Raw genomic sequence first — 56,220 nt, forward strand, 5'->3', positions numbered from 1 at the left:
GAGGATGCGGCCGTCGTCGAGCACGCCCCGGACGATGATGTGGGTGTGAGGATGGCCGGTGTTGTGATGGTCGACAGCGATCCAGTCGAGGCTCGTGTCGAGGTCCTTCTCTACCTGCCGCATGAGGTCGCGGGTGAAGCCTCGCAGGTCGGCCATGTCGCTGGCGTCTTCCGGCGCGACGATGAAGCGGAACTGGTGGCGATCTTCGCGCCCGCGTTCGACGAAGGCGCGACCGTCCGCCTCGTTCTCGAAAGCGGAATAGGCGTGGCCCTTCTCGCCGTCGGGGGTGACGCCATCGCGTTCGAGATAGCGGAGATGGGCGTCGACGGCCTTGCTCGCGGCGCCGTGCATTTTTGGACCGCGCGTTCCGCGTTGCCGGTTGAGCTTCACGACCCGCGCCTTGACGACGACGCGTCGCGATCGAAACCGTCCGGCGGAGTCGCGTTGCCAGCCGCCGCCGTCTCTCGGCAGCGACGCCGCCACCTTCGCGCCTCGTCCCCGCGCGTTGAACCGGCCGCTTCCTTCTCCTTTCCGGCCGTCCGCCAACGCCGGACCTCAATCGATCCGGCTGGGATTGCCACCGGCCTTTTGGACGGCGATCTCGACCTGTCGGACGAAGGAAAGTGAGCGCGGACGAACGCTCCTTCCGCCAGTTCGGGACCGGCCGGGTCGAATGTGGAATTCGTCTCTGTCGTCGCTCGCCATGGCGAGACGATCGGCGGTGAAATCGGTCTGCGCAACGGCCCTCGAGCTCCGATCGCAGTCAGGCGCGAAAATACCGACTGTAGCGTAGAATCGGCGAGGCATGCCACGTCGCGCCTCTCGAACGTGCGTCTCTATCATGCTGCAAATACGAACAAATTCGATTCAGGCGAAAACCGCGACACATCGCGCCGTATCATGCCTGCGCATTTGTAGCCTGCAAAAACCAATGTGCAGACAACCAGTTACGAGCGCAGCGAGGCGCGAACGTCAGTTCGCTTTATCTTGCCATCAACTGCACATTCTTCCAGAACTACGCTAATCTACGCTATAATACTACATGAAGGCGGCGTCATTCGTCAACGGCCGTGTCGAATAGGCGCCGGAAAAACGTCGGTGCGAGAGCGTTCGCGTCGCCACAGGAGGGAAACTCTCGTACGGCGACGTGCGGTATTCGTGCATGGCGGACGCAGATCGAAGAACATGGAATCCAATCTCGTCGGCGCGCCGGCGCACATTGCTCGGATTCGTCCACAATGCGCTCATTGCGCTGGCGATCTGCAAATCGATCGTCGTTCGTGATGCGCCTATCTGCAGATGTAGGGAGCGGATCGACGGCGCGCCGAACTCACTCGTGCTCACCGCAAACCGGCCTATGTCCGCGACGCCCGCCGCTCCGTCGACATAGAGCGCGCCAGACTGAGGAAGCGCCGTAGCGCCGGATTATCGTTCCCCGGAAGCCAGACGACGCAGAAAGACAGTCGGTCGTTCTCTCCCTGCATCGGTCAAAAAACGACGCCAGCATATCCGATGCGGACGCATGCGTCGCTCGCCAACGCGACGCCGAAATGCAGAGCAGCGAGCCGCCTGACAGCGTTTCGGGAAATGTCACGAGCGACGTAAGACATTCGCCCTCCGGTTTCCGCGATACGATCGGCCACCAGTCTGTCGAGCGCGAGACCTGACGCGTCGTACCCAAGAATGAAGTGCTCTTCTTGCAAGAATTCCCACTCGACGACCTCGCAGCCCGAGAGCGGATGCGTCTCGGGAAGCGCCGCATGGACGCTTCCTGCCCAGAGCGATTCCGTATCGCATTGCGCGGTGGCGGCTCCTTCGACACAAAACGCCACGCCGATGCCCCGCTGAAAGAGCATCGCGAACTGCGCCTTCGAAAATCTCGATCGCTACATCGGAATAACTGCCGCGATAGGCTTCGAGCAGTTGGTCGTCCAGATGTCGGGGAACGAGCGACGGAAGGAATCCTATGCCAAGCGCGCCGTCGATGCCGCGCCGCACAGACTTTGCATTGCTCATCGCTCGATCGATTTCGGCAAAGGCTACCCGCGTTCGATCGAGAAACTCTGTCCTGCGACCGTCAGGCGGACGCCGTTCGGAGAGAAATACGCCGAGCTCGTGTTCCAGTGAGCGAACGCGACGGCTGACAGCGGATTGTCGCGTACCTATCGCTTCTGTCGCCCGGCTGAAACTGCCGCGATCGGCGACGGCCAGAGAATAGAAAATCGACGCCCCTGAAAATTGGAACGCTCATCCTCCGATCGCTATGAAAGACATTGCGGTATCATCTATTCGTTGGCGGTTCACGCAACCGCCTTTCGCTCGACCAAGCGATGTGCTCGCCGTTTCTGCAGCCAACGTACAACGCCAGTGAAGAAGACCAACGGCCAGCTCAGGCCGAAAAGGAAAACCGCTATACGGCCCGGCCAGCCCATTACGTAGCCGGAGTGCAACGGCCATTGCCACGCCATGAAGCCGTCGCCGTCGCCTGCGAGCGGATCGTTCACATGCAGCACGTCGCCGCCATATCGATCTATGTAGATCGTTCGGCGGCCTTCCAGCCCCCAGCCGATCGGAAACATCTGCTTGAATACATACGGTCCGTCGGGCCGCAAAAGACTGAAGGATTCTGTTCTCCCATCCGGAAATCTCGAGGCGGCGGCGGCAAAGGCCTTGTCGAGCGTCGTCGGCCCTTCGGTTCCATGCGCGGAACGCAAGCGTTCGATTTTGGTGATCGGCGAGAACGCCTCCACAATGGCGTTGAATTGCTCAGGTAAATTGAACGAGACGCCCGAAACGATGACTGCCAGAGCGACAGGAAGGAAAAACATTCCGACGAGCCGATGAATGTCATAGTTCAATCTCTCCGCCCTCGCCGGCCATTTCAGCGCAAAAGCGTTCCGCCACTTACCATTGCGCGGCCACAACAAGACAATGCCGGTCACTGTCGATATCAGCGCGATGATGGCCAGAAGGCCGACGATCGGCATGCCGTGATCGCGCATGAGCAGCGCATAATGCAGCTTGAACAGGAAGCCGGTCAGGCTGTTCTCGAAGGGATTGCGGCCGGAATAATGCAGCCGCGCGCCGGTCACTGTCGCCGTATGAGGATCGACGAAGACGTTCACGACATCGGTCGGCGCGTCCTCCGTCGCACGCAGAGGAAAAAAGAACCAGAAGGCTTTGCGCGGATGGTTTGGATAATAGACGAAGAAACCGGTCGGCTCGCCGGGAACGGCCTTTTTCGCAGCCGCCGTGATGTCCTCGAGCGTACGCCAGGCGGCGTGGCCCTGCGGCGGCGCATCGGCGATCGATAGCGCCGGCGTCAGCCACCCGTCGATCTCGTGAAAGAACACCAGGGCCGAGCCGGTGACGCCGATCAGAGATAGAAACAGCCCCACCGCGAGGCCGATCCAGAGATGGATCGTCAGCCAGACCTTGCGCGAACCGGAGAGGGCGACCGGCCTCCTCGCGAAGAGGGAAAGCCGGGGCAGTTCGACTTCCGTCATGACGCCCTCTCAAAATTTCACCTTCAACGATCCGATGAATGTTCTGGGCTGGCCGTAATAAGCGTTGAGCCCGCCATCGGTAGCTTCGAAATATTTCGCATCGCCGATGTTCTTGACGTTGAGTTGCGCCTCGACGGGAAAGTTTTCGACGACCGTCCGATAGCCGATCATCGTGTCGAAGGTGACATAGCCGGGCAGTTGATAGGAATTGGTGTTGTTGCCCTGACGGAGGCCATTGGCGTAGAAGCCGGCGCCGAACGCCCACCCCTCCTTCTGGCCGGGCGCCGTGTCGTATTTCGCCCATAGGTTGCCCGCATGGCGCGGCACGCCCGCCCAACGCTTGCCGAGAAGCGCGCCGGTCCCTGTGGTGCTGTTTTCGATGATGATGGCGTCGTCGTAGGTGTAGCTGCCGATCAGGCTGATATTGTCGGTCACTTGGCCCGCGATGTCGAGTTCGACGCCGCGACTGCGCACCTTGCCCGTCGCGACCTGATAGATCGTATTGGGGCGTGAGGGATCGGGAGCCAGTACGTTCTTGAGATAGAGATCGAAGGCCGCGACCGAAGCCGTCACCTTTCCCCCGAAGAGGCTTGCTTTCGCCCCCAATTCATATTGTTGCCCTTCCTGCGGCTTGAACGGCCTGCCGTCGGCGCTCACCGCGGCGGCGTTGGACGTGCCGAACGACTCCGAATAGCTGGCGTAGATCGAATATTCCGGCGTCAACTTGATCAACAGTCCGCCGTTTGGCGAAATCTTGCGTTCGGTCGGATTCCCCTTCCACGAGGGATTGTAGTGGCCGTCGCAAGCTGGAAAGCAGGTCGAGCCTGCTTGCGTTCCGAAAATCTCCGACTGCGCGTCGAACGCGACGTCGTAACGGCCGCCGATCAGAAAATGGATGAAGTCGTCATAGGAGATATCGTCCTGGACGTAATAGCCGAAGTTCTGCTGCTTGACGCGCTGCAAGATGTTGCCCGACGCCTGACCGATCTGACCCTGGATAGCCGAATAGCCGATATCGCCATAATAGGGCGCCCAAATGTTGAAGGACGGAATCGGCTGAGCGGCGCTTGCGTTTGGATTGTCTCCCTTGAGCACTTGCCTGTGATCATAGAAGTCGAAACCAAACAGCAAATTATGTTCGAAAGGACCGGTTTCCAATTTCCCGCTCAGATCGAGATTGAGCGACCAGGTGTCGCGATAGAACCGGTTCCATGTCACCTTGCGGTTCATAAGTCCCGTCGCGAGATCGAAGCCGCGCGAAATGACGATATGCTGCATTTCATCGACATGTTGATAATGCGCCCTGTTCGTCACCTTCCATTGATCGTTGAAATGGTAGGTCCAGTCCGCCGAAACGAGGACGCGCTCCATCACATCCGGGAGATTGTCGTACATGCCGGGAACGTTCTGCGTCCAATTGCGCGGCAGATTGGCCGGCCGACCGGTCAGCCACGGCACTCTGTAGGAAAGAGCCAGCGCGGGGATTTGTTGACCGTAGATGCCGCGATTGGTTGTCGAGAGGTTATTGTATTCGAATCCGACATTGGCCTCGAACTGCGTCGTCGGCCTCCAGGTCACGGCGGTCAAGACCGAGCCATTGTCGCGATGCTTGAAGTTGACAAAACTATCGGCGTGGTCATAGACACCAATCACGCGATAGAGCAGCGACTTGTCGAGAGTGACCGGACCGGTGGCGTCGACCGTAGTGCGGGCGAGCCCCCAGCTGCCGAATTGCTCCTCGACGCTGCGGGCGGCCTCCTCCTGCGGCTTCTTGGTCACGAAATTGACGAGGCCGCCGGGCTGGATGCGGCCATAGAGCATGGCGGCCGGGCCCTTCATGATTTCGACACGATCGATAAAGGCCGGATCTTCCGCTCCAGAGACCGTGAACAACTTGAGTCCGTTGCGGTAGACATTGCCGCCCGTGCCGAATCCGCGAATGAGAAAATTATCGTAATAGACGCCGGGGGCGGTCTGCACGCCGCTGACGAATTTGACCGCCTCCTGCGTATTCAAGACCTGATTGTCTTCCAGCACCTGCTTGGGAATGACCTGGACGGACCGCGGCGTATCGAGGATCGGAGCGTCGGTCTTCAACGCCGACGTCGCCTTCGCCGCCGTATAGCTGGTTCCGTTTCCCTCGCCATTGGCGCCGCGACCGGATGGTCCGGCGCCGGCGGGCGCGGCGCCGCCCCGCTCGGCGGCGATGTCGATCGCGGGCAAAGCCTCTTGCGCAGCCGAAATCACTGGAAAAAACGCGAAAACCAACGCGCCGGCGGAAACGCCGCGCAACAAGATCGAACGGAACATATCAAGCTCTCCTGAGACGGCGCGCTGGCCGCCACGCAGATTGGGACGAACATGGCGCGGCCCTGCGGCCGCCTGCAGTCGGTCAGGAGAAAGACGGTGGCGCGCGCGACGACCAGGAACTGGCCCAGCCGGACACCGGCGGCGGAGGCGCTCCGACAAAATTTGTCGCTATCAAACTTGGCGCCGCCGCCGGTGCCGTCGTCGGGGAGTCGGGCGTCAGGACGGCGACCGAGGCGCCGTCATAGTCGCGTGCTCCGCAAAGAACGCAGCATTGAGAATGTATGGGCTGCTGCGACGGCGCCTTTTCATGAGGCGAACCGGCCGCGCAGAACGCGACTGTGGAGAAGAAGGCATTCGCCGGCCCATCGCCGCGGCGGACGAAGAAGGACCCGACGGACGCAAGGCCTTGCAAAATGACGAACAGCGCCACCAAGCAGGCGACAGCCGGACGCGCCGAAAGCCGCCCTCCGCGCACTTTGTCACTCTGCTCGCGCTCGCCCTGGACCATCACGCTCGTTCCCAACCGGGAGCCTTCTCGATCGAGTGAGTTCTGCCCCCAAATCCGGGACCTCAAGCGGTCGTCTACACACGACACTAGACGCGAAAGGTCATGCGAACCTCATGGTTGGCAGGGTGATCGAGAAAACGGGAGACTGTGTCTTGGGCGCCACAGTCTTCTCCGATTCGTGATCGTCTCCATTTTTCCGATCCCGCAGAGCCCTATTGCCAACAGGGTGACCCTGGTTATGAATAGCGGCGCGACGGTATAGTTGGTCTGGATTGGCCGAACGCCGAACGCAGGACAAGCTGGGAGCGGCGCCCATGCGAATTCTGTTGGTCGAGGATTATACGGAACTCGCGAGCGAAATCGCCTGCCGGATCGAACGGGCGGGCTTTGCGGTCGATCGAGTCGATACGATCGAAGGGGCGTCAATCGCGCTCGACAGCAACTCCTATTCCTTGACCTTGCTGGACCGCAGGCTACCGGACGGCGACGGCCTGTCTCTGATTTCGCATATCCGCCGCCTGCACCCGGCCAGCCGCATCCTGATGCTGACCGCGCTCGACTCCATCGACGACAGGATCGAAGGTCTGGACGCCGGGGCCGACGACTATCTGACGAAGCCGTTCAACCTCGACGAGATGATGGCGCGCATTCGCGCCAGCCTGCGAAGGCCCGGAGGCGGTCGAACTCCGCCGATCATCATCGGGGCGCTGTCCTTCGACCTCGACATGCGGACGGTGTCGGTTGCGAACCGTCCCGTATTGTTCTTGCGCCGAGAACTGGCGCTACTCGAGGCTTTGGTTCGACGCGCCGACTGCGTCGTGCCGCGAGAGCGGCTCCTGTCGGGGATTTACGGGCTCGACGCGGAGGTCCATGAGCATGCGTTGACCGCGCTCGTCTCGCGAGTTCGTTCGCGCCTGTCGGAACTCGGCGCGGGCGTCGAAATTCATTCGGCGCGCGGGCTCGGATACATGATCGCCAAGGCGAAGCCCCGGTCCACCGCCTAACGTATGGCGCCCTCGCTCGCCAATCGCGTCGTCGGCTATCTGGTCGTTTCGCAATTCATCGCCTTCGCGACAGGGTGGATCGTCACGATCATCCTGGGATTTGCCGGTGTCGGCGCCTTCGAAGCTTTCGGCAGGACGGCGGACGAGCTAGCCTCCGCGCGAATGATCCAGCTCGTCGTTGCATCGCTCGTGCGCGACGACGAAGGCTCTCTGCGCATCGATCCGATCCCCGAACTGCGCGACGAGGCGAGACGCGTTCCCAGCCTGAAAATAGCGGTGTTCGACGCCGGGCGAAGCCAGGCGATCTCGGGTTCTTCGCCAGAATTGATCGCGGCTCTGGCAGGCGTGATCAAAATCAGCCCTACGCACACGCACTTCGCCTTGCCCGGCGATCCGACGCTGTCTCCGCGGGGCCTCGTCGAACCTGTACGGACGCCTTTTGGTCGGCTACATGCGGCCGTCTATTCTCCAAAATTCGTCTTGAGCGACCTCTTTTACGCGATTCTCGCAGATTTTCGGCGGTTGGCGGGCTTTTTCGTCGTGACGGCGCTCATCTCGGCTGGGGCCGCACTATTCGCTGTGCGGCGTGGGCTGACGCCGCTGCGCGCAATCGCCGACGAAGCGGCGCGCATGGATATGGACATGCTGCATCGGCGGCTGCCGGTCGGCGAGGTCCCGGCCGAGATCACGCCGCTGGTCGACGGGATTAACATCGCTCTGGAGCGGCTCGCCGCCGGCGCCGCCCGGACACGCCGCTACACGGCCAACGCCGCGCACGAGCTGCGCACGCCAATCGCGATCTTGCGCGCGAGACTGGACAATTTGGAAGAACTGCCCGTCAAAGGCGCCCTGTTGAGCGACGCGAGCCGACTGCAGGCCATCGTCGAGCAACTGCTCGTCGCCGCGCGCTTGACGGAACGGCAGGTCGGTCTCGATCAGGAAGTCGACCTCGTGACGTCGGTCCGGGAGGTCGTTTTTCTCTACTTGCGGCTCGCCATCGAATGCGATCGAATGATCGAATTCGAAGCCTGCGCTCCTCGAGCCGTCACACGCGGCAATCGCAGGGCGATCGAAGCCGTCGTCGCCAATTTCATCGACAATGCGCTACGCGCGGAGCCGTCGGGCGGCGTTGTCGTCGTTCACATCGGTCCGGGAGCCACAGTCGCCGTGATCGATCACGGCGAGGGGGTCGCCCTGGCCGAACGCGAGATGATTTTCGAGCCCTTCTGGCGCAAGAGCGAAGCCACGCCCGGCACGGGGCTGGGCTTGGCCATCGCCAAGGAGTTGATGGAAAATATGCGCGGGAAAATCGGCGTGGAGGAAACGCCGGGAGGCGGTGCGACATTTAAATTGATATTTCCAGAGACGGCGGACGTGCCAGAGGCATTGCGGCTGCCCCCTCGAACATCATAGCGATATTTCAATGATATACGTGTTCACACATTTGTCCCGACCGGCGCGCCATTTTTCCGCTCGAGCTGCGCGTGTGGCTCTTTGTCCACCGAGTATAAAGAGCTTTCCGACGTCTGGTCGAGCTCGCAGGGCGGCTCGGGTCATCCGCCTCCGCTCGCGGCCCGATATGTGGGCCATTTCGCCGGCGCGCGCTCTCGCGGTCAAATCCTGCGAGAAACGATCGAGCGCGGGCTGGCCACGGGTCTCGCCCGCGCCGATCTCGAGCGCGCGGCAGTCCTGAAAAGGCGAGTCGGCGCGTCCCATCGCTCGCCGAGCCGTGTCGGATGCGTCCAATGGCGGACGGCGCCGGGATGATCTCGCTCGTCATGGACATTGGTCGTGGGAATGCGCTCGGGCCATGGGAATGCGCACGCGATATCGATGCGATCGTCGGCGAATTCGCTGCGTCTGACAAGCTGCGCGGCGTCGCCGCGGCTCAGGAGAAAGGGACGAGCGGAGCGGCGCGAAACGAATCGGGCCGCGCGCGGCGCCATGCCGCGGAAAAGCGCGCGTCCATCTCGCCGCGCAGAAAAGCGCCGGGCGCGGGCGCCGGATAGAGATCGGCCAAGCTCGCCGCCTCATGCGCGGAAATGCGGCGGCAGAAATGTTCCGGCGCGAATTCGCTCGGATGGTCGAGGCCCGCCGCGGCGGCGAGCTCGGCGAGCGCCATCAGCGTCGCGCGATGGAAATTGCGGACGCGCTCGGCCTTGTCCGACACCACCAGCGCGCGGGCGCGCGAGGGATCCTGCGTGGCGACGCCGGTCGGGCAGCGATCCGTGTGGCAGGACAGCGATTGAATGCAGCCGAGAGCGAACATGAAGCCGCGCGCGCTATTGCACCAATCCGCGCCGAGCGCGAGCGCCCGCGCCATGTCGAAGCCGCTCGCGATCTTGCCGGCGGCGCCGACGCGGATCGTCTCGCGCAGGCCGACGCCGATCAGCGCATGATGCACGAAAGCGAGGCCGTCGCGCATCGGCATTCCGATATGATCCATGAATTCGAGCGGCGCCGATCCCGTCCCGCCCTCCTTGCCGTCGACGACGATGAAATCGGGCCGCAGCCCGGTCTCCAGCATCGCCTTGCAGATGGCGAGAAACTCGTAAGGCTGGCCGACGCAGAGCTTGAAGCCGACCGGCTTGCCGCCGGAGAGTTCGCGCAGCCGCGTGAGGAATTGCAGCAGCTCGATCGGCGTCGAAAAGGCGGTATGCGCCGCCGGCGACACGCAATCCTCGCCCATCGGCACGCCGCGAATGCGCGCGATCTCCGCGCTCACTTTCGCGGCCGGAAGCATTCCGCCATGGCCGGGCTTGGCGCCCTGGCTCAATTTCACCTCGATCATCTTGATCTGCTCTTGCGCGGCGACCGCGGCGAATTTCTCCGCGTCGAAACCGCCTTCGCGCGTGCGGCAGCCGAAATAGCCGGAGGCGATCTGCCAGACGACGTCGCCGCCGCTCTCGGCGTGATAGGGGCTGAAGCCGCCTTCGCCCGTGTCCTGCGCGAACTCGCCTTTGCGCGCGCCGAGATTGAGCGCGCGAATGGCGTTGGCGCTCAAGGCGCCGAAGCTCATCGCGGAAACATTGAGGAGCGATATGTCATAAGGCTGCGCGCAAAGATCGGCGCCGACGCGCGTGCGAAAATGTTCGCGCGAGACGGTCTGCGCCGCGATTGAGTGACGCAGCCATTCGAAACCCTCCTCGTAAACATCGATCTCCGTGCCGAAGGGCCGCTTGTCCATGTCCATCTTGGCGCGCTGATAGACGATGGCGCGCTTGTCGCGACTGAAGGGACGACCGTCCTTATTGTCCTCGAAAAAATATTGCCGCAGCTCCGGCCGGACATTCTCGAGCAAAAAGCGTAGATGCGCGGAAATAGGATAGGAGCGCAAAATCGCATGTTTGCGCTGATAGAGATCATGCGCGCCGAGCGCGACGAGAACGCCGAAGACGAGCGCCGGGAGAAAGAAAGCGCTCGACCAGTCGCCTTTCGACGCGACGACGCAGCCGAGAAAACCGGCGACGCTGAGGGTGAGCGCGACGAAGCGCGGCGTGAAGGGGAGAAGGAGCGGGCGCAGCATGGTCGAATTCTCGTCCGGGAATATGACAGGCGAACAGCGCCGCGAGGGCCGCTCGGCGGCTTTTCCGCGGCGGCCGGGCGAATGCGCCGAGAGCTTTCATATCCGATGTCTTTTTGCAACGATCACGCTCGGTCCGCCGCTGCGCGTGCGGCGCCGCTCGTCTATCGCACCATGAGCATCGGCGGTTCGTCGATCGGCCGACGCCGCCCGCGCCGCGCGAATTCGCGCGTTCGGTCGTTGGGCGCGGCGTCGGCGCGCAGGCGGGGCGTCCACTGCGGAGGAGAAGGACGGCGCATCCGCTTCGGGCGACGGCGGGCCGACGATCACGCCGCTGACCTCGCATATCCTCCTCGCCCCCGCGACGCAGCGTTTCGCGATGTGTGAATCCGATAGTCCCTCGAGGGGAGTTGGAAGCGCTCCTGAGCAAAGGACGCTCTCTTTGGGGCCGACGCCGCCGCGCCGAAAAGGCGCGGCTTTTTTTGAGCCTTTGTCGGCTGTGTGATCTACGAGCGCGCCGATGGACGGCGTGCGACTTTGTCGCATCCTTGACGCGCCGGTCGCCGCGACTAGCTGACATGGGCCGAATATGCGTTTTGCGGCGTTTTTTCCGCGAAGATGAAACAGGCGCATTGTTTGCGTCTTCGTCGGCAATACCGCATTGTTTTCGCATATTGCGAGCCTCTTCGATGCAATCTACCAACTGGCGCGTAGTCGACGACAACAGACAAAGGACGAAAGGCGTCTCTATGGCCCATACGACAGCAGAGCTCGAGGCGATCCTCATGCAAAGGTCGCTCACCGACGCGGAGCTTCTCGCAGCGGCGGACAAGGCGGAGGATTTTCGAATCCTGCCGGACGCGACTGTGATCAAGATCGGCGGCCAGAGCATCATCGACCGCGGCCGTTCGGCGGTGTTTCCGCTGGTCGACGAGATCGTCGCCGCCCGCAAGACGCATCAGATGCTGATCGGCACCGGGGCCGGCACGCGCGCGCGTCACCTTTATTCCATAGCGGCGGGCGTCGGCCTACCGGCCGGCGTGCTCTCGCAGCTCGGCGCCTCCGTCGCCGACCAGAATGCGGCCATGCTCGGTCAGCTGCTCGCCAAGCACGGCATTTCGGCGGTCGACAGCGCCGGCCTCTCCGCCGTGCCGCTCTATCTCGAGGAGGTGAACGCCGTCGTGTTCAGCGGGATGCCGCCGTATAATTTGTGGATGCGTCCGGCCGCCGAGGGCGTCATTCCGCCCTATCGCACCGACGCCGGCTGCTTCCTGCTCGCCGAGCAATTCGGCTGCAAGGCGATGATCTTCGTCAAGGACGAGCAGGGCCTGTTCACGGCCAATCCCAAGACCGACAAGAATGCGAAATTCATCCCGAAAATCTCGGTCGACGAGATGAAGGAGCGCGGCCTGCAGGATTCGATTCTCGAATTCCCGCTGCTCGATCTTTTGAAGGCGGCGCGTCACGTCAAAGAGGTGCAGGTCGTCAACGGCCTCGTTCCCGGCAATATGACCCGCGCTCTTTCCGGAGAGCATGTCGGCACCATCATCACCGCGAGCTGAAGATATCATGACCCACAGCTACAACATCAAGCATGTCGCCTCTCCGCTCGCGCGGCAGACCCTGCTCGACTCCGAGCTGACCCGTCCCGTCGCCGGCAAGCGTCCGATTCGCGTGCTGCCCTGGCTGCAGGTGGTCAAGATCGGCGGGCGCTCCATCATGGATCGCGGCGCCGAGGCGATCCTGCCGCTCGTCGAGGAGATCAGGCGGCTGATGCCCGAGCATCGGCTGCTGTTCCTCACCGGCGCCGGCGTGCGCGCGCGCCATCTCTATGGCGTGGGTCTCGATCTCGGCCTGCCGGTCGGCTCGCTGGCCCCGCTCGCCGCGAGCGAGGCCGGGCAGAACGGCCATATTCTCGCCTCGCTGCTCGCGCCGGAGGGCGTCTCCTATATCGAGCATCCGACCATCGCCAATCAGCTGGCGATCCATCTCAGCGCGACCCGCGCCGTGGTGGGCAGCGGCTTCCCGCCCTATCACCATCACGAGTTCCCGGGCTCGCGCATTCCGCCGCATCGCGCCGACACGGGCTCTTTTTTGCTCGCCGACGCCTATGGCGCCGCCGGCCTCACCATCGTGGAGGATGTGGACGGCGTCTACACGACCGATCCCAACGGCCCCGACGGCGAGAAGGCGCAGCTCATCCGCGAGACGAGCTGGGCCGATCTGGCCGAGCACGAGGGCCCGCTGCCGATCGACCGGGCGATGCTCGAGGTGATGGCGACGGCGCGCCATATCGAGCATGTGCAGATCGTGAACGGCCTCGTTCCCGGCCGGCTCACGGCGGCGCTGCGCGGCGAGCATGTCGGCACGTTGATCCACACGGCCGCGCGCCGCAACGACTGACGAAATCGCCGGCCGAGGGGCGTAGCGCGCCTCTCGGCCGGGGGGCTTTTTCTCAGATAGGCTTCTCGAAAAGTGATAGTCGTCCGCGCATGGCGGACTTTCTCACTCCCGTCGATCGCAGCGCGCAGATGCGGCGCATACGCAAGGTCGACACCAAGCCGGAGCTCGTCGTGCGTCGGCTGGTTCACGCAATGGGCTTTCGATATCGGCTGCATTGCTCGAGCCTGCCGGGAACACCCGATATCGTCCTGCCACGACACAGGAAGGTCATCGCGGTTCATGGCTGCTTTTGGCATCAGCATGAAGGCTGCAAGCTCGCCCGACGACCGAAGAGCCGCCTCGACTACTGGCTTCCCAAGCTCGCGCGAAACGTCGAGCGCGACCACGCAGCTCGCATCGCGCTCGCGGAGGCGGGGTGGGCCTCGTTCACAGTTTGGGAATGCCAGACCCGGAATGTCGACGCGCTCGAGAAAATCCTGAGACAGTTTTTGGCTCGGCAGCCCTCGGCTCGGGACGAGGGGACTTAGCTTTGCCGCGCGCCTCGGCGCGGTAGCCTTTTCCTGTGCCGGGATGCGCGTCATGGTCGCCGCGCAAGGCGAGATAGGCTCGCGGCACCTTCGTCGTCAGCTCGGGGTCTGGAAGCGGGGGAGCCGGCGGAAGGGACAACGCCAGCTCGTCCTCACGGATAGGCGCATTCAGCAGCTGCCGCGCGATTGCGCGGGCGAGCGCTTCGGCGAGCAGCGACGGCACTGCGTTGCCGATCTGGCGCTGCGCGTCGGCGACGTTGCCTATGACCGAGAAATCATCGGGAAAAGTCTGCAGCCTGGCCATCTCCCGCGTGCTCAGCCGTCGGCTGCTCCAGTGGAAAGGGCCAGTGGCAGGGCCGGGCTGGGCCTGCAATGTCCACGCCGGCTGAGCCTTGGCGAGCTTGAGCAAAAACGACCAATATCGGCGGCGCCAGCCGAACAGAGGCTCGCCTCCGCCGCGCTCCGTGTGCCAAAGATAGTTCTGCCCTTCCGGGATGCTCGGCAGCAGGCGAGCCCATTTCCCCTTGGGCTCCAGCGATGGATCGTCCGGCTCTATGTCGTGAATCGCATCCCATGCGGTTCTATAGCGCGGCCGATTGTCGGCCGGGTCGGCGAGCGCCGGATCGACATGTGTCGCCATCGGGAACTCGAAGGTCGCGCCATCGCGCGCGCCGATCACGAATAGACGTCTGCGCAGCTGCGGAACGCCATAGTCGGCGGCGTTCAGGACAGCGATGGACGCGGTGTATCGGGAGCCATGGGCCGCATTGATCCGCTGCAGCGCGGTTCTTATCAGCTCGAGGCCTTCATCCTTGCCGCGAAACCCCAGGCCCTCGACATTTTCCAGCAGGAATGCGCGAGGGAACGCCTCTTCCAGCACCCGCATATACGCCGCCAAGGTCCCGGCGCGAGGGTCTTCGAGCCGTCGCGCCTCCCCATGCGCCCAAAAGCCGGATTTCGAGAAGGGCTGACAGGGTGGGCCGCCGATGAGAACGTCCGCTTCGCCGACCGCGAGATCGCCTGCGTCGAGCAGCTCGGCGGTCGAGACGAGGGAGATATCGCGGTCGATCACGCTCCAGGATCGATTCGCGCGCAGCGTGGCGACGCAGCGAGCGTCGATCTCCAGAGCCACGGCAGTTTCGAATCCAGCGGCTTCGAATCCGAGGTCGAGGCCTCCGGCTCCGGTGTAGAGGCTGATCGCGCGAAGCTTGGTCATGCGCGCCAGCCTAGCCGAGCGGCCGCGGCTTCGAAAGCGCCCTGCGGCTCGCGCCACCAGCTTTCGTCGACCAGCACATTGCTGGCCAGCTTGCCGGCGCATTTCTCGTGGAGCGCGAGGGACGATGGGAGCATATATCGAAACTCCCAGCGCTCGGTGACCGCATGAAGGCAGCCGGCGACTATGTCGAAATCACCCGCCGAATAGTATCTCGAGCATGGATCGGCTTTCGCGGCCCGTGTCCGTTGAAAGTCTATACGTGGAAGATTGCGCGTCTTATTGAGCCTGCGCAAGACATTCTTGCATTCCACAGACAGAAGAGGGCCATCGTGGAAGCGGATACGCAGGTCGGGGCCGCCCTCCTCGTCTAGACGCTCGCAATGGGTGACGCCGTCGAGCTGCGCCAATGTCGCGCGCAGATGCTCTTCCGCCACCCAGCCGCGCACGGCCATCTTGAGCCGTCGAGCGTTCGCGATGAGCTCGATGATATCCTCGGTTCGAAGATCGAGCTCTTGCAGAAGAGGGTGCGCTTTTGCCAGCTCGCTCGGCCTTTCATCGATCGCGTCCGAGCGCATTGCTCCCATGAGCTCTCGCTTTTCGGCGAGCAGCTGCCGATCGCCCGGAGGCAGGCCATAGGCGGCGCGCTCGAAGCGAATGAGGTCGAGAAAGGACTCCCGGGCTCCTCCGACCAGCACTTCGACCGGTTCCTCCATCGGGCCGCTGCGCCGGGAGCGCTCCCAGCTGTGCCATCCATGCTGGCGGATGGCGTCCGCGTGCTCGTCCTTGAATTCGACGCGGATAAAGAATTTGGTCGGGTTATGGGCCTCTGGATCGGCGGCTATGAAGAAGCCTTCCTTCGGGTCGATCCCGATCAGCAAGGTCGTGAAGAGGCCGAGCGGGTCTTGCCAGAGCGCATGAGAATTATCGTCCGCATAATCCTGCTTGCTTCCGTATTTTATCTGAAAGCTGCGCTCGTCGCTGGGGCGATTGCGCGTGGGCGTCCGCGTCGCCAGAAAAGCGTAGGCGACAATTCCCATTCGCTCGCCCGAGACAGTTTCGAAAGTTATGACAAAAGGCGCGCGGTCCGCAGGGGACGCGTAGATGATGCGGCATCCGGCGGATCGCAGGCCGTCCAGCATGAAATGCAGCAGCGGCGCGCGTGAAGATTGGCTCGTCTTATAGTATTTCAGCCCAAGGATCATTCCAGCCTCGGCAAAATAGGACGCATCGTGGCTATGCTTCGCTCGTCACGCCCGCCGAGGCAACCCTTACCGGTCCTCCGCAGCCCTCACCTCTCCCCGTGCAAATTCCTCTCCTCCATGCGCGCGAGGAAGAAGAAGCACAAAGCGATGAACATCGCGCCCACCAGAAAAGCCGTGCGGAAGGTCTCGCGCAGCGCTTCCACGCCCGCTCCGGTGGCGACCTCGGCCGCGAGAGCGCCATGGCCGGCGCCGATGACGATCGCGCCCATGATCGCGACGATCAGCGCCGCGCCCAGCTGACGCGAGAATTGCATCACAGCGGTCGCCGTTCCGAGATTATGCCCCGGCGCCGCGCTCTGCACGCAGACCGTCGTCACCGGCAGCATGGCTCCGACGCCGAAGCCGACGATCGCCAGCAGCGCATCGAGCGCGGCGAGCGGCAGATCGGCGAGGAATCGCCGCGCGATGAGCAGTGCGACGAAAGCGAGAACGAGCGCCGTCAGCGGCGCCGCCTTGTAATGGCGCAGGCGGCTGAGCAGCCGCCCCGAGACGGCGGCGCCGGTCACTGTCGCCACGGTCAGCGGGATCAGCGCGAGGCCGGACTGGTCGGCGGAGAGGCGCAGCGCGCCCTCGAAATATATGGGCATGTACATCGTCAGCGCGACGAAGGTTCCGAGCCCGAAGCCGCCCGCGAGAATGGCGTTGCGAATGACGTCGTCGGCCAGCACGGCGAGCGGGATCAAAGGCTCCTCGGCCGTCTTGGTGCGCCAGGCGAAGATCGCCCAGCCGGCGAGCGCCGTGGCGATCAGCGCGAGAATGGGCGACGAGCCCCAGGGATAGCGCACGCCGCCCCAGGAGAGCGCGAGCAGCGAGGCGACAGAGGCGATGATGAGCAGCGCCGCGCCGCCGATATCGACGCGATGCGGATGGCGGCGCAGCGGCAGCCGCGCCAGCTTGAAATAGGTCATGAAGAAAGCCGCGAGGCCGAGCGGCAGATTGATCCAGAAGATCAGCGACCAATGCAGATATTCGGCGAAGACGCCGCCGAGGATCGGCCCGCCGATGCTGGCGCCGGCGAAGACGACGGAGAAATAGGCGAGGGCGCGGCCGCGCTCGCGCACGCTCACGAGATCGGCGATGATCGTCTGCGCCAGCGCGATGAGCGCGCCGCCCCCCGCGCCCTGCGCCGCGCGCGCGATGGCGAGCCAAGTGAGGTTCGGCGACACGGCGCAGGCGAGCGAGCCGAGCACGAAGGTGAAGATGCCGATCAGCAGCATCACGCGCACGCCGTGAATATCAGCGAGCTTGCCGTAGAGCGGCGTCAGCGCGGTCGCGGCCACGAGATAGGCGGTGACGATCCAGGGCAGATGCTCGAAATCGCCGAGGTCCTTGCCGATCGTCGGCAGAGCGGTGGCGACGATGGTCTGGTCCAGCGCCGAGAGCAGCATGGCGAGGCCGAGCCCGATCATGATCTGCAGCATTTCGCCTCGGCTGAGATCGGCGTGCGAGAAGCCGGCGGCGGGCTTGTTCACTTTTGGGGGTCCTCTCCACGAATCGCTGGGCGAAAGCCTGAGCGTGCGAGTATGGCGCCGTCGCGGCCGACGACGATGATCTCGAGCGCGGTCGCCGGATTTGCGAGCGCTGCGGCCGCCGTGTCCCATGCCCGATGCGCGATCGGCGCGGCGAGGTCCACGCCCGCCGCGCGGGCGGTCGCCTGCGCCTCCAGCGCGCTATTGGCGTTTTCGATCGCCGTGCAGAGCGCCTCGCCGGCGCCGGCCGCGCGGGCGATCGCCGCGAGATCGGCGAGATCGACCGAGGAGCGGCTGGAATGAAGGTCGAGCCGGCCCTGCGCCAGCTTCGTCAGCTTGGCGAAGCCGCCGGCGAGGGTCACGCGCGGGACCCTATGCTTGCGCAGATATTTCAGCAGGCCGCCGGCGAAGTCGCCCATTTCGATCAGCGCCTCCTCCGGCAGGCCATAGAGCTTGCGCACGGCGTCTTCCGAAGTGGAGCCGGTGGTCGCGGCGATATGGTCGAGGCCGCAGGCGAGGGCGACGTCGACGCCGCGGTGGATGCTGTCGATCCAGGCGGAGCAGGAATAGGGCACGACGATTCCCGTCGTGCCGAGAATGGAGAGTCCACCGACTATGCCGAGCCGTCCGTTGAGCGTCGAGCGGGCGAGCTCCTCGCCATTCTCGACGGAAATCTCGATTTGCGCGTCCGGCGCCGCGCCCAATTCCGCCGCGGCTTCCGTGATCGCCTGCCGCATCATGGCGCGGGGGACGGGATTGATGGCCGGCTCTCCGGGCGGCAGCGGCAGGCCGGGGCGCGTCACCACGCCGACGCCGGGGCCGGCCGCAAAGCTCACTCCCGCGCCCGCCGGCGCGCGCCGCACCTTCGCGCGGATCAGCGCGCCATGTGTGACGTCGGGATCGTCGCCGGCGTCCTTCACCACGCCGGCCTCGGCATAGTCCGCGCCGCGCGAGAATTGTGCGAGCGCGAAGGCGACGCGCCTCCCGCCCGGCAGGCCGATCTCCACCGGATCGGGCGGCTCGCGCCCGGAGATGAGCGCGCAAAAGGCCGCCCGCGCCGCCGCAGTGGCGCAGGCGCCGGTGGTCCAGCCGCGGCGCAGCGGGGGGTTTGTCGGGTCCGCGTCTGTCATGGGCGACACATAAACCGCATTCTCTCCGCGCGACACTGCGCGCGAGTTGGACTAGAAGAAGCCTCCTCATCCCGAGCAGCGAGACAGGGGGCCGAAATGACGCGCAATCTCCTCGATTTCCACATTCTCCTCGCGCCGGCGGAGGCCGCGGGCGGCGGCTTCTCGCTGTCCAGCCCGGATATCGCCGAGGGCGCGACCATCGATCGCAAATTCGTTTTCGACGATTTCGGCGGGACGGGCGACAATGTCTCGCCACAGCTGAATTGGAGCGAGCCGCCGGCCGGAACCAAGAGCTTCGCGCTCTTCTGCCATGATCCCGACGCGCCGACTGGCGGCGCCGGCTTCTGGCACTGGCTCGTCGTCGATATTCCCGCCTCCGCGCGCGCGCTGGCGCAAGGCGCCGGAGCGGCGGGCGACGCCGGTCTCCCGGCGGGCGCGAAGCCGATCCGCAACGACTATGGCTTTTCCCATTGGGGCGGTCCTTGCCCGCCAGTCGGCGATCCTCCGCATCGCTATGTCTTCACCATCTATGCGCTGAGCGTCGAGAAAGTGGAGGCGCCGGAGGGCGCGACGGCCTCGCTCGTCGGCTTCATCGTCAATCAGAATGTCCTCGCCAAGGCGAGCCTCACCGGCCTCTACGGCCGCTGAGCCTTGCTCGCTGTTCTCGCGGATAATTTGGCGCTCGCCGCGCTCGGTCTCTCGATCGAGGCGGCGATCGGCTATCCGCCTCGCCTCTTCGCCGCCATCGGCCACCCGGTCACTTGGATCGGCGCGTTGATCGCGGCGCTGGATCGCTCGCTCAATCACGATGGCGCGCCGCCTCTGCTGCGCCGCCTCGCCGGCGTCGTCGCGATCCTCCTCGTCGTCGCCATCGCATTCGCCATCGGCTGGCTGCTGCAGGCGGCCTGTCTCGCTCTGCCTTTCGGGATTGTGCCGCTGGCCGTGCTGACCTCGAGCCTCTACGCCCAGCGCAGCCTCTATTCGCATGTGAAGGATGTTGCGGAGGAGCTCGATCGCTCGCTCGAGCGTGGCCGCGCCAGCGTCGCGAAAATCGTCGGCCGCGACGTCTCGCGGCTGAATGAGGCGGGCGTGAGCCGGGCGGCGATCGAAAGCCTCGCCGAGAATTTCTCGGATGGGGTGATCGGCCCGGCGCTCGCGACCATCTTGTTCGGCCTGCCCGGCGTGCTCATATACAAGGCCTCCAATACGGCCGACAGCATGATAGGCCATAGGACCATGCGACATGAAGCGTTCGGTTGGGCGAGCGCCCGGCTGGACGATCTCCTCAATCTCCCGGCCGCGCGCCTCTCTGCGGCTCTCATCGCCACAGGCGCGGCAATGACGGGAGCCTCCCCTCGGGCCGCAGTTTCGACCTGCCTCCGCGACTCGCGCGCGCACACCTCGCCCAACGCCGGCTGGCCGGAGGCGGCGATGGCCGGCGCGCTGGATTTGCGGCTCGGCGGACCGCGCGCCTATGGCGCCCATGAGGTCCACGGAGCCTGGCTCGGCTCGGGCCGTACGGCGGCGACGCCGGCGGATATTCGCCGCGCCTTGCGGATTTTCAGCTGCGCTGCGGCGACGGCGATCTGCGCTTTTGCAGGCGCCGCTCTGATGATGCTCAGTAATTGAGCAGATTAGCTGGTGCTTAGGCGGATGCAGTGAAAAATTTTTGGCGCCTAGCGCAAAACATCACCAGATTTCATTTCAGGAAACCTTGACTATGCTATAATTTCTTTTTTGTGCGTCGCAGCACGGCTCGAAGAGCGGCCGCTGCGCATGAAGGGGAGCGTGGAGAGATGGACCGGATATCGTACCAGTTCTATGAGATGATGCATCTGGCTTTCGCCCCGGCGCGGGCGATGTCGGACGCGACTCTCACGACCTTCAAGAATCCGTTCAATCCCTTCGCGCATACGTCGGTAGGGCGCAGCGTCGCGGCGGCGGCCGAATTGTTCGAGCGCATGACGCGCCGCTACGGCAAGCCGGTCTTCGACCTTCCCGAGACGCTCATCGACGGCGTGGCGACGCCCATCGTCGAGGAGGTGGTGTGGGAGCGGCCTTTCTGTCGGCTGCTGCATTTCCAGCGCGTCTTCCAGGGCGAGGCGCCGCGCCAATCCAGGCTGCTGATCGTCGCGCCCATGTCCGGCCATTACGCCACTCTGCTGCGCGGCACGGTCGAGGCTTTTCTGCCGAGCCATGACGTCTACATCACCGACTGGTGCGACGCCCGCGCCGTGCCGAATGAGAAAGGCGTCTTCGGCCTCGACGATTATGTCGATTATCTCGTCGACATGCTGCGCCTCTTGTCGAAGCGCGACGATGGCGTTCCGCTGCATACGCTCGGCGTCTGCCAGGCGTCCGTGCCGCTCATCTGCGCCATTGCGGCGCTGGATGGCGAGGGCGGCGTCGATGCGCCCGAATCCATGGTGCTGATGGGCGGGCCGATCGATCCGCGCCGCAGCCCGACCGCGGTCAATCGTCTCGCCGTGGAGCGCGGCGTCGATTGGTTCCACCGCAATTGCATCCATTCCGTGCCCTTTCCCCATGCCGGGTTCGGGCGCAAGGTCTATCCGGGCTTTCTGCAGCTCTCCGGCTTCATGGCGATGAATCTCGAGAAGCATGTCGCCGCGCATTTCGACATGTTCAACCATCTCGTCGAGGGCGACGGCGATTCCGCCGAGAAGCATCGCGACTTCTACGACGAATATCTCGCCGTCATGGACCTCGCCGCCGAGTTCTATCTCGAGACGGTCGAGAAAGTATTCATCCGCCACGAGATTCCGCAGGGCCTGCTGCGCCATCGCGGCGAGATCATCGATCTTTCGGCCATACAGCGCACCGCTCTGCTGACGGTGGAAGGCGAGAAGGACGACATTTCCGGCGTCGGCCAGACTTATGCCGCGCAAGAGCTGTGCACGAATATTCCGGACGTCCGCAAGCAGCATTATCTGCAAGAGGGCGTCGGCCATTACGGCGTCTTCAACGGCTCGCGCTTCCGACGCGACATCGTTCCGCGCATCCGCGAGTTTTGCGCGCGGGTGGAGACGCCGCAGGCGTGAGCGAAGCAGCGCACTCTTCGAGATCGGCGGAAACTCCGCGAGTTGGAAGATATGTGAATCTGCGAGCCGCTCGCGGGGCGGGGCGCCTCGCGAAGCGATCCATCGCCGCGGTTCCGCGCCGCCGCCTCACGCAGGCAGCAGCCCCTTGCGCAGATTCTCCCCCGCCAGCGTGATGATGCGGCCGACCGCCGCAGGATCGGCGAGCCAGGCCTCTATGCGCGGATGGCTGAGCTGCGCTTGCGTGCAGCGGCGATAGATCTTGTAGCACTCGGAGAGATAGTACGGCAGCGACACGAATTCGCCGACCTCGCTGGAGAGATGATAATTCTCGAGCTTGAACGTGTAGCTGCCCTGCACGCCGAAATATTCGCCGATCGGCGGATAGATGGGGAATATCTCCGCGCGGCCGAGATCGTCGATCGCGTAATAATCGCCATTGATCGGCGCCGGAGTCGGCAGGCCGGCATGAGCGAAGAATTTCTTGGCGAGATCGAAGAGCACGAATGGCCGCGGATGCACCAGCGAATACATGAACACGCCGCGGCGCGACCAATTGGCGATCTCGCTGGAGAGATCCATGTCGAATTTGCGCTTGCCGGTCTCGACCAGCTCGTTCACGGCGTCGTTCCACACGTCGAAATAGCCGAGCGCCTCGAACACATTGCGATTGAACAGCGCATGAGCCTCCTCCACCGAGAGGCCGCGGCGGAAGGCGAAGACGGCGAGCGCCGAATGATAGGGGCCGACGGGGCCGATGGTCGGCGCATGGCCGCGCGTTTCGTCCAGCAGATAGACGAGATCGGGATGGAAGGCGGAAAAGGTGATCGAGGGAATCATGATCACTTTGTCCAGCAATTCGCACAGCTCCGCCGAGCCGCCGCCGCGCACATGCCCGTGCAGAAACTCGTGACAGAACACATAGTCATAGGTGGCGAGCGTCTTGGCGAGCAGCTTTATGTCGGCGAGCGTCTTGGCGATCGCCGAGAAATGCGAGACGCGCGCGGAAGGGTCGAGCAGCTTCATCGCATAGGCGAGACCGAAAGCCTGGCAATTGCCGATGACGGCGATGCGCGGCCCGGTGAGGCGCGGACCCTTGGAATGGAAGGGCGCGAGCCGCGGCTCGACGAGGTGAGTGTACCAGGAGCGGATGATCTGTCGGTCGATCTGTGACAACATGCGCGGGTAACGCCATTTCGTCGCGGCCCGAAATCGAAGTCGGCGCCGAAGGATGACAAGCGCCCGGTCGCCGTCTATGCTCCCGGCCGCATCGATGAGGCCGCCGCATTCATCCTGTTGCGCCGCGCCGTTTCGCCTTTGCGAGAGCGGACCGCGCGTCTCAGATGAACCCTGCTCGACGAGCCCTGCGGCCGGCGGCTTTCCAGGAGACCGACAATTGGCGGAACATCCCTATAGCTCCCTACCCGACCATCGCTTCTGGCGCAAGGCGGTGACGCAGACGCCGCCCTTCGCGATCGACCCCATTCTCTCCACGCCTTTCAAAATCTCGCTGCGCGACAAGGTGGCGACGGCCGGGAGTTGTTTCGCGCAAGAAATAGCTCAGAAACTGAAGGCGAGCGGCTACCATTATTATCTCGCCGAGCAGCCGCCGGAGGGCATGCCCGCCGCCGAGGCGGAACGGCGCAATTATTCGATGTATTCCTGCCGCTACGGCAATCTCTACACGACGACGGCGCTGCTCCAGCTGTTCGACCGCGCCTATGGGAAGTTCCAGCCGGAGCTCGTGCATTGGCTGCGCCAGGAGGACGGCCGCATCGTCGATCCGTTCCGCCCGAGCATAGAGCCGGACGGCTACGACTCGATCGAGGACATGCTGGCCGAGCGCGAGCGGCATTTCGCCGCCGTGCGCAAAATGTTCGAGACGATGGACGTCTTCATTTTCACCTTCGGCCACACGGAGTCCTGGCGCTGCCATGATGGCGCGGTGCTGCAGCAGGCGCCGGGCGTCGCCGGCGGCGTCTGGGATCCTGCGGTTTTCGACTTCCACAATATGACCGTGTCGGAAGTGGTGCGCGACTTCCTCGCCTCGGTCGATCGCATCCGCTCGGTCAATCCGAATTCGCGCATCATTCTCAGCGTCTCGCCGGTCGGCATCATCGCCACTTACGAGAATCGCCATGTGCTCGAATCCAATTCGGCGATCAAGGCGATATTGCGCGCCGCGGCCGACGAGGTGGTGCGCGCGCGGCCCAATATCGCTTATTTCCCGTCCTACGACGTCGCGACGGCGCCGCCCAATGTCGCGCGCTTCTATCGGGACGACGTGCGGCGCATAAATTCCTTCGGCATCGGCCAGACGATGCGCCTGTTCTTCGACCATTTCACCGAGCGCGAGACGCAGACGGCCAAGATCGAGCCGCTGAAATTCGACGTGGCGGCGGAGGCGGAGAGCAATTCCCGCATCGTCTGCGACGAAGAGGCGATCGAAACCGCGTGAGGCCGTGATCTACGTTTCGCGAAACTAGAGCTTATATATCCTCTGTCGCCGTTCGAACGGAGGATTCGCCTCATGGTCACGGGCTCGCTCGCTCTCGCTGTCGCCGGCGCTTTCACGGGGGCGTCTCTCTATGTCAATTTCGTCGAGCAGCCCGCGCGGCTGAAGCTCGACGACGCTGCGCTCATGAAGGAGTGGGAGACTTCCGATCATCGCGGTTTCGCGCTGCTCGCCGGGCTCTCGCTCCTCTCCGCGCTTCTCGGCTTCGTCGATTACAAGACCTCGGACGATGTGCGCTGGCTCGCCGGCGCGGCGGCGATCATCGCCGCCTGGCCTTTCATGTTCTATGCGGTGTCGCCGCTCGACAATCGCATTCTCGCCCTGATTTCCGCCGAGGACGGCGCCGACGCGCGCAAAGCGATCGTGCTGTGGGGTGAGTTCGAGCTCGCGCTCACCGCGCTCGGCGCATTGGCGACGGCGCTTTTCGTCTTTGCGAATGGCTGATGTGATTTTCCGGCCGAGTCGTTCCGCTTTGTTTCTCCCGGCCGAAGATTCGACACGATGCTCGTCGATCCTCCGTCTTCACAGCAGAAGGAGGATCGACATGACGCGCTCTTTCGCCCGCGAATTTCTGGCGCCTTCCGCCGGGGCGCTGCTCGCCGCCGCAATGGCCGCGAGCCCTGCGACAGGCGCCTCGTCCCATGATCCGCGCCATGATCCGCGCGGCGTTTGGCTGCGGCCGGAAGGCGGCGTGCAGTTCAGCTTCTATGATTGCGAGAACGGCAAGCTCTGCGCCAAGGTCGTAGCGGCGCAGAGCGCCGAGGACCGCTCCGCGATCGGCGCGGTGATCCTGCGCGGCGCCCGGCAGACGGGACCCAATGAATGGTCGGGCCGGCTGTTCAATGTCGACGACGGCAAGACCTATGATGGCTTCATCACTGTCGAGAGCGCGACGCGATTGACGCTGAAAGGGTGCCTCTGGGGCATGTTGTGCAGCGACGAGACATGGACGCGCGTCTCCGCGCCGCCGGCGGCGCACGCAATGGTCGACGATCTGCGATAGGTCTTCGATTCATCGGCGGATCGATTTGATCTCGAAGCGCGCCGGCAGCGCGCCTCTGTCGACGAGAAGATGCGCGGCGACGGAGAGGCGTCGGCGTCGCATCCAACACGAAATAGAAATAAATCTCGTAGTTCGGCGTCCAGCTCGGCTTGAAGAAGGGGCGTGTAATTGGGAGATTTTTAGCGAATGGCTTGAGCGGCGGCGCTTTCGGAGGCGGCGCGGGCGACCTCGGCCGCGAGCGGGCCGATGAGGACGAAGGCGAAGCCCGCCGCGCGCCATTCCACCGCGGCGAGGCCGGGCGCCGTCTTGGGTGGGGCTGCCGGAAGACGCTCGCCGCCGGCGCGCTCGAAATAGAGCGCGGCCGGTCCGCTGGCGGCGGAACGGTAGATCAGCAGGCCGGCGGGCGCGAGCACGCCCGGCACGAGCCGTCCGCCGACGAGCTCGAGCCCGGCGGCGGAAAGATCGGGCAGACGGGCGAAGCCGACGCGCTCGCCGAGCCATGTCGAAAGCTCGGCCTTGCGATCCGCGCCGATCTCCACCGGGCGCGTATCCTGCGCATAGGTTTGATAGGCGAGCTGGGCGTGGGCGAGGAGGCCGGGCGGCTCGATGACGACGCGCTGCGGGGCGGCGGGCGGCGAGGCCGGGCCGGTGAAGGCGAGCAGCGCCGCTCCCGCCACCACCGCGCCGGCGAGCAGCGTCACCAGCGACATGACGATGGCGGGCCGGCGCGGCGGCCTGCGGCTGGTGTCCGAACGCCGCATGGCCCGCAGCGAGGCGCCTTTGCTAGGGCTGAAGCGCGCCCAATTGACGCCGGAGCCGAAGCTGCGCGTCAGGCTCGTGACCGAGGCCGTGCGCAATCCCGAGGGCAGCGGCTCCTTCACCGTCTGGGCGAAGGCTGCGCGCAACGCCGCATTCTGCCGGCGCCAGCCCTCCACCAGCGCGGCGTCCTCGGCGTGATTGTGAAGATGGTCCTCTATGCGCCGGCGATTTTCGGCGTCGAGCTCGCCATCGACGAAACCATGCAGATCGGATTCGTCGACATGCTCCCCGGGGCTCATCGTCGGCTCGTTATTTCACGACGCGCAAATGCGGCCCGGATCGCCGGCCGGCGTCGGCGCCCGGCGACGGATGGCGATCCAGCGCCGTCAGCGCCGAGCGCGCGCGCATCAGCCGCATCAGCGCCACGGGCCGATCGGTGCGGGCGATGCGCGCCACTTCTTCGTAGGTGAAGCCCTCGAGCGCCACGAGCAGAAGCGTCTCCCGCTCCTCGAAAGGCAGATCGGCGAGCCGATGCATGATCGCGGGCTGGCGCAGCGACGGCCGATGCGGGGCGGCGGAACGCAGCCGCCGTTGCGCGGCGTGGGTCAAGGATGCGTAGAGGTCGACGCGAATGTCGAGAACGGCGCCGGGAGCATCGTTCCGCGCCTCGTCCGCCGTGGTCTGCAGCGCGGTCTGCACGAGCTCGTCGGCGAGGTCATTGGCCGCGCCGCAGAGCAGCGCGCGGGCATAGCGGCGCAAGCCCGGCGTGAGCCTCTCCAGAGTCTCCTCGAAATCCTCCGCCTGTCCCATCGCTCGGCCCGTTTCGCGCGGCCCACGACGCCTCGTCCGCGCAGCGCTGGTTCGGTTTGCTGGACACAGATATTATGCCAGTCCGGCGTGATTGACTATCTCCGCGCCCTGAGATTTATGTGTTTTTGTAAGGGGCCGGGGACGCTTCCGGTGGGTCGGCCCGCGCCGATGTCCCGAGCCCGTGTCCCGAGCCCATAGTCCCAAGCCCGCGCGCATCTCGCGCAGCCATCCAACGGCGTTGCCGACAGGCGGCGGAACACCCCGCCTCTCGATCGCAGATTTATGGAACCATCGCTCCCATGTCGCAACCGGAACCGACGTCGAACGGCAATATTTTCAGCGGCGTTCTCGCCGGCAAGCGCGGCCTCGTGCTCGGCGTCGCCAATAACAAGTCGATCGCCTGGGGCATCGCCAAGGCCGCGGCCGACGCCGGGGCCGAGCTCGCCCTCACCTTCCAGGTCGAGGCGCTGGAAAAGCGCGTGCGGCCGCTCGCCGCGGAGATCGGCGCGACCGTCGTCGGCCGCTGCGACGTCTCCGAGCCGGAGACGATCGACGCCGTCTTCGCCGAGGTCGAGAAGCTGTGGGGCAAAATCGATTTCGTCGTCCATTGTCTCGCCTTCTCGGACAAGGACCAGCTCGACGGCCGCTATGTCGACACGACGGCGGAGAATTTCACGCAGTCGCTGATGATCTCCTGCTTTTCCTTCACGGCCGTCGCGCAGCGCGCCGAGAAGCTGATGAAAGACGGCGGCTCGCTGCTCACCCTCACTTATTACGGCGCTGAGAAATGGATGCCGCATTACAATGTGATGGGCGTCGCCAAGGCCGCGCTGGAGGCCTCGGTGCGCTATCTCGCCGCCGATCTCGGCGAGAAGAACATTCGCGTCAACGCCATCTCCGCCGGGCCGATCAAGACTCTGGCGGCCTCGGGCATCGGCGACTTCCGCTATATTCTGCGCTGGAACGAATATAACGCCCCGCTGCGCCGCGTGGTGACGATCGAGGAAGTGGGCGAGACTGCGGTCTATCTGCTCTCGCCCATGGCGCGCGGCGTCACCGGCGAGGTGCTGCATGTCGACGCCGGCTATCATGTCGTCGGCATGATGAATCCGGGCGCCGCGCCGAAAATGGCCTCGCTGCTGGCCCTGCTGCCGCAGCATACGACCGAGGCGAAATAGTCTTCATTCGGTGACGGCCGTCATTCCCCCGATGCGCGCGACATCGCACGATCGGGAAATGCGCAGGCTACGAGCGAATGCCCCGAGCCGCGCTGCTTGATAGCGTATCTCATTTGAGATACGCTATTCGATGAATAGGGGGTAAGCACATGGCCGCGCGCTCTTCCATGTTGCATGTCCGAGTGGACGACGAAACCAAGGAGAAGGCGACGGCTGCGCTCGACGCCATTGGCCTGTCCGTCTCCGAGGCCGTGCGGCTATTCTTGCGTCGAGTCGTGGCGGACCAAGCCTTCCCGCTGGAGCTCAAGGCGCCGAACGCGGAAACGCGTTCGGCCATGGCGGAGGCCGAAGAAATCGCCCGGACTCGCCACGGCCGCTTCGCAACCGCCGGCGAATTGTTTGCCGACCTTGAAAAAGCCCGCGGCGAGTAAGAGAGCGCAGCTGCCTCGTGCGGCAGATTACGCAAAGTCTTTCCTGAAAGATTGGGAACGACTGTCGCGCTCCGGTCGGTTCGATATGCACCGACTCAAAGAGGCCATGTTGCTGCTCATCGCCAACAGCGCCCCACTCGGACCGGAGTGGCGCGACCATCCGTTGAAAGGCGAGTGGAAGGGCTACCGAGAATGCCATATCGGCGGCGATTTCCTGCTGGCCTACAAGGTAGACGACAGCGACGAGGCGGGCCTCATCGTCTTTATTCGCGCCGGCGCTCATGCCGACCTTTTCGACGAGTAGCCGGCGTGTCCATCGATGGTTCATAACGCGGCGTCGCAAACGCTCATTAATGCATACTCGGACCGCGAGCTTTCAGGCTCGCATCGCTCCTTCAGCGGAACTTCACCGTGAGATCCGTGCCGACGGCGCTGGTCTCCGAGCTCGGCCCCTGATCGGAAATGATCATCGAGCCGCCGAGCCATAGGCGATCGGCGATTTTCTGGCGCACCTCGTCGGAGAGCTCGATGCGATCCAGAGCGTCGGCGGCGCTGGAGGCCGCGCCGAGTGGAGCGGCGCTGCGCTGCTCTTCCACCATGCCCTTTTTCTTATGCGAGGCGCGCGCCTCGGCGATGCGCGGCGGCATGGAGAGAACCGACCATTTCAGCGCGCCGTCGCCGCCGGCCGCGGTGGCGATATAAAGATGCGAGCCGAGCGGGCGCTCCGGCTCGCGGACAGTCGCCGGCGCCTCGAAGATCGGCGTCAGCCCTTGGCGCACATAGATGCGCTGATTCTTCTTGCTCACCAGAATGGAGATCGGCGCGGTCCGCAATTGCGCGTCCTTCTCCGCCTTGGCGGCGGCGGCGGCGGCTTCGGCCGCCTCGCGCGAGCGGCGGACGGCCTCGACATGTTCCGCGTCGCTGGAGTTGTAGGCGGTCCTGGCGGCCTCGAGCCGCGTCCTGGCCTCGGCGAGGGTGGCGTCCGCCTTGGCCCTGGCCGCTTCGGCGGGGCTGGCGCCGTCGCTGGCGGACAGCTCCGGCTTGGCGGTCGCCACTTCCTGCCGCTTGGCGGCGACGCTGTCGGCGGCCTTGGCGGCGGCTTCGGCCTTGGCGCGGGCTGTGGCTTCGGCGGCTTCGGCGGCTTTCAGCTCCGCCGAGGCGCGCACGGCCTCCAGTCGCTTGGCGTTCAGCGCGGCGGAGGCTTCGGTCGCGGCCTTGGCGGCGGCGGCCGCCTCCGCCGCGGATTTTACTCTCAGCTGCTCGGCGTAGCGGCGCGGATCGATCAGCGCAGCGGCGCCGCCGTCGGCGAAGCCGTCGCGCAGCCCGGCGTCGGCGAGCGCCGCGGCCGAGGCTTCCGTCGCCGAGCGCATTTTGGGCGTCGGCAGCGCCGGATGCGCGATTTCCGTCGGTGAAAGATCATAAGGAGCGATGACGACGCGCTCGCCGATGCGGGTCATGCCCCACAGCTTCTGCGCGAAGGCGCCCGGCAGGCGAATGCAGCCATGAGAGGCCGGGTGGCCGGTCACATGGCCCGTATGCATGGCGACGCCGGACCAGGTGATGCGCTGCATGAAGGGCATGGGCGCGCCGGCGTAGAGATTGGAGCGGTGGAAACGCTCGCGCCCGAGAATGGTGAACATGCCTTCCGGCGTCGGATGGCCGGGCACGCCGGTGGAAATGACCGAGCGGTCGACGAGGCCATTGTGATTATAGATCGAAATATGCTGCCCGCCGAGCGACACGACCGCGAACAGCGGCCGCGCGAGGCTCACGGTCTCGGCGGCCGGCTTGGCTTCGGCGGATTTCGCGCGCTTGCCGCGCTTGCGCGGCGCCGGGGCCTCGGCGTCGGAATTGGCGGAATAGCCGATAGCGGCGGCGGGTCTCGCCTCGAGGGCGAGGACAGTGGCGGCGACGCTCGCGGCGCAGACCGCGGAAAAAGCGCGAGCGCAGACCCTGCGGCTGCGGGCGACAGCTGCGACTTCCGACATGACGCGAAAACTCCTGACACACACGAACTCATTGCTCGAGCAAATAACGCTCTGTCTCGAAGTGGACAGAGCCTCGCCCTCGCCTGCATTGCTCTTATTGGTTAACGATCGGCTGAAATCTATGCGCCCGCGCACTTTACGAAGAATTGCGGGGAATTTTCCTTTTCGCCGCCATAATGTCTCGAGGCCGTTCGCCGCTTTCCCCCGCCGCGCGCTCGGGCGCGCGAGGCGCGCGCCTTATCTGTCGCCGCAGAGACATCGGAGAAAAAAATGGCGGCGACCAAATTTCGAAATGCGCTGGGGCGGCTCGCGACGCTGCCGCTCGTTCTCGCTCTCTCGCTCGCGCCGGCTCGCGCCTGCACCAGCTTTCTGCTGAGAGCGGCGGATGGCTCGGCGGTCTATGGGCGGACGCTGGAATTCGGCTTTCCGCTCGAATCGGAGGCGATCGTCATTCCGCGCCATCACGCCGCGCGGGCGAGCGGGCCGGAGGGCAAGCAGACCTGGGGCTGGAAGTCCCGTTATGCGATCGCCGGGCTCAACGCCTTCGGCTTGCCGGTCGTCGTCGACGGGATGAACGAAAAGGGCCTCGCCGGCGGCATACTCTATTTTCCGGGCTTCGCCTCCTACGCCGACTCGAAGACCGCCGACCCCGGCCATGCGCTCGCCCCTTGGGATTTCCTCACCTGGGCGCTGGGCAATTTCGCCAGCGTCGCGGAGCTGCGCGAGGCGCTGGACACGATCGCCATCGTCGATGTCGTCCAGCCGACGCTCGGCATCGTCCCGCCTTTCCACTACACGCTGCACGACGCCGGCGGCGCCTCGCTGGTGGTCGAGCCGAGCGGCGGAAAGCTGAAAATCTATGAGAATCCGCTCGGCGTCGTCACCAACGCCCCGTCCTTCGACTGGCATCTCACCAATCTGCGCAATTATGTGAAGCTCTCGCCGGTCGATGCGCCGTCGCTGAAGATCGGCGACGAGAGCTTCGCCCCGCTCGGCGCCGGCTCCGGCCTGCTGGGCGTTCCGGGCGATCCGACGCCGCCGTCCCGATTCGTCCGCGCGGTGGGGCTCGTCCTCTCCGCCGAACCGCAGAAGGACGCCGCCGGCGAAGTGCGCCTCGCCGAGCACATCCTCAATAATTTCGACATTCCGATGGGGCTGGTGCGCGTGTCGCCCAAGGAGACGTCGCGCTTCGAATATACGCAATGGTCGTCGATCGCCGATCTCTCGGGGCGCGTCTATTATGTGAAGAGCTATGACAATCAGGCGCTGCGCAGCATAGATCTGACCAAATTGGAGCTCGAAGGGCGCAGCGTGCGGGCGGCTCCTCTGCGGCCCTCGCTGCGGGCGGCTCCGGTGGAATTCCCCAAGCGGTGACGCCTCCGGCCGGGCGCGGACGAAGGCCGGCCGGCCGCCCTTTTCTCGAAATCCCGCTCGCGGCGTCGAGAACGCCTTGTCATGGGGGAGGCTTTTTGTTAGACGGGCCGCCTGCCGGCGCTTTGGTTTCGACCAAGGAGCCCCGGCGCGGTCGTGGCGGAATTGGTAGACGCGCTAGCTTGAGGTGCTAGTTGGGCAACCAGTGGAGGTTCGAGTCCTCTCGACCGCACCAAGCCTCTCGTTGCGGAGGCTTCTCATCGTTCGGCTTTCGACGCGAGGCTCCGGCCGCGCATCGCTCTGGACCGAGCGAGAGCCCCCTTTTTCCAGAAAAAGACCGGCGCGCCATGGCGACGGGATAGACATGTCCGCGCGCTGCCGGAGCAGCGCCTGCGGCGCCGTTCGGCCGAAAGCGGCCTCGAAAAATCCGGTTGGGATCGAAAAATGTCGGGTCGCGCATTCGGTTTGGACAGATTGCTGAAAATTTTCGACCGCAAGACGCAGACATTCGATCGTTATGTCGACGCGCTCCCGACGCATCAGAACGCCATAGACGCCATTCCGGGGTGGAGCACCGCTTTCCCCGAGGCTTTCGGCGTGACGGCGGGAATCGTCCCGACCTATTACGACCAGCGGATTTTCTGGGCGATCGACTGTTTCGGCGCGCTCGAGGGGCGCGAGGTGCTGGAGCTCGGCCCGCTCGAGGCCGGCCATACTTATATGCTGGAGAATGCGGGCGCGCAGGTGGACGCCGTGGAGGCCAATCAGCTCGCCTTCATGCGCTGTCTCGTCGCCAAGGAGATTTTGGGCCTGCGGAAGGCGCGCTTCTGGCTCGGCGATTTCGTCAAATGGCTCGAGCAGACCGACAAGAGCTATGATCTCATCGTCGCCTCCGGCGTGCTCTATCATCAGCACGATCCGCTGCGGCTGCTGGAGCTGATCGCGCAGCGCGCCTCGGCGGTCTTCATCTGGACGCATGTCGTCTCGGAGGCGATGCCGGTCTCCGATCCGCGCCGCAGCGTGATGGCCGATGTCCCCGAGGAACATTCCTTTCACGGCGTCGTCGTGCGCGCCTATCCGCGAAGCTATGTGAAGACGCAGTCCAATCCGGCCTTTTGCGGCGGGATGCGCGACGATCATCGCTGGCTCGACAAGGACGATCTCATCGCCGCGCTGCGGGCGCTCGGCTTCGACGATATTCGCACCAACCACGACGAACCCGACCATGTCTACGGCCCGGCCGTCTCGATCTTCGCGCGCAGGTCATAGTATGAGGCGAGCGGATCGGCGAGGCGGGATGGCGAGATGAGAGTGCTGCTGCTCGGCGGGTCCAACGCCGGCGTCTATTTCGGCTGGGCCGCCCAATTGCAGGGCCTCATGCCGGCACATGAGATCGTCAACCGCTTTCTCGGCGCCGTCGGCTCGCTCTATGGGCTCTCGCGTCTTCAGGACGCGGAGCGCCGCGGCGAGCCCGCGCCCGATCTCGTCGTTTTCGAATATGCGCTCAACGACATGATCCTGCTGGATGCGGGCTTCGTCACCACGGCGCTGATTCACGATGCGCTCGCCGGCGTCGCGCAGTTTTGCGCGCTGCGCGGCGTGCCGCTGCTGTTCTTGTGCCTGCATCCGCGCCCGAGCGGACGCGCGCGCGTCGCGTCCAATGTTCGGCGCGTCGAGCGCATCTATCAGCGCGTCGCCGAGGCCCATGGCATGGCGCGCTGCCCGACGCTGGAGACGATCCTCGGGCGCGTGCGTCCCGAGGATTTCGTCGATCCGCATCATCTGACCGCCGAGGCGTCGCTGCGCTGCGCGAAAGTCGTGGCCGACGCCGTCTCCGGCGGCCGCATTCGCGTTCCACGCGCCGGCCGCCTTCATCCGCCCTCCATCGATTACGTCCCGGCGAGCGCGGCCGAGTCCTCGGGCCGCTGCCGCCGCATCGAGATCGCATCGACGGTTTTCTCCGGGAGCTTTCTCGAGCTCGCCCGGCCCGGCGCGAGCCGCTGGCCCGGTCGCGGCCGGCTCGCCGGGCTGCTGCTGCGCTCCACGCAGGACAGCGGCGTCTATCGCGTCGCGGCCGGCGGGCGGGCCTATGCGCGGACCGCGCAATCGGACATGCGCGAAATCGTGCCCAATCTCATTCTTCTCCATTACTCCCGCCGACGCCCCTGGGCCGAAAGCGATCTCGAGGTCGCCATGCCCGACGACGAGAGCGCCCTCGCGGCTCTGCCCCAGGAACCGACGCTGCTGCCGGCGGAGCCGGGCGCGCCCTTCGGCGATCAGACGCTCCAGATCGCCGGAGCCGTTTTCTGGCGTCCGTCCTTCTGGCGGCGCTGGCTGGCTTTTCTCTTGCTCCGTCTGAGTTTTACAAAGCAAAGCTCAAGATAGGCCAGGTATTTCCGTCCTTCTCGGCCAAGCCGCGACCACAATTGGGCGGCAGTGTCCGCCGCGCCGATGCGACGAACCAGAGAGAGGCGCCGCCATTCATGTCCGACGAGACGAGTGACCATACTGTCGATCTGAGCGACCCTTCCGAATATGAGGATATCGTCTCTCAGCGCGCTATCGCCTTCTGCCACCTCGCCAAAGTCGCCGATTCCGTCCGCGACGAGCAGGTCAAGGAGCAATGCCTCATCATGCTGCGCAAGCTCAACGCCAGCATTAGGGCGCCCTCCACCGCCGAAGTGCGCGCCATCGACGGCGGCCAGTTCTGAACGCCTCAGCGCTTCAGGCGGGACGCGATCGCCTGCTGCGCCTCGGCGAGGCGCGCCTCCAACGCCCGCAGCCGCGGGGGCTCCGCAATGGCGGATTCATAGTCTTCCGCCGCATCGCCGAGCGGGAAGGCGCCGATGGCGCGCGACGCGCCTTTGAGCGTATGGGCGAGATCGAGCCGAGCCTTGTCGGAGGCGGCGGCGGCGAGCTTGCCGCTGAATTCGGCGGCCTGGGTCGCGAACAGCGCCAGCAACTCGGCTTCGAGCGCGACGTCGCCCATGGTCTGGCGGGAAAGATGCGCCCAGTCGATCGCCGCTCTCGAATTCTCCGGGCCGGCGCCATCCGTCATTCTACGTCTCCGATCGGTCTCTGCGGGAAAAGCCATGCTTTTCCTGTGGATTGCGCCGCGCCCGCGCAACGGGCCGCGGCGAATGCGCTCGCCGGGTCCGATGGGGCGTCGTATTCTCATACGAATCAATTCAATGTAAGCATTGCTTCGGTTTTCCGGCCAGGCTCCAGATCGCCGGTTGTGCTCCGCTCCAGGCCGGAGCCGAAGCATCTTCCTCCAATCGCGTTAACGACGATTTCGTTTGGCCGCCGACGCCCGTTTCATTTGCGGGCCGACGGCGGTAATATTTGGTTAATCTTTTCTGCTCGATGTGAACGGCAAAGTAAGGTGAGCGGCGTCATAAAGCGGAACCATGACCGCTCGGAGAGGTGACGATGGCGAAATCGGGCAAGCCCCAGGACGCGGCTATCGCTGCGCTGTCGGCGGTCGAAGAGGCGTTGAATCTGGGCTTGGAGTCCAGCGCCGAGGCCGTGACGGAGGCGGGCGAGAAAGCCGCGTCGCCGGCCGACAAGGGCGCCGAGCCCGCGGATAAGGGCGTGGCGAAGGGCAAGGGCCAGAGCCAGGGCGAAGGCAAGACCGCGCCCGGCTTCAATTTCAGCTTGCCGTCGCGTCGCCAGGACGGGCGCGAGGCCGCGTCTCGCCCGGCGGAAGGCGTCGCGCCGGCGGCCGCTCGCGGCTCGGCCAAGCCTCCGGTCGCCCCGGCCGGCGCGCCGGCCAATGACGATCGCCAGACGATCGGCGAGCTGCGCGCCGCGTTGCAGGTCCGTCCCAACACCGCCATTCTGGGCTACACTTTCCTCTCCATCGCCGCCTGGGCGGCGCTGTGGACTCTCTTCGTCTATTTCAATCAGGGCGAGATTCTCGATCGCGAGAACGGCTCCTTCCTCGCGCCCAAGCCGGTGCTGACGCTGCTGGCGCTTCTGGCGCCGATCGTCTTCATCTTCGTGACCGGCGTGATGGCGCGCCGCGCCCATGAGATGAAGCAGGTCGCCAATTCCATGGCCGAGGTGGCGATCAGGCTGATCGAGCCGGAGACCATCGCCACCGAGCAGATGGTGACGCTCTCGCAGGCGATCCGCCGCGAAGCCGCCTCCATGGGCGACGGCATAGAGCGCGCGCTGGCGCGGGCCAGCGAGCTCGAGATCATCGTGCGCACCGAGGTCTCCAATCTCGAGCGCTCCTATTCCGAGAACGAGCGCCGCATTCGCGTGCTCATCGACGAGTTGACCCGCGAGCGCGAGGCGATTCTCGTCAACGCCGACAACGCCCGCACGGCCTTGCTCGGCGCGCGCGAATCGCTGTCGGCGGAGCTGCAATCGACCTCCTCCCATCTCGCCGAGACGGTGAGCGAGGCCGGCGGCCGCGTGACCGCCGCGCTCGGCTCCAAGGGCGAGGAGATTCGTCTGGCGCTGGAGCATGTCGGCGACGGCTTCAATTCCACGCTGTCGACGCGCGGCGAGGATATGGTTCTGCGTCTCTCCACCGCCGGGGAGACGATCGCCGCCAGCCTCAATCTGGCCTCCGAGGAGGTCACGCGGCGCTTCTCCGACGGCATAGCCGAGGCCGACCGCAAGCTCCAGGAGCGCGGCGAGGCGCTGGCGAGCGATTTCGAGAGCCGCGGCGCCTTCGTCGTCGAGCGGCTCGATTCCATCGGCGGCCATCTCGTGCAGGCGGTGGGCGAGCGCGGCGAGAGCTTCGTCGATCGTCTCGCCGAGACGAGCGGGCGAGTCGACGAGGCGATCGAGACGCATGGCGGCGCGATCGAGCGTTCGCTGCTCGCCGCCTCCGAAAATCTCGCCGCCCAGCTCGCCGACAAAGTGGCGGCGACGGAAACGGCGTTCAAGTCCGCGGGCGACCGCCTCGCCGAATTGCTGGAGGAAACGCGCGAGCGCGCCAGCGGCGAGCTCGCGGCGCATGGGGCCGGCCTCAACGAGCGTTTCGCGCAGTCTCTGGCCGACAGCGCCGGCGCTTTCACCGAGCAGGCCGAGGCTTTGCACGAGCGTTTCGCCGCTGTGGCCGGAGAGGCGATCGCCGCCATCGCTTCGCATGGCGACCGCGTCACCGAGACTTTGGCCGATCGTCTCGGCGCCTTCGAGGAGAATGTCGTTGTCCAGGGCGGCGAGATCGCCACGCGCCTCGCCGAGCAGAGCGAGCGCATCGGCGCCGCGCTGACGCAGGGCGTCACGGAATTCGAGCAGAGCGTGGCGCTGCGCAGCGCCGATGCGACGGCGCGTCTCGCCGAAGAAGGCGCGCGTCTCGGCCAGACGGTGGCGGAAGGCCTCGCCGTCTTCGAGGAGCGCGTCGCGGGCCAAAGCGAGGACGCCGTCTCGCGGCTCGCCGCCCATGGCGAGGCGATCGGCGCCGCAGTGGCGGAGGGCCTCGCGGCTTTCGAGGAGCGGGTCATCGGCCACAGCGAGGAAGTGGCGACGCGTCTTTCCACCCGGGGCGAGGAGATCGGCACGGCGGTCGCCGCCGGCCTCGCCGCTTTCGAGGAGCGCGTGGCGGGTCGCAGCGAGGAAGCGGCCGAGCGTCTTTCGACGCGGGGCGAGACCATCGGCGCCGCCGTCGCGGCGGGCGTCGCGGCCTTCGAGGAGCGCGTCACCGGCCACAGCGAGGATGTGGCGGCGCGGCTCGTTCTCCATGGCGACGCCGTCGGCGCCGCAGTGGCGGAAGGCCTCGCCGCTTTCGAGGAGCGCGTCGTCGGCCATAGCGAGGATGTCGCCAATCGTCTGGCGTCGCATGGCGATACGATCGGCGCCGCCGTCACCGAAGGTCTCGCGGCCTTCGAGGAGCGCGTCGCCGGCCAGAGCGAGGATGTCGCGGCGCGGCTCGCGGCCCATGCGGACGCCATAGGGACGGCCGTCACCGAGGGGCTCGCCGCTTTCGAGGAGCGCATTTCCGGCCAGAGCCTCTCGGCCGCCGAACGTCTCATCGAGGAAGGCGCGCGCATCGGCCTTTCGGTCTCGGAGGGGGTCGCGGCTTTCGAGGCGCGGGTCATCGGCCACAGCGAGGCGGTCGCCGATCGTCTCGTCGGCCATGGCGACGGCATCGTCGCGGCGGTGACGGAAGGTCTCGCGGCTTTCGAGGCGCGAGTCGTCGGCCAGAGCGCCGAAGCGACGGAACGTCTCGCCGCCCATGCGGAGGCGATCGGCTCGACCCTCTCCGAGAGCCTCGCCGTTTTCGAAGAGCGCGTCCTCGGCCAGAGCGAGCAGGCGGCCGAGCGCATCGTCGTCCAGGGTGAGGCGATCGGAGCCGCCGTCGCCGAAGGTCTCGCGGCCTTCGAGGCGCATATCGCCGGCCAGGGCGAGGATATCGCACAGCGTCTCGTCGCTCACGGCGATTCGATCGGCGGCATCGTCACCGAAGGGCTCGCCAAATTCGAGACGCGCGTGCTCGGCCAGAGCGAGGAGGCCGCGGCGCGGCTCACCGCTCATGGCGACGCCATCGGCCTCGCCGTGGCGGAAGGCATCGCCGCATTCGAGGATCGGCTCTCGCAGCAGCACGAGGCGACTCTCTCCACGCTCGAGGAGCAGAGCGAGCGCGCCACGGCGGCCGTCGCCGGCGGGCTCGAGGCTTTTCGCGAGGCGGTCGTCCAGCAGAGCGAGGAGACCGCGACGCGCTTCCTCGATCAGGGCGAGAAGATCGGCCATGCCGTCGCCGAAGGGCTCGCCGCTTTCGAGGAGCGCATCGCCGGCCGCAGCGACGAGACCGTCTCCCGGCTGGTCGAGCGCGGCGACGAGATCGGCGCCTTTCTCTCCCAGGGCCTCGCCGCCTTCGAGGAGACGGTGGTGCGCCATGGCGACGAGGTCGCCGCCCGCGTCGCCGAAAATTCGGATCGCATCGCCACTGTCCTCTCCGAGCGGCTCACCGCTTTCGAGGACCAGGTCGTGCGGCAGAGCGGCGACGTCGTCGCCCGCGTCACCGAGCAGGCGGAATGGGTCGACGGCGTGCTGGTCGGACGGCTGGACGCGCTGGAGGAGGCGACCGCGCAGGTTTCGCGCACGCTGGACGAGACGCGGAGCCGCGCCGAGGCGGCCTTCGCCGATGGCGGCGCCGCGCTCGAGGCCGGCCTCGCCCAGGGCGTCGCCGATGTGGCGACGACGCTCGCCGAGCAATCGGCCGCGCTGCAGGAGCGTTTTGCCGCCACGGCCAGCGAGGCGGCTCTCGCCATCGCCACACAGGGCGAGCGCATAGAGGAAGCGCTGACCGCGCGCATCGCTGCTTTCGAGGCGATGGCGATCGATCAGGGCGGCGCGCTGGCTGCGGCTCTCGCGGCCGGCGGCGAAGGGCTCTCGCGCGATGTGGCCGACCGCCTCGTCGCGCTCGACGAGACCTTGCGCGGCCATTCCGAGCGGCTGGCGGAGCAGATCGGCGAGCATTCGCAGCTTCTGGCGGCGGAGCTCACCGAGCGTCTCACCGCGGTCGATTCCGCCATCGTCAACGAAGGCGCGGCGCTGGTGGCGGCCATCGCCGCCAATGGCGAGGGCTTCACCCGCGACGTCGGCGAGCAATTGGCCGCCTTCGACGAGGCGCTGCGCAATCGCGGCGGCGAGCTCAGCGCGCAGATCGGCGAGCATTCGCAGCTTCTGGCGGCGGAGCTCACCGAGCGTCTCACCGCGGTCGATTCCGCCATCGTCAACGAGGGCGCGGCGCTGGTGGCGGCGATCGCCGCCAATGGCGAGGGCTTCACTCGCGACGTCGGCGAGCAATTGGCCGCTTTCGACGAGGCGCTGCGCAATCGCGGCAATCTGCTGGCCGAGCAGATCGGCGAGCATTCCGATCAGCTCGCGGCGGCGCTGGCCGAGCGGCTGTCGGCGGTGGACACCACCATCATCGATCAAGGCGGCGCGCTGGTCGCGGCGCTGGCGGCCAGCGGCGACGGCGTCGCCCGCGGTGTGGAGGAACAGCTCGCGGCCTTCGACGAGCGGCTGCGCCATCAGGGCGGCGAGCTCGCCGCACAGATCGGCGAGCGCTCGCAGCAGCTCGCCTCGGCGCTGGCCGAAGGGCTTTCGGCGGTGGACACCACCATCGTCGATCGCGGCGGCGCGCTGGTCGCGGCGCTGGCGGCGAGCGGCGACGGCGTCACGCGCGGGGTGGAGGAGCAGCTCGCGGCTTTCGACGAGCGGCTGCGCCATCAGGGCGGCCAGATCGCGGCGCAGATCGGCGAGCATTCGCAGCAGCTCGCGGCGGCTCTGTCGGAGCGGCTGGCGGCGATCGACGCCGCCATCGTGCAGGAAGGCGGCGCGCTGGCCGATCGTCTGGCGGAACGCGCCGAAGAGATCGCGGCACGCATCGGCGATCAGTCGCAGCGACTGTCGGAGGATGTCGGCCAGCGGCTCGCGGCCATAGACAAGACGATTTCCGGCGACGGCACGGCGCTGGTCGAATTGCTCGGCGCCCGCGCCGAGGAGATCGCCGCGGTCATGTCGTCGAAGATCGAGAGCTTCGAGACCGTCTCCAACTCCCGTACGCGGCAGGCCGCGGACCGCATAGACGCGCTGGTCGGGCGCGTCGATTCCGGCCTCGACTCGGCTGGCAAGGCCTTTCAGGAAACGCTCGCCCGTCACGCCGTCGAGGTGGCGCGCGCCATGGGCGAGGGCGGCCGCGAGGTCATTCGCTCGCTCGACGAGAAGGTCAAGGACATCGACGCGGTGCTGCTCGCCCGCTCGACCCAGCTCACCGAGACGCTCTCCTCCAAGGCGGAAGAGATCAATTCCACGCTCGGCGGCCGCGCGGAAGAAATCGCCGGCACGCTGGACGGACGCATCGGCGTCTTCGAGAACAATGTCGTCGGCCGTCTGGACGCGGTCTCCGGCGAGATCGGCGAGCGCAGCCGCGTCGTCGTCGAGACGATCAACGCCCGCATCGAGGAGATCAACGCGACCCTCGCCTCGGCGCGGCGCGATCTCGACACCACTCTGCACGCCCGCACCGGCGATCTCGGCCAGGCGCTGACCGAGCGCGTCGGCGAGATCAGCTCGACGCTGGAGCAGCGCCTCACGCAGATCCAGACGACGCTCGGCGATCGCGGCGGCGAGGTGACGCGCGAATTGGCCAATGTCGGCGAGCTGGTCGCCCATGCGATCGAGAGCCGCGGCTCCGCCATCGTGCAGCATCTCGGCGAGAAGCGCGTCGAGCTGGCGGCGGCGATCGACCAATCGGCGGAAGAGCTGAAGAAAGCTCTCGCCGACGGCGCCGGGGGTTCGGTGCGCGCGCTGCTCGACGTCAATGAGAAGCTGCGCGCCGAGCTGCCCGAAGTGCTCGACCGGCTCGGCGAGACCAATTCCTCGCTGCAGACGATCATCTCGACGGCCGGCGGCAATCTCGCCAATCTCGACAGGGAGCTCGGCGGTAAGCTGCGCGAGTTCCAGGGCGCGATCGAGACGGTCGGACAGCATATCGCGCAGATCGGCGAAGTGTCGGGCGGCGTCATGCGCGACGCCGGCTCGGTCGTCGGCGCGATGGAGACGCATCAGCAGAGCCTGACGCAGAGCGCCGAGCGGCTGGCGCAGAGCCAGTCCGAGCTCGACGCCGCGCTCGACGCGCGCCGCCTCTCGCTGGAAAATCTCGTGCTGCTGGTCGAGGACAAGCGCCGGGATTTCGAGGAGGCGGTCGCCAATTTCTCAGGCCTCGTCGAGCAGAATTTCCGGCGGGTCGAGGAGCGCGCCCGCGACGTCGGCGGCTTCATCGCCCAATCGACGCAGGAGACGGCCGATCTCGTCGACGAGCGCTTTTCCGCCGTGCGCGACGCCGCCTCTCGGGAACGCGAGGAGACCACCGCGGCGCTGCGCTCGGCCTATGAGCAGGCCAATGAAGAGCTGGCCGATATCTTCGGCCGGGCGACGGAGAAATTCGCGGCCGCGGCCAATGAGATCCGCGGCATGTCCGCGCAGATTCAGAGCGAGCTGGAGCAGACCCGCGCCGAGCTGCGACGCGGCGCACAGGAATTGCCGCGCGAGACGGCCGAGCAGGCCGCCGCGCTGCGCCGCGTCGTCGGCGAGCAGGTCAAGGCGCTCAACGAGCTGACCGACATCGTCGCGCGCTCGGGCCGCGCCTATGACATCGCCGAGCCGGCTCCGGCGCCCGCCGCTCCGGCGCGGCGCGGCTTCGAAGCGCCGGCTCCGGCCGCCGTCGCGCCGGTTCCGCCTGCGCCCCCGGCTGCGCCGGTCGTGGCTCCCGCCCCGCGCGCGCCCGAGCCGAGCTGGGCCAGCCGCGCCCCGCGCGAGGAGGCGCCGCGTAGCGCGAGGGCCATTCAGCCCGCGCCGCCGCCCGCTCCCGCGGCGCGGCCCGCGGCCTCCGCCACGGAGGACGGCTGGCTCTCCGATCTCTTGGCGCGCGCCTCGCGCGACGAAGCGCCCGCGCCGCGCGTGAGCGCCGCCCCCGGGAGAGCCAAAGCCTCCGGCGCGCTGGACAATCTGACGCTCGATATCGCCCGCATGGTCGATCACGCCGCGGTGGGCGAATTCTGGGACCGTTTCCAGCGCGGCGAAAAAGGCCTGTTCACCCGCCGGCTCTACACGGCGCAAGGGCAGCAGACCTATGAGGAAATCCGCCGCCGCTATCGCGTCGACGCGGATTTCCACGCCACCGTCGATCATTACGTCCAGGAGTTCGAGCGGCTCGTCGCCGAGACCAGCCGCAATGATCGCGACGGCGCGCTGACGCGCGGCTATCTCACTTCCGACGCCGGCAAGGTCTACACCATGCTCGGCCATGCGGCGGGGCGTTTCGAGTAGCGAATCTTCGCCGCCGGCGCCCAAGAGTTGGGCGCCGGCGATATTTCGTCCTATCGCGGATCTCGTGTCTCGTCGGTCGGCGAGACGCGCGACCGGCGCAAACGCGCCATTTCTTGTTCCATTTCGACAAAATTTGTCGTCTTCCAGACCAGCTATGTGACATTTTCGCCACTCTCGTCACAGAAAACGCGTCGATTCTCCCGATTTGCTCGAGACGTAGGCAATTGCTTCCCTGTTCCGCTTGAGTGCCTAAGGGCTTTGTCGCAACAATCGCAACCGAGGATGATTCCAGTATCGGGGAGCCTAAGACGATGAAATCAATTCTACTCGCCGGCGTGGCGGCCTTCGCGCTCGCAGCGCCCGCCTTTGCTGCGGAGCCCGCCAAGCCGGAGGCGAAGCCTCTGATCGCCCTGCCCGAGCCCAATGTCGATTTTCTCGGAGCCGGTTTCGACTACGCCTATGGCGCGAAATTCATGTCGGACTATATCGTCCGCGGCATCTCCAATAGCGCTCACCGCCCCGCGGGCAGCGTCTATGGCGAATTGCGTTATGGCTGGTTCTACACGGGCCTCGCCGCCACCAATGTGACGCTGGCCACCAGCCCGCTGGCCGAGGTCGACATCTCCGCCGGCATTCGTCCGACCTGGGGTCCGCTGACGCTGGACTTCGGCGCCGTCTATTACGCCTATCCGAGCAACCATCAGCAGTGGTTCATCGGCGGCGCGATTCCGGTGACGACCTTCAAGAATTCCTACACCGCTCTGCCCACCACGGCTTTCGATCCGAGCTATATCGAGATCTACTTCAAGCCGAGCTGGGCGCTGAACGACTATCTGACGCTCGGCGGTCAGCTGGCCTATGCGCCGAATTGGAACCGCTATAACGCGCATGCGCTCTATTCGGAGATCAATGCGAAGGTCACTCCCTTCGCCAATACCGATTATTCGGGCCTGTCGATCTCCGGCGCCTTCGGCCATTACTATCTCGGCATGTCCGACGCGAGCTATGGCGGCAGCTATATCGACCCCGACTACGCCTTCCTGTCGACTGGCGTTCTCGGCACCAAGGGCTTCAAATTCGCCAGCTACAACACCTGGAACGTCGGCGCTTCCTATAATTGGAACGTGGTGACGCTCGACCTGCGCTACTATGACTCGAACCTCACCCGCGCGGGCTGCTTCCTCAACACCTCCGACCCGTCGGGCAATTTGATGGCTTCGCTGAACACTCTCACCGGCCAGAGCTCGTCGAGCTGGTGCGGCTCGCGCTTCGTCGCGTCGCTGTCGGTCGATTTCAGCTCGGCCACCTTCAAGTAAGACTGCGCCGACGCCTTGCAACGAAACGGACCCGCTACCTGCGGGTCCGTTTTTTTTTGCGTTGGCGGCGCCGCAGCCTCGAAGAGTCGGGTAAGGTTGGGGCCGATCGCGTCTCACTGCGCCGATATTTCGACGTCGCGATCCTGCGTCGAGGTCACTTTGAAAGTGGTCTGAAAGGTTTTGCCTTCGCGGCGCGCGATGGCGACATATTCGCCCTCCGCCAGCGCCAGCGACGGAAACGCGCCGATCAATTCGCGAATGACGTCGCCGCCCGGCGTCAGCACCGAGAAAAAAGTGTTGGCGAGCGCCTCGCCGCCCGGCGTCTTGACCAGCTTCAAGGTCATTGTCGCGGCGCGGTGACGCAGCGTGGCCTCGATGACCTTGCCGGCCGGCACGCGCAGATCGGCGGTGACGACGGAATTGGTCGTATTATTGTCGCCCTGCGATCCTTGGCTCACATCGAGCAGCGTCGAGACGATGTGATAGGCGCCCTCTGGCAGAGAGATGATCTCGCCCGAACGGGCGTTGGCGAGCACCAGCTTCGCCTCCGAATTTCCCCGCTCCGGGACATAGATGGAAATGGCGAGCCGCTGCGCCGGAAGCTGCGTGTCGCCCAGAAGGTCGATGAGCTTCAGCCCGCCGGCGTTGAGCGTCAGCCGCTCGCTGACATTGCGGCCGTCGATCACGATGCGGCGCGTCGCCCCGGCGAGGCCGAAAGCGGCGTGGACGATATAGGCGCCATCCGGCAATTGCCCGGAATAATTCGCCTCGCGCGATTCCGCGACGAGCTTGCGGGCGCCGTCCGGCTGCGACGAATCTTCGAAAATGCGCCAGACGACGCCGCTGCGAATCGCAAAGGAATCGTTTTGCGTCAGCACGGCCGAGAGGCGCAGCGTCGCGCCGGCGGCGGGCTTTTCCTCCTCGGTCGGCGCGGGCGCCGGCGCGGGGACGCCCGGCTTGACGGAGCGGCCCTTCTGCTGGGCGGGCGGGGCCAGGGTCTGCGCCGCCGCGCCGCCGGCGAGGAGCATTGCGAGAGTGACGAGGATTGGTGACTTCATGCGCCGCATCTGAGGGGCGGGCGCGAGCGCCCGATTTCGACGTCCATTGTGACGCCCGCCGTCCGCCCTGTCACTCCTCCCGATGGTCGAGCAGGGTGGAGGCGGCGGAGCCGAGATTGGCGAGCGAAAACGGCCGAAATAGGAATTCCACCTTATGGCGGCCCTTGGCCATCGGCACGCCGCGGAACAGAATATTGGCCTTGACGATCGGCGCCGGCGCGCCGTCCACGCGCGCCTCCCAGCCGGGATAATAGAGATCATGGAGGACGAGCAGCCCATCCTGCTCCGATTCGACATCGATCAGAATGCGGTCGTTCTCATAGGAGACGATCGTCGCTCGTCCGTCCGGCGCGCTGGTCGCGACCGCGCCGGCGAGGGCGGGATCGAGTCGCGGCAGATCGGCCAGATCGACCAGCGCCTCGCGGGCGCCGTCGAAATCGGGGATGTCGTCCTCGGCGATGGCCGCGTCGGAATCGACGCCGGCCACATGCGTGGCCAAATAGGCGCGCGGCGCGGCGCGGCCGAGCTTGTAGACATAGATCTGGTCGGAGACGAAGATCGGCGAGGCGCTGGGGCGCGGCATATGCCGCGGCATACGCGCGAGCGGGCGGCCGAGCACCAGATAATCGAGGCCGAGCAGCCGCGCGAGCTTGCATTTATAGCCGCGGAACGTGCCCGGATAATGCCGCAGATTGGGGTCGACGGCGTTGTCGCCCGGCCCGACGGCGCGCTCATAATCGGCGATGCGCAGCGGATTATAGCCGAGCGTGTCCTCGAGGCCGAGAATCATGGAGGCGTTCTGCCAGCCGCCGGGCAGGCCCAGAATTTCGATGCGCGGACGCTCGCCCTTGGCGGCGCGCTCGGAAATGTCCTTGCGCAGCGCGGCGATGGCTCCGCGCTCGGCGGCCGAGGCGTCGTCGAGAATGGAATAGCGCGTCGCCGGCTCCGCGTTCAGCGGATCGGCGGCGTTGCGCCACAGCAGCTCGCCCCCGGTGGCGGCGACGAGCAGAAACGCGACGAGGCCGCGCCTCGCGAATCTGTCGCCGAGAACGAGAGCCGCGGCCACCGCGCCGGCGACGAGGAGAGATGCGGCTACGGCGACGAGCGACTCCGCGCCATGGCCATGGGCGAAGGAGAAGGCCAGCCCGCCGAGGATCAGTGCGAGGGCGGCGCCGACGGCCGCCGCAGAAAGCCCATGGGCGAGCGCGCGCGGCATTTTCTGAAACGGCCGCGGCGCGCCGTGAGCGACATAGCGATGCAGCAGATAGGCGGCGCTGAGCGCGAAGCCGGCGTTGAGCACGAAGGCCGCGTCGGCCGGCCGGCGATAGAGCGACACGCCGGGAAAGAAATCATAAATGGCGGAAAACACGGGCGTCCAGCGGCCGAGCGTATAGATCAGCGCGGCGGCGAGCATGTAATGAAAAAAGCGCATCTCCTCGGCGAAGATACGCCCGCCGGCGAGCCCGTGCCAGAAGCCCAGAACGACGGGCGCGGCGCCGATGAAGAGATAGTCGATGGCGCGGTCGGTCCAGTCCGGCGCGGCCATGGTGTCATAGCCCGGGCCCCAATAATCATAGCTCTTGTTCAGCGAGCCGAAGATGTCGGGCGCGAGCAGAGTGGCGAGATTGACGGGCGCCAGCGAGCCCGCCGCAGCGACGCCGAAGGCGATGCCCGGCCGGTTGGAGGCCGCGAGAAATTGCAGAGTCAGCAGCACAGGAACGGCGAGGATCGCGCCGCCCGTCGCGCCAGCGGCCAGCAGCGCCGGCCAGCGGCCGAGCAGATAATCCAGCGGCCGGGAGGAGACGGCCGCGGCATAGAGCAGTCGAGCGATCAGCACGAGGCAGAAGAGAAAGGCGACCTGATCGCGACCGAGCGCCATCAGGCTGGCGAGAATTCCGAAGCCGACGCCATAGAGCAGGCGCGGCTTCTCCAGCATGATCTCCAGCGTCAGCAGGGCGAGCGGGAAGAAGCTGTAGGAGATGATCATTCCCGTATGCTGGAGCCGCGAGGCCGCGACCCCGCCCAGCATGAAGATCATCCCCGCCAGAACGGCGGCCGTGGGGACGAAGCCGCGCCGCGCGCAGAGCGCCAATATTCCGGCGCCGCCCATCAGGAGATGCGCCAGCACGAAGACATCGAACTCCTGCATCGTCGCAGCCGGACGCAGCAGCGCGAAGAGGAAGAAGGTCGGCGCGAAAATCAGCGATTGCGGATCGGCGACAGAGGGATGTCCAGCGAAATGATAGGGATTCCAGAGCGGCACGTCGCCCCGGCGCAGCGCCTCGCCGAGAAAGCGGAACATGGGATAGAAATGGTTTTTCGAATCCCAGGGCACCACCGCGCCGCTCGCCAGCCACAGGCCCGCCGCCAGAGCGATGAACAGCATGAGGCCGGCGAGGGCGGCGAAGGCGTCGCGGCGCGCCCATATATGGGCGTGGAGGGCGTCCGGTCCGGCGAGCGCCCGGCGCGTTTCGCTGAGCGCGAGCGGGGAGTCCTCGGCGCCCGATAGGCCGAGCGGGCGGTCGCTGATCGACATGTTCGAACCTGTCTGAACCATCGCGAGCCGGCTATCGGCGGCGTCGCGCGACGGCAATTCACTCTCGAGAGCGGGATGTCCGGGCGGGAGCGCGTCGCTCGGCGACGACGCTGCGCTCGAATTCCCGCTCAGATTGATTTCACTTTCATGAACTCATGATGAATGCGTTCGGGCGCGGCCTTCTATAGCGCAGGCGGGGCCTCGCCGAAAGTCTGGTTTATCGCTGGGATTTGTGCGGCGTCCACAGCGAGCTTGGCGCCGAATCCGTCGCGCCGCGCGGCGCGGCATTGCGCGACGAGGCCCTCCGCATCGCCGATGGCCGCGAAAGGCGCGTCGATCGCCGCGACGCCGGCCGCCGCCGCGCCGAGCAGCAGCAGCGCGCGCGCGACCGAGACGGGCGAGGCCGGATCATTCGCCGCCGCGCTGTGCGGCTCCGCGCCCAGCGCGCGGCGCAGCGGCTCGACGTCGAAGGCGAGCGCCTCGAGGCGGGCGGAGGCGCCGGCGTAGCTGGACAGAACGAAGATCGCCGCCGGCGTCTGCGTGGCGAGAGCGACGATGCGGGTCGCGCCGTCGGCGCGGCCGCATTCGGCCTCCTGCACGGCGAGCTTGGCGGACACATGCTGCACGCTCGCTCCGCCGCAGGCCTGCGGCAGAAAGATCCCATCCGCGCCCGCGCCGACGACGGAAGCGAGATCGGCGTCGATGGCCGCGCTGTCGAGCGCCGCGATGCGCGCGTAGAGCCGCAGCCCGGGCGGGCGCGGACGTCGGATCAGCGCCGCGGCGCCGCTCCGCGAAGCTTCGCCAGAGTCGCAAAGATCGAGGACGATGGCGTCGGCGCCGCTGGCGAGCGCGGCGGCGAAGGCCTCCTCGCGCGGCGCGACGAGAAAAAACGAGCGCATCTTCGATACATCCGCCATTCGCCGCCGTGATCTTAAGCGGGCATTTACCATAAGTCGCGATTCTCGACAGGAACGCGTCAAGTCCGGTCGAGCACATAGAGCGCTTCCCGCCGAAGCGGACCCCGGTTCGGCATTGGAAGCGCCGTCGAGAAAAGCCCAGAGCGCCGATGATCGTAAGAAATTTTCTGCAATGGGCGCAAACCGCGCCGACGGCCCTCAGAGTGGAAGGCGCAGCCGCCTTGGCGCGCGCCTATCTCGTCAGCGATCTCGACGCGCCGATGAAGCGCGAGGCGGAGACGGTCCTCGCCGCTCTGCTCGACGATCCGTCGCCGCTGGTGCGCCGCGCGCTGGCCAAGGTCTTCGCCAGCGCGCCCGACGCCCCGCATTGCATCGTCTCGGCGCTGGCCAATGATCAGTCGGACATTGCGGCCATGGTGCTGTCGCGCTCGCCGCTGCTCGGCGAGAGCGAGCTCATCGATTGCGCGGCTGTCGGCGACGTCTTTTCGCAGAGCGCCATTGCGCTGCGCGCCCATGTGCCCACCGGCCTCGCCTCGGCCATCGCCGAAATCGGCGCCTGCGAGGCGTTGATCTCGCTCGCCGTCAATCCGGGGGCCGAGCTGCCGGCCTTCGCCATGCGCCGCATGATCGAGCGGTTCGGCGATGATGCGCAATTGCGCGAGGCGCTGCTCTCCCGCCCCTTTCTGCCTGCGGCGGTGCGCGTCGATCTCGTCGAGGCGACGGCCGCGAGCCTCGCCTCCTTCGTGCTCGATCGCGATTGGCTGTCGCCGGAGCGCACGCGCCGCATCATGCAGGAGGCGCGCGACAAGGCCAATATCGTCATCGCCGCCACGGCGAACGATAGCGAGGGCCGAAGAGGCGTGCGAATGCTGGTCGGCCATTTGCGGCGCAAGGCGCGGCTGACGCCGAGCCTCGCTCTGCGTGCGCTGCTCTCGGGCAATCGCGCGTTGTTCGAGGCGACGCTCGCCGAATTGTCCGGCCTCGACGAGGAGAAGGTCGCCGGCCTGACGCGCGATTTCGACGGCGCCGGCTTCGCGGCGCTCTATGCGCGCGCGGGAATGCCGGCCAATCTTCTGCCGGCCTATCGCGCCGCATTGGAGTCGCAGAGGGCGTTCGGCTGTGCGGGGGCGCCGTCCGGCGCGCGTCTGTCGCTGGCGATGGTGCAGCGCGTGCTGACATCTTGCGACGGGATCAAGGGCGGCGAGCTGGGCCGGCTGATGGCGCTGCTGCGCCGCTTCGAGGCCGAGGCGCTGCGCGAAGACGCCCGCGAGGCGGCTGCGGCGCTGACGCAAGAGTCGCTCGTCGATATGGCGGCGCTGGAGGCGCAGCTGCTCGTCGCGGCGTGAGGGTGGGGCGGCGGCGCGCTAACTCTCCTGCTTCAGAGCTTTCTGGACGACCGAGAAGGGCGGCATGAGCGAGAGAGGCGCGTCGAGAAGACGCGACGCGCCATAGCCTTCGTACTATTGCGCGGCCCGATCGTTCTCGGCGTCGATCAGCGGAGCGACCCCGCGGATTTTCGAGCAGATCGAGCACGCGCGAGGAATCGCGCATGGTCCTCACCTCTCGGCCGAGCATATGGATTGTATCCGTACATAGCAGGGAAACCCGGTCTGGCTAGACCGTGGTCTTTCGCGCTCGGCCTTCTATCTGGCGATGTCCTCGCCGCCGCGTCTCAATAGCCGAACTGCTCGCGCAATATTCTCTCTTCCAGCGAGTGCCCCGCGTCGTGCAGGAGAATGAGATCGGTCCGGTGATCCATCTCGACGTCGACCTGTAGCGCATCGCGAAATTCGTCGTGATCGGCGACGACGGAAACGGGGCGCTTGTCCGCCTCCAAGACTTCCAGCCGCACTTTGGCGGCGTCCGGCAGCAGCGCGCCGCGCCAGCGCCGCGGGCGAAAGGCGGAGATCGGCGTCAGCGCCATCAAAGGCGCGTCGAGCGGCAATATGGGGCCATTGGCGGAGAGATTGTAGGCGGTGGAGCCGGCCGGCGTCGCCACCAATACGCCATCGGTGATGAGCTCGGGCAGGCGCTCCTGGCCATTCACCAATATGCGCAGCTTGGCGATCTGCGAGCTCTGGCGCAGCAGCGAGACCTCGTTGATCGCATGGGCGGCGAATTCGTCGCCATGCGTGTTGGTCGCGCGCATCAGCAGCGGATGGATGATCGAGGGCTTGGATTCGGCGATGCGCTTGCGCAGGGCGCTCTCGCGATACTCGTTCATCAGAAAGCCGACGGAGCCGCGATTCATTCCGTAGATCGGCTTGCCGGCGCCCATGAAGCGATGCAGCGTGCGCAGCATCAAGCCATCGCCGCCGAGCGCGACAATGCAATCGGCCTCCTCCGGCGCAACCTCGCCATATTTGGCGACGAGCCGCGCCCGCGCTCCATCGGCCTCCGGCGTGCCGGAGGAGAGGAAGGCGAGCTTTTTATAATTGTTCGGCGTTTCGCCGGACTCGGACATGGGGGGACCTGGCTCGGCGGGGGCCGCGCTCGCGGCGGCGTGGGCCGAATTCCATACACCCGGCGAAGTCGGAAGGAAACGGGAGGCGATTCCTCGAGACGAGCGAGATTATTCTATGCCCGCCTCGCGGTTGCGCGCATTGATGGCGTTGCGGAGCTGCTCGTTGATCGCGACCGGATCGGTCGGCGAGGGCTTGGCCTGCAGCAGCGCGCCGCGGACAAGGGATGCTTCCTCGGCCGTCAGCACCACAGGGCCGGCCATGAAGGCGGCGTTGGGCAGCGTGTGCAGAATCCGCAAGCGATTGGGATGGTCCTTGACCTCGACGACGCGATCGGCGACCGGCTTGCCGTCCACACAGACATAAGGACCGATGACTTCGACTTTATGGCCATCGTCGGTATTTCTGATGAAAGTCGTTTGCATTGTCGTCGTCACTCGTGCTGGATTGAACTTCGCGACGAAAGTCAGCAAATTTTGTGCCGGCTGGCGCCGTCGCCGTAGAACAGAGACAGAGCCATTCCCGCCGCGCCCATCAGCGCGAGGAAGAGGCAGAAGCCGACAAAGAGCCGCAAGATCGAGCCCCGCTATGACCGAGGAAGGAAAGAAAAGCCGCCAGCCGCCACCGCCGCCCAAGAAGAACGCCGCGGCGCTGGCCGCCGCGCTCAGGGCCAATCTGCGCCGACGCAAGGCGGCCGCGCAATCGTCCGGCGCGCCCGAGAGCGAACCGGAGGCGAAGACGCCGGATTCGCGCTGATTCACGATTCGGCGTCGCCCGCCTCGTCGCGGCGGAAGGGCAGGCTCGCCTCATAATCGGCGATCGCCTCGTCCACGGCCACTTTCTCGCGCGAGAGAAACTCGACCACCGCGGTTCGCAGCCGCGCGTCGGCGAAATCATGCGCCGAATGGGTGGCGACGGGCCGATAGCCGCGCGCCAGCTTGTGCTCGCCCTGCGCGCCGGCCTCCACGCGTTTGTAGCCATGGCGAATGGCGTATTCGATCGCCTGATAATAGCAGACCTCGAAATGCAGGAAGGGCCGCTCCTCCAGCGCGCCCCAATTGCGGCCGTAAATCGCATCGTCGCCCAGAAAATTGATCGCCCCGGCGATGTAATGCCCATCGCGCCGCGCCATCACCAGGAGGATGCGGTCCGCCATCGTCTCGCCGATGCGATCGAAGAAATCGCGCGTCAGATAGGGCCGTCCCCATTTGCGCGCGCCCGTGTCCATATAGAAGGCGTAGAATTTCTCCCAATGCGCGGGCTGTATGTCCGCCCCGGTCAGAAGATCGATCGAGACGTCGTCGCCCAGCGCGTCTCGGCGCTCGCGCTTGATCGTCTTGCGTTTGCGCGAGGAGAGCGCGGCTAGGAAATCGTCGAAATCGCGATAGTTTTCGTTGAAGAAATGGAACTGCTCGCCGGCGCGCGGGGCGAAGCCCTCGGCCGCCAGCGCGCCGACCTCGCCCTCTGTCGCGAAGGTGACATGGATCGAGGAGGCCTCCGCCGCTTGGCGCAGCGCGCGCAGCGCATGGATCAGGCCCGGCAGCGCGCCCTCCGGCGCGTCGCGGGCGACGAGCAGCCGCCGCCCCGTGGCCGGGGTGAAGGGAACCGCCACCTGCACCTTGGGATAATAGCGCCCGCCAGCGTTCTCATAGGCCTGAGCCCAGCCGAAATCGAAGACATATTCGCCCATGCTGTGCATCTTCACATAGGAAGGCGCGGCCGCGACGAGGCGGCCTTCGGCGTCTTCGAGAATCGTGTAGAGCGGCGTCCAGCCGCTGCGCCCGCCGACTGATTTGGAGCGCTCCAGCGCCAGCAGGAAGGCGCTGGAGATAAAGGGATTATGCCGCTCGCCCCCGGCCTCCTCGGCGGTGAGGCCGGGCGGATTGGCGAGCGCGTTCCAGGCCGCGGCGTCGATCTGCTCGAGCGAGGGGATGAAACGGGCCGTCAGACGAGCGGAGGACGTCCTATGATCTGAGCACATGGCGCCCGCGGTTTTGAAAGAGAGCTGCACACTCTACGCGAAGCGAAAGACGTTCCAATCGGCTTTTTGTCCGCCCTCCTCCGGTACGGTTATTGCTTCAAAAATAGGCGCCTATCCGCCGATGAGAGGAATGGACGAGGGAACTAATGCCGCTCTACTCCTATGAATGCCGAGACTGCCATGCGGAGTTCGAACTGCTGGTCCGCGCTTCGGACACGCCCGTCTGTCCGTCTTGCGGAAGCGAGAAGCTGGAGCAGCAGGTCGCCAAAATCTGCGTCGAGATCAAATATCCCGCCATCGCCAAATCCTGGCGCAAGGCGGCCGCCGCCGAGGGCGAGCTGTCCAATTTCAGCAAGAAGGAAATTCAGGCGAAGCCGAAGAGCTGACAGCGCCCGCCGAGCGGAGCCTCCGGCGCTCCGCCAGAGGGCGGGATGACGCCGCCGTGTGGGCGTGCTAAGCGCGCTCATGCTCGAAGGACTTCCCCCCAATGGCGCCAGCCACGGCCTGCGCCTCGTCTGCGACCAAACATCCGCGCGCGCCATCGCCGATCTCGTGGTCGAGACCTTCGACCCGGCCGAGACCGCGGCCACGGCTTTCGAGGAGCCGGATGAAAAAAGCTGGGCCGTCGAAGTCTATTTCGGCGATCCGCCCGACGAAGCGCAAATCCGCGCGCTGATCGAGGCCGCCGCCGGCGCGGAGGCCGCCGCGGCCGCGCAATTTTTCGAGATTTCGCAAAAGGATTGGGTCGGCGCCTCGCTCGAAGGGCTGCGGCCGGTGCGCGCCGGACGATTCCTGGTCCATGGCTCGCATGATCGCGGCCGCGTGGGCGCGAGCGACATCGGCATAGAGATAGAGGCGGCGCTCGCCTTCGGCACCGGCCATCACGGCACCACGCTCGGCTGCCTGCTGACTCTCGCGGAAATCTGCAAGCAGCGGCGCCCGCAGAATGTGCTGGATGTCGGGACCGGCACCGGCGTGCTCGCCATCGCCGCCGCGCGCCTGCTGCGACAGCCCATCGCCTGCGGCGATATCGATCCTGTGGCGGTGGAGACGGCCGGCGTCAACGCCCGCTTCAACGGCGTCGGCGATCTGGTGCGGCCGGTCGTCGCCGTGGGCGTGCGCCATCCGGCGCTGGCCCCGGCGCGATATGATCTGATCTTCGCCAATATTCTCGCCAAGCCGCTGCGCCTGCTCGCGCCCAAGATCGCCGCCGTCGCCGCGCCGGGGGCCGAGTTCGTGCTCTCCGGCCTGCTGGCGCGCGACGTGCCCGGCGTGCTCTCGGCCTATCGCGCGCAGGGCTTTTCGCTGGCGAAGCGCCGCGACATAGACGGTTGGGCGACCCTGCTGCTGCGCAGCGGCGGCGCCGCGCCCCGGCCGGATTGGCGCCTGCCCGACGACGAAGACGACTGAGACGAAGGGGCCCCCCGCCGCCTTGGTCTCGACGACCTTGCCGAGCGCAACGAGCAGCGCCATGCCGAGCAGAACTGAAAGGCAGAAAATTGGCGATCGGCGCGCCCGATTCGAAGAGGTCCTGATAAGGGCTCCAGGCCGTGACGGGCCGAGAGAAAAGGTTTTTGCATAGCGCCGTTCGGGAGCGTGTTTATTCTTTTGGAAGTGTTCTATTAAAAGAACATACTATTTGACATAGCGAACAATCCGCAGGAGCCTATGTGCTCGGAAAGCAGCGAAGCCCGCAATGATTTTCGAGGGCGCGCGCCGCGGAGAAGGAGGCCGAAAATGTCCGACGCCTATATTATCGAGCTCGGCGAGGAGGCCGTCGGCGTCATCGCCCGTGACGCGAACGGCTATCGTTTCTATGCGGCGAAGCAATCGTTTCGGCCGCTGGAAGGGCGCTTGTTCCAATCGGCGGAGACGGCGCGCAATGCGGCGCTGGAACTGCGGCGCGACGCGCCGCCGCGCGTCTCGGCGCTGACCTCGCTCGCCCTCGTCGCCGAGCAGGGATGCGGCTGACGCCTATCCGCCGTTCAGCCCCAAGGTCCGTTCGAGGCGGAAGGCGGATCGAGCGGGCTGCGGCCGTCGCGCGGCAGAAAGCCCGGCGCGTCGGGCGCCGGCTGCGCCTCCCAGGGCCCGTGATTCTCGATCGGCGGCGGCGGCTCCAGTTTCGGCATGTCGCGCCCGCCGGCGTAGCGCACCAGAGCGGCGACGCGATCGTCGACGGAAGGATGCGTCGAAAACAGCGCGCGCGCCTTGCGCGGGCTCTCGATGAAGAAGGCGCCCATGCGCGAGGGCATGTCGGGGATGAGGGCGTTCGCCTCGATCTTGCGCAGCGCCGAGATCATCGCATCGGGATTTTTGGTGAGCTCCGCAGAGCCCGCGTCGGCGAGAAATTCGCGCGAGCGCGAGATGGCGAAGCGAATCAGCACCGAGAGGCCCCAGCTCAGCGCGATGATGGCGAGAGCGATGATTATCGCGAGGCCGGCGCCGCTCGCGCCGCCGCGATCGCGGCCTTCCTCGGCAGTGCGTCTGGGCGAGAAACCAAAGCCCCAATTGCGAATGACGAGATCGCCGACGAAGGCGAATATGCCGACGAAAACCGCGGCCACCACCATCAGCTGAACGTCGCGATTGCGAATATGGGTCAGCTCATGGCCGATCACCGCCTCGATCTCGACGTCGTCCAAATGGTCGAGAAGGCCGCGCGTGACGGTGACGGCGTAATGGCCCTCGCTCACGCCGGAGGCATAGGCGTTGAGCGCGCCATCCTCGATGATCTTCAGCGCCGGCGTCGCAATGCCGCGCGAGATGCAGAGATTTTCCAAGAGATTATAGAGGCGCGGAGCATCCTCGCGCGTCACATCGGCGGCGCCGGTCGCCATGTCGATGAGTTTTTGATGAAAGACATAGGCGATGGCGAACCACAGCCCGGCGGCGCCGAAAGCGATCGGCCAGCCCTGCTCGAGATCGCGCAGCGCGCGCGCCATGATCTGCGGCGCTGTTGCATCCTCCGACGCCTCGAAGAGAAGCGCCACGGCGAACATCAGCGCCAGCAGCAGGACGACGAATCCCGCGAGCAGCAGCAGCGAGCGCAGCCGATTGGCTCGGATATGAGTGTAGAGGCCATAAGCGTGAAACATGGGCCCAGCGTGTTGAGGGAGGCTCAGAACTGCACTTTGGGAATCTCTCGGACGGCCTTGCGCTCGCCATCCTCGAGATTGAAGAACTCCTG

48 protein-coding genes, 1 tRNA gene and 2 pseudogenes (1 of these 51 only partly in view) are annotated in these 56,220 nt (G+C 65.9%); 28 read left to right on the top strand and 23 right to left on the bottom strand.

Translation table 11 applies throughout. From position 1 onward, the window contains the following. Window positions 1-351, bottom strand: a pseudogene (locus tag FMZ75_RS21280) (hypothetical protein); the annotation flags it as partial. A 1,136-nt stretch (window positions 352-1,487) separates the two neighbouring features. Further along, entirely contained in the window at window positions 1,488-1,856 is a 369-nt protein-coding gene (locus FMZ75_RS22095; protein WP_370464662.1) for a LysR substrate-binding domain-containing protein, read from the bottom strand. Between the two features lie 67 nt (window positions 1,857-1,923). Here FMZ75_RS22095 and FMZ75_RS21465 point away from each other — a divergent pair, with 67 nt between their 5' ends. Then, on the top strand, window positions 1,924-2,127 hold the full coding sequence (locus FMZ75_RS21465; protein ID WP_246728749.1) for a hypothetical protein: 204 nt from the start codon (window positions 1,924-1,926) through the stop codon (window positions 2,125-2,127). 18 nt (window positions 2,128-2,145) lie between these two features. Here the strand turns inward: FMZ75_RS21465 and FMZ75_RS22100 are convergent. The 3 genes and pseudogenes from FMZ75_RS22100 to FMZ75_RS03380 all read right to left on the bottom strand — a co-directional run. Next, a pseudogene (locus tag FMZ75_RS22100) lies at window positions 2,146-2,223 on the bottom strand (hypothetical protein); the annotation flags it as partial. 77 nt (window positions 2,224-2,300) lie between these two features. Continuing rightward, window positions 2,301-3,506: a PepSY domain-containing protein gene (locus tag FMZ75_RS03375; RefSeq protein WP_166141313.1), complete on the bottom strand. Its 1,206-nt coding sequence runs from the start codon at window positions 3,504-3,506 to the stop codon at window positions 2,301-2,303. Window positions 3,507-3,515: 9 nt separating this feature from the next. Continuing rightward, window positions 3,516-5,816, bottom strand: a complete 2,301-nt coding sequence (locus FMZ75_RS03380) for a TonB-dependent siderophore receptor (RefSeq protein ID WP_166141314.1) — start codon at window positions 5,814-5,816, stop codon at window positions 3,516-3,518. Window positions 5,817-6,093: 277 nt separating this feature from the next. On the opposite strand from FMZ75_RS03380, the gene FMZ75_RS03385 reads away from it, so the two are divergent. The 3 genes from FMZ75_RS03385 to FMZ75_RS03395 all read left to right on the top strand — a co-directional run bounded on the left by FMZ75_RS03385 (window position 6,094) and on the right by FMZ75_RS03395 (window position 8,741). Next, entirely contained in the window at window positions 6,094-6,363 is a 270-nt protein-coding gene (locus tag FMZ75_RS03385) for a hypothetical protein (RefSeq protein WP_166141315.1), read from the top strand. Window positions 6,364-6,638: 275 nt separating this feature from the next. Continuing rightward, a complete protein-coding gene (locus tag FMZ75_RS03390; RefSeq protein WP_166141316.1) occupies window positions 6,639-7,328 on the top strand; it encodes a response regulator transcription factor in 690 nt (229 codons plus the stop codon). A gap of 3 nt (window positions 7,329-7,331) precedes the next feature. Continuing rightward, window positions 7,332-8,741: a HAMP domain-containing sensor histidine kinase gene (locus FMZ75_RS03395; RefSeq protein ID WP_166141317.1), complete on the top strand. Its 1,410-nt coding sequence runs from the start codon at window positions 7,332-7,334 to the stop codon at window positions 8,739-8,741. A gap of 475 nt (window positions 8,742-9,216) precedes the next feature. On the opposite strand, the gene FMZ75_RS03400 is transcribed toward FMZ75_RS03395, so the two are convergent. Beyond that, complete coding sequence (locus FMZ75_RS03400) at window positions 9,217-10,854, bottom strand: FMN-binding glutamate synthase family protein (RefSeq protein WP_207783264.1); 1,638 nt, start codon at window positions 10,852-10,854, stop codon at window positions 9,217-9,219. 746 nt (window positions 10,855-11,600) lie between these two features. Here FMZ75_RS03400 and FMZ75_RS03405 point away from each other — a divergent pair. The 3 genes from FMZ75_RS03405 (at window position 11,601) to FMZ75_RS03415 (ending at window position 13,781) form a co-directional block, all read left to right on the top strand. Next, on the top strand, window positions 11,601-12,413 hold the full coding sequence (locus FMZ75_RS03405) for a uridine kinase (protein WP_142862869.1): 813 nt from the start codon (window positions 11,601-11,603) through the stop codon (window positions 12,411-12,413). 7 nt (window positions 12,414-12,420) lie between these two features. Then, a complete protein-coding gene (locus FMZ75_RS03410) occupies window positions 12,421-13,254 on the top strand; it encodes a molybdenum storage protein subunit alpha (RefSeq protein ID WP_108915445.1) in 834 nt (277 codons plus the stop codon). 89 nt (window positions 13,255-13,343) lie between these two features. Further along, window positions 13,344-13,781 carry a very short patch repair endonuclease gene (locus FMZ75_RS03415; RefSeq protein ID WP_166141318.1) on the top strand — a complete coding sequence of 146 codons (438 nt, stop codon included), beginning with the start codon at window positions 13,344-13,346 and terminating at the stop codon, window positions 13,779-13,781. Here FMZ75_RS03415 and FMZ75_RS03420 read toward each other — a convergent pair. From FMZ75_RS03420 to FMZ75_RS03435, 4 genes are all read right to left on the bottom strand, one after another. After that, window positions 13,681-14,997: a DNA cytosine methyltransferase gene (locus tag FMZ75_RS03420; RefSeq protein ID WP_166141319.1), complete on the bottom strand. Its 1,317-nt coding sequence runs from the start codon at window positions 14,995-14,997 to the stop codon at window positions 13,681-13,683. The two genes, FMZ75_RS03415 and FMZ75_RS03420, sit on opposite strands and share 101 nt — an antisense overlap. Beyond that, entirely contained in the window at window positions 14,994-16,199 is a 1,206-nt protein-coding gene (locus FMZ75_RS03425) for a hypothetical protein (RefSeq protein WP_166141320.1), read from the bottom strand. Before FMZ75_RS03425 ends, FMZ75_RS03420 begins: the two co-directional genes overlap by 4 nt. An 86-nt stretch (window positions 16,200-16,285) precedes the next feature. Continuing rightward, window positions 16,286-17,731: an MFS transporter gene (locus FMZ75_RS03430; protein WP_166141321.1), complete on the bottom strand. Its 1,446-nt coding sequence runs from the start codon at window positions 17,729-17,731 to the stop codon at window positions 16,286-16,288. Then, window positions 17,728-18,858, bottom strand: coding sequence for a cobalt-precorrin-5B (C(1))-methyltransferase (locus tag FMZ75_RS03435; protein ID WP_166141322.1), 1,131 nt, complete (start codon window positions 18,856-18,858; stop codon window positions 17,728-17,730). Before FMZ75_RS03435 ends, FMZ75_RS03430 begins: the two co-directional genes overlap by 4 nt. 96 nt (window positions 18,859-18,954) lie before the next feature. Here FMZ75_RS03435 and FMZ75_RS03440 point away from each other — a divergent pair, with 96 nt between their 5' ends. The 3 genes from FMZ75_RS03440 to FMZ75_RS03450 all read left to right on the top strand — a co-directional run bounded on the left by FMZ75_RS03440 (window position 18,955) and on the right by FMZ75_RS03450 (window position 21,917). Next, window positions 18,955-19,506: a YbhB/YbcL family Raf kinase inhibitor-like protein gene (locus FMZ75_RS03440; RefSeq protein WP_207783265.1), complete on the top strand. Its 552-nt coding sequence runs from the start codon at window positions 18,955-18,957 to the stop codon at window positions 19,504-19,506. 3 nt (window positions 19,507-19,509) lie between these two features. Further along, window positions 19,510-20,487, top strand: a complete 978-nt coding sequence (gene cbiB, locus FMZ75_RS03445; RefSeq protein WP_166141323.1) for an adenosylcobinamide-phosphate synthase CbiB — start codon at window positions 19,510-19,512, stop codon at window positions 20,485-20,487. 167 nt (window positions 20,488-20,654) lie between these two features. Then, window positions 20,655-21,917 carry a polyhydroxyalkanoate depolymerase gene (locus FMZ75_RS03450; RefSeq protein WP_166141324.1) on the top strand — a complete coding sequence of 421 codons (1,263 nt, stop codon included), beginning with the start codon at window positions 20,655-20,657 and terminating at the stop codon, window positions 21,915-21,917. A 126-nt stretch (window positions 21,918-22,043) separates the two neighbouring features. Here FMZ75_RS03450 and FMZ75_RS03455 read toward each other — a convergent pair whose 3' ends face one another. Further along, a complete protein-coding gene (locus FMZ75_RS03455; RefSeq protein WP_166141325.1) occupies window positions 22,044-23,093 on the bottom strand; it encodes a WcbI family polysaccharide biosynthesis putative acetyltransferase in 1,050 nt (349 codons plus the stop codon). Between the two features lie 217 nt (window positions 23,094-23,310). Between FMZ75_RS03455 and FMZ75_RS03460 the strand changes: the two genes are divergently transcribed. From FMZ75_RS03460 to FMZ75_RS03470, 3 genes are all read left to right on the top strand, one after another. Beyond that, a complete protein-coding gene (locus FMZ75_RS03460) occupies window positions 23,311-24,372 on the top strand; it encodes a GSCFA domain-containing protein (protein ID WP_166141326.1) in 1,062 nt (353 codons plus the stop codon). Between the two features lie 72 nt (window positions 24,373-24,444). Beyond that, window positions 24,445-24,873 (top strand): DUF1772 domain-containing protein, encoded by a 429-nt coding sequence (locus FMZ75_RS03465; protein WP_166141327.1) that lies wholly within the window; start codon window positions 24,445-24,447, stop codon window positions 24,871-24,873. Between the two features lie 100 nt (window positions 24,874-24,973). Beyond that, the gene (locus FMZ75_RS03470; RefSeq protein WP_166141328.1) at window positions 24,974-25,432 is read left to right on the top strand and encodes a DUF2147 domain-containing protein; all 459 of its coding nucleotides are present in this window, start codon (window positions 24,974-24,976) and stop codon (window positions 25,430-25,432) included. A gap of 179 nt (window positions 25,433-25,611) precedes the next feature. On the opposite strand, the gene FMZ75_RS03475 is transcribed toward FMZ75_RS03470, so the two are convergent. After that, on the bottom strand, window positions 25,612-26,490 hold the full coding sequence (locus FMZ75_RS03475; RefSeq protein ID WP_142862860.1) for an anti-sigma factor: 879 nt from the start codon (window positions 26,488-26,490) through the stop codon (window positions 25,612-25,614). A 10-nt stretch (window positions 26,491-26,500) separates the two neighbouring features. After that, window positions 26,501-27,001, bottom strand: a complete 501-nt coding sequence (locus tag FMZ75_RS03480) for an RNA polymerase subunit sigma-24 (RefSeq protein WP_166141329.1) — start codon at window positions 26,999-27,001, stop codon at window positions 26,501-26,503. A gap of 299 nt (window positions 27,002-27,300) precedes the next feature. Between FMZ75_RS03480 and fabI the strand changes: the two genes are divergently transcribed. From fabI to FMZ75_RS21475, 3 genes are all read left to right on the top strand, one after another. Further along, window positions 27,301-28,179, top strand: coding sequence for an enoyl-ACP reductase FabI (gene fabI / locus FMZ75_RS03485; RefSeq protein WP_166141330.1), 879 nt, complete (start codon window positions 27,301-27,303; stop codon window positions 28,177-28,179). A gap of 149 nt (window positions 28,180-28,328) precedes the next feature. Beyond that, on the top strand, window positions 28,329-28,610 hold the full coding sequence (locus tag FMZ75_RS21470; RefSeq protein WP_142862858.1) for a type II toxin-antitoxin system RelB/DinJ family antitoxin: 282 nt from the start codon (window positions 28,329-28,331) through the stop codon (window positions 28,608-28,610). Continuing rightward, entirely contained in the window at window positions 28,579-28,914 is a 336-nt protein-coding gene (locus tag FMZ75_RS21475; protein ID WP_166141331.1) for a type II toxin-antitoxin system YafQ family toxin, read from the top strand. Before FMZ75_RS21470 ends, FMZ75_RS21475 begins: the two co-directional genes overlap by 32 nt. A gap of 91 nt (window positions 28,915-29,005) precedes the next feature. Here FMZ75_RS21475 and FMZ75_RS22045 read toward each other — a convergent pair whose 3' ends face one another. Further along, window positions 29,006-30,598 (bottom strand): L,D-transpeptidase family protein, encoded by a 1,593-nt coding sequence (locus FMZ75_RS22045; RefSeq protein ID WP_207783267.1) that lies wholly within the window; start codon window positions 30,596-30,598, stop codon window positions 29,006-29,008. A gap of 270 nt (window positions 30,599-30,868) precedes the next feature. Here FMZ75_RS22045 and FMZ75_RS03505 point away from each other — a divergent pair, with 270 nt between their 5' ends. The 5 genes from FMZ75_RS03505 to FMZ75_RS03525 all read left to right on the top strand — a co-directional run bounded on the left by FMZ75_RS03505 (window position 30,869) and on the right by FMZ75_RS03525 (window position 34,680). After that, window positions 30,869-31,972 carry a choloylglycine hydrolase family protein gene (locus FMZ75_RS03505; protein WP_166141332.1) on the top strand — a complete coding sequence of 368 codons (1,104 nt, stop codon included), beginning with the start codon at window positions 30,869-30,871 and terminating at the stop codon, window positions 31,970-31,972. 147 nt (window positions 31,973-32,119) lie between these two features. Beyond that, window positions 32,120-32,204 (top strand) — tRNA-Leu (locus FMZ75_RS03510). 209 nt (window positions 32,205-32,413) lie between these two features. Continuing rightward, window positions 32,414-33,238, top strand: a complete 825-nt coding sequence (locus tag FMZ75_RS03515; RefSeq protein WP_166141333.1) for a bifunctional 2-polyprenyl-6-hydroxyphenol methylase/3-demethylubiquinol 3-O-methyltransferase UbiG — start codon at window positions 32,414-32,416, stop codon at window positions 33,236-33,238. Between the two features lie 36 nt (window positions 33,239-33,274). Further along, window positions 33,275-34,354, top strand: coding sequence for an SGNH/GDSL hydrolase family protein (locus FMZ75_RS03520; protein WP_166141334.1), 1,080 nt, complete (start codon window positions 33,275-33,277; stop codon window positions 34,352-34,354). A 98-nt stretch (window positions 34,355-34,452) separates the two neighbouring features. Further along, the gene (locus tag FMZ75_RS03525) at window positions 34,453-34,680 is read left to right on the top strand and encodes a hypothetical protein (RefSeq protein ID WP_108915616.1); all 228 of its coding nucleotides are present in this window, start codon (window positions 34,453-34,455) and stop codon (window positions 34,678-34,680) included. 5 nt (window positions 34,681-34,685) lie between these two features. On the opposite strand, the gene FMZ75_RS03530 is transcribed toward FMZ75_RS03525, so the two are convergent. Beyond that, complete coding sequence (locus FMZ75_RS03530; protein WP_108915430.1) at window positions 34,686-35,027, bottom strand: Hpt domain-containing protein; 342 nt, start codon at window positions 35,025-35,027, stop codon at window positions 34,686-34,688. Between the two features lie 374 nt (window positions 35,028-35,401). Between FMZ75_RS03530 and FMZ75_RS03535 the strand changes: the two genes are divergently transcribed. Both FMZ75_RS03535 and FMZ75_RS03540 read left to right on the top strand, forming a co-directional pair. Next, a complete protein-coding gene (locus FMZ75_RS03535; protein WP_166141335.1) occupies window positions 35,402-42,763 on the top strand; it encodes an apolipoprotein acyltransferase in 7,362 nt (2,453 codons plus the stop codon). 311 nt (window positions 42,764-43,074) lie between these two features. Beyond that, complete coding sequence (locus FMZ75_RS03540; RefSeq protein WP_166141336.1) at window positions 43,075-44,079, top strand: TorF family putative porin; 1,005 nt, start codon at window positions 43,075-43,077, stop codon at window positions 44,077-44,079. Between the two features lie 113 nt (window positions 44,080-44,192). Here FMZ75_RS03540 and FMZ75_RS03545 read toward each other — a convergent pair whose 3' ends face one another. From FMZ75_RS03545 to FMZ75_RS03555, 3 genes are all read right to left on the bottom strand, one after another. Next, window positions 44,193-45,137, bottom strand: a complete 945-nt coding sequence (locus FMZ75_RS03545) for a hypothetical protein (protein WP_142862822.1) — start codon at window positions 45,135-45,137, stop codon at window positions 44,193-44,195. A gap of 70 nt (window positions 45,138-45,207) precedes the next feature. Continuing rightward, window positions 45,208-47,673 (bottom strand): YfhO family protein, encoded by a 2,466-nt coding sequence (locus FMZ75_RS03550; protein ID WP_166141337.1) that lies wholly within the window; start codon window positions 47,671-47,673, stop codon window positions 45,208-45,210. 182 nt (window positions 47,674-47,855) lie between these two features. Next, on the bottom strand, window positions 47,856-48,572 hold the full coding sequence (locus FMZ75_RS03555) for an aldolase/citrate lyase family protein (protein ID WP_166141456.1): 717 nt from the start codon (window positions 48,570-48,572) through the stop codon (window positions 47,856-47,858). A 167-nt stretch (window positions 48,573-48,739) separates the two neighbouring features. On the opposite strand from FMZ75_RS03555, the gene FMZ75_RS03560 reads away from it, so the two are divergent. Continuing rightward, the gene (locus tag FMZ75_RS03560) at window positions 48,740-49,936 is read left to right on the top strand and encodes a DUF2336 domain-containing protein (protein WP_166141338.1); all 1,197 of its coding nucleotides are present in this window, start codon (window positions 48,740-48,742) and stop codon (window positions 49,934-49,936) included. Window positions 49,937-50,262: 326 nt separating this feature from the next. Here FMZ75_RS03560 and FMZ75_RS03565 read toward each other — a convergent pair whose 3' ends face one another. Beyond that, window positions 50,263-51,054, bottom strand: coding sequence for an NAD kinase (locus FMZ75_RS03565; protein WP_166141339.1), 792 nt, complete (start codon window positions 51,052-51,054; stop codon window positions 50,263-50,265). A gap of 108 nt (window positions 51,055-51,162) precedes the next feature. Further along, complete coding sequence (locus FMZ75_RS03570; protein ID WP_108915613.1) at window positions 51,163-51,477, bottom strand: hypothetical protein; 315 nt, start codon at window positions 51,475-51,477, stop codon at window positions 51,163-51,165. Between the two features lie 163 nt (window positions 51,478-51,640). Here FMZ75_RS03570 and FMZ75_RS03575 point away from each other — a divergent pair, with 163 nt between their 5' ends. Next, window positions 51,641-51,808: a hypothetical protein gene (locus tag FMZ75_RS03575; RefSeq protein WP_166141340.1), complete on the top strand. Its 168-nt coding sequence runs from the start codon at window positions 51,641-51,643 to the stop codon at window positions 51,806-51,808. A gap of 1 nt (window position 51,809) precedes the next feature. On the opposite strand, the gene FMZ75_RS03580 is transcribed toward FMZ75_RS03575, so the two are convergent. After that, window positions 51,810-53,033 (bottom strand): GNAT family N-acetyltransferase, encoded by a 1,224-nt coding sequence (locus FMZ75_RS03580; RefSeq protein WP_166141341.1) that lies wholly within the window; start codon window positions 53,031-53,033, stop codon window positions 51,810-51,812. Window positions 53,034-53,179: 146 nt separating this feature from the next. Between FMZ75_RS03580 and FMZ75_RS03585 the strand changes: the two genes are divergently transcribed. The 3 genes from FMZ75_RS03585 to FMZ75_RS03595 all read left to right on the top strand — a co-directional run bounded on the left by FMZ75_RS03585 (window position 53,180) and on the right by FMZ75_RS03595 (window position 55,004). Beyond that, the gene (locus tag FMZ75_RS03585) at window positions 53,180-53,419 is read left to right on the top strand and encodes a zinc ribbon domain-containing protein (RefSeq protein ID WP_108915423.1); all 240 of its coding nucleotides are present in this window, start codon (window positions 53,180-53,182) and stop codon (window positions 53,417-53,419) included. Between the two features lie 79 nt (window positions 53,420-53,498). Further along, complete coding sequence (locus tag FMZ75_RS03590; protein ID WP_166141342.1) at window positions 53,499-54,443, top strand: 50S ribosomal protein L11 methyltransferase; 945 nt, start codon at window positions 53,499-53,501, stop codon at window positions 54,441-54,443. 327 nt (window positions 54,444-54,770) lie between these two features. Further along, the gene (locus FMZ75_RS03595) at window positions 54,771-55,004 is read left to right on the top strand and encodes a hypothetical protein (RefSeq protein ID WP_108915421.1); all 234 of its coding nucleotides are present in this window, start codon (window positions 54,771-54,773) and stop codon (window positions 55,002-55,004) included. 14 nt (window positions 55,005-55,018) lie between these two features. On the opposite strand, the gene FMZ75_RS03600 is transcribed toward FMZ75_RS03595, so the two are convergent. Together FMZ75_RS03600 and FMZ75_RS03605 are read right to left on the bottom strand one after the other, a co-directional pair. Beyond that, window positions 55,019-56,128 (bottom strand): M48 family metallopeptidase, encoded by a 1,110-nt coding sequence (locus tag FMZ75_RS03600; RefSeq protein ID WP_166141343.1) that lies wholly within the window; start codon window positions 56,126-56,128, stop codon window positions 55,019-55,021. A gap of 23 nt (window positions 56,129-56,151) precedes the next feature. After that, window positions 56,152-56,220 carry the 3' end of a LemA family protein gene (locus FMZ75_RS03605; protein ID WP_166141344.1) on the bottom strand. The gene runs 492 nt beyond the window's last position, so the window shows 69 of its 561 coding nt (coding positions 493-561); the start codon falls outside the window, past its right edge; its stop codon occupies window positions 56,152-56,154.

The organism is Methylosinus sp. RM1 (genome assembly GCF_011378635.1).
Lineage (GTDB): Bacteria > Pseudomonadota > Alphaproteobacteria > Rhizobiales > Beijerinckiaceae > Methylosinus > Methylosinus sporium.

Coding starts and splice junctions, on each gene's coding strand:
- FMZ75_RS22095 (WP_370464662.1), bottom strand. CDS start 1,856: ATGCTCTTTCAGCGGGGCATCGGCGTGGCGTTTTGTGTCGAAGGAGCC.
- FMZ75_RS03375 (WP_166141313.1), bottom strand. CDS start 3,506: ATGACGGAAGTCGAACTGCCCCGGCTTTCCCTCTTCGCGAGGAGGCCG.
- FMZ75_RS03380 (WP_166141314.1), bottom strand. CDS start 5,816: ATGTTCCGTTCGATCTTGTTGCGCGGCGTTTCCGCCGGCGCGTTGGTT.
- FMZ75_RS03385 (WP_166141315.1), top strand. CDS start 6,094: ATGTATGGGCTGCTGCGACGGCGCCTTTTCATGAGGCGAACCGGCCGC.
- FMZ75_RS03390 (WP_166141316.1), top strand. CDS start 6,639: ATGCGAATTCTGTTGGTCGAGGATTATACGGAACTCGCGAGCGAAATC.
- FMZ75_RS03395 (WP_166141317.1), top strand. CDS start 7,332: ATGGCGCCCTCGCTCGCCAATCGCGTCGTCGGCTATCTGGTCGTTTCG.
- FMZ75_RS03400 (WP_207783264.1), bottom strand. CDS start 10,854: ATGCTGCGCCCGCTCCTTCTCCCCTTCACGCCGCGCTTCGTCGCGCTC.
- FMZ75_RS03405 (WP_142862869.1), top strand. CDS start 11,601: ATGGCCCATACGACAGCAGAGCTCGAGGCGATCCTCATGCAAAGGTCG.
- FMZ75_RS03410 (WP_108915445.1), top strand. CDS start 12,421: ATGACCCACAGCTACAACATCAAGCATGTCGCCTCTCCGCTCGCGCGG.
- FMZ75_RS03415 (WP_166141318.1), top strand. CDS start 13,344: ATGGCGGACTTTCTCACTCCCGTCGATCGCAGCGCGCAGATGCGGCGC.
- FMZ75_RS03420 (WP_166141319.1), bottom strand. CDS start 14,997: ATGACCAAGCTTCGCGCGATCAGCCTCTACACCGGAGCCGGAGGCCTC.
- FMZ75_RS03425 (WP_166141320.1), bottom strand. CDS start 16,199: ATGATCCTTGGGCTGAAATACTATAAGACGAGCCAATCTTCACGCGCG.
- FMZ75_RS03435 (WP_166141322.1), bottom strand. CDS start 18,858: ATGACAGACGCGGACCCGACAAACCCCCCGCTGCGCCGCGGCTGGACC.
- FMZ75_RS03440 (WP_207783265.1), top strand. CDS start 18,955: ATGACGCGCAATCTCCTCGATTTCCACATTCTCCTCGCGCCGGCGGAG.
- FMZ75_RS03450 (WP_166141324.1), top strand. CDS start 20,655: ATGGACCGGATATCGTACCAGTTCTATGAGATGATGCATCTGGCTTTC.
- FMZ75_RS03455 (WP_166141325.1), bottom strand. CDS start 23,093: ATGTTGTCACAGATCGACCGACAGATCATCCGCTCCTGGTACACTCAC.
- FMZ75_RS03465 (WP_166141327.1), top strand. CDS start 24,445: ATGGTCACGGGCTCGCTCGCTCTCGCTGTCGCCGGCGCTTTCACGGGG.
- FMZ75_RS03470 (WP_166141328.1), top strand. CDS start 24,974: ATGACGCGCTCTTTCGCCCGCGAATTTCTGGCGCCTTCCGCCGGGGCG.
- FMZ75_RS03475 (WP_142862860.1), bottom strand. CDS start 26,490: ATGAGCCCCGGGGAGCATGTCGACGAATCCGATCTGCATGGTTTCGTC.
- FMZ75_RS03480 (WP_166141329.1), bottom strand. CDS start 27,001: ATGGGACAGGCGGAGGATTTCGAGGAGACTCTGGAGAGGCTCACGCCG.
- fabI (WP_166141330.1), top strand. CDS start 27,301: ATGTCGCAACCGGAACCGACGTCGAACGGCAATATTTTCAGCGGCGTT.
- FMZ75_RS21470 (WP_142862858.1), top strand. CDS start 28,329: ATGGCCGCGCGCTCTTCCATGTTGCATGTCCGAGTGGACGACGAAACC.
- FMZ75_RS22045 (WP_207783267.1), bottom strand. CDS start 30,598: ATGTCGGAAGTCGCAGCTGTCGCCCGCAGCCGCAGGGTCTGCGCTCGC.
- FMZ75_RS03505 (WP_166141332.1), top strand. CDS start 30,869: ATGGCGGCGACCAAATTTCGAAATGCGCTGGGGCGGCTCGCGACGCTG.
- FMZ75_RS03515 (WP_166141333.1), top strand. CDS start 32,414: ATGTCGGGTCGCGCATTCGGTTTGGACAGATTGCTGAAAATTTTCGAC.
- FMZ75_RS03520 (WP_166141334.1), top strand. CDS start 33,275: ATGAGAGTGCTGCTGCTCGGCGGGTCCAACGCCGGCGTCTATTTCGGC.
- FMZ75_RS03525 (WP_108915616.1), top strand. CDS start 34,453: ATGTCCGACGAGACGAGTGACCATACTGTCGATCTGAGCGACCCTTCC.
- FMZ75_RS03530 (WP_108915430.1), bottom strand. CDS start 35,027: ATGACGGATGGCGCCGGCCCGGAGAATTCGAGAGCGGCGATCGACTGG.
- FMZ75_RS03535 (WP_166141335.1), top strand. CDS start 35,402: ATGGCGAAATCGGGCAAGCCCCAGGACGCGGCTATCGCTGCGCTGTCG.
- FMZ75_RS03540 (WP_166141336.1), top strand. CDS start 43,075: ATGAAATCAATTCTACTCGCCGGCGTGGCGGCCTTCGCGCTCGCAGCG.
- FMZ75_RS03545 (WP_142862822.1), bottom strand. CDS start 45,137: ATGAAGTCACCAATCCTCGTCACTCTCGCAATGCTCCTCGCCGGCGGC.
- FMZ75_RS03550 (WP_166141337.1), bottom strand. CDS start 47,673: ATGTCGATCAGCGACCGCCCGCTCGGCCTATCGGGCGCCGAGGACTCC.
- FMZ75_RS03555 (WP_166141456.1), bottom strand. CDS start 48,572: ATGCGCTCGTTTTTTCTCGTCGCGCCGCGCGAGGAGGCCTTCGCCGCC.
- FMZ75_RS03560 (WP_166141338.1), top strand. CDS start 48,740: ATGATCGTAAGAAATTTTCTGCAATGGGCGCAAACCGCGCCGACGGCC.
- FMZ75_RS03565 (WP_166141339.1), bottom strand. CDS start 51,054: ATGTCCGAGTCCGGCGAAACGCCGAACAATTATAAAAAGCTCGCCTTC.
- FMZ75_RS03570 (WP_108915613.1), bottom strand. CDS start 51,477: ATGCAAACGACTTTCATCAGAAATACCGACGATGGCCATAAAGTCGAA.
- FMZ75_RS03575 (WP_166141340.1), top strand. CDS start 51,641: ATGACCGAGGAAGGAAAGAAAAGCCGCCAGCCGCCACCGCCGCCCAAG.
- FMZ75_RS03580 (WP_166141341.1), bottom strand. CDS start 53,033: ATGTGCTCAGATCATAGGACGTCCTCCGCTCGTCTGACGGCCCGTTTC.
- FMZ75_RS03585 (WP_108915423.1), top strand. CDS start 53,180: ATGCCGCTCTACTCCTATGAATGCCGAGACTGCCATGCGGAGTTCGAA.
- FMZ75_RS03590 (WP_166141342.1), top strand. CDS start 53,499: ATGCTCGAAGGACTTCCCCCCAATGGCGCCAGCCACGGCCTGCGCCTC.
- FMZ75_RS03595 (WP_108915421.1), top strand. CDS start 54,771: ATGTCCGACGCCTATATTATCGAGCTCGGCGAGGAGGCCGTCGGCGTC.
- FMZ75_RS03600 (WP_166141343.1), bottom strand. CDS start 56,128: ATGTTTCACGCTTATGGCCTCTACACTCATATCCGAGCCAATCGGCTG.